Source organism: Pseudomonas sp. Kh14, from assembly GCF_900291005.1.
Lineage (GTDB): Bacteria > Pseudomonadota > Gammaproteobacteria > Pseudomonadales > Pseudomonadaceae > Aquipseudomonas > Aquipseudomonas alloputida.
The window spans coordinates 53223-110226 of record NZ_OLKJ01000007.1; the positions used below are offsets into that span (position 1 = coordinate 53223).

Sequence of the window (57004 nt, forward strand, 5' to 3'; positions counted from 1 at the left end):
TCTGGTCGATGAGTATCAGCTGTTCGTCGCTGGCACCTTCCTCGGCTCTCAGGCCCGGCCGCTGCTGGACTGGCCGATGGACAAGATGAGCGAAGCACCACGGCTGAAAATTACCGAAATGCGCGCAGTGGGCGATGACTGGCGGGTCACGGCCATCCCCCTGCCAGCGCCCGGCGTATAATGCCGGGCTTGCCCCGTGCAAACCGTTTTTGAGGAAGACCCCATGTTCACCGGCATCATCGAATCCATCGGCACCATCCGCAGCCTGACTCCCAAGGGTGGTGACGTGCGCGTCTACGTAGAAACCGGCAAGCTCGACCTGGGGGACGTCAAGCTCGGCGACAGCATCGCGGTCAACGGTGTATGCCTCACGGCCGTAGAACTGCCGGGCGACGGCTTCTGGGCCGATGTCAGCGTCGAAACCCTCAAGCGCACCGCCTTCATCGACCTCAAGAGCGGCAGCAAGGTCAACCTGGAAAAAGCCCTGACCCCCACCACCCGCCTGGGCGGGCACCTGGTCAGCGGCCACGTCGACGGGGTTGGCGAAATCATTTCGCGCAGCGATAGCGCCCGCGCCATCCAGTTCCGCGTGCGTGCACCGAAGGAACTGGCCAAGTACATCGCCCACAAGGGTTCGATCACCGTCGACGGCACCAGCCTCACGGTCAATGAGGTCAATGGCGCCGAATTCGAGCTGACCATTGTCCCGCACACTCTGTCCGAAACCATCATGGCCGATTACCGTGCAGGGCGTCGGGTTAACCTTGAGGTCGACCTGCTGGCCCGTTACCTGGAGCGCTTGCTACTGGGTGACAAGGCCGCCGAGCCGAGCAAGGGCAGTGGCATTACCGAAAGCTTCCTGGCCGCCAATGGCTTCTTGAAATCCTGATTGAGAAGGGGGTGCCGCGTGGCGCTCAACAGCATCGAAGAACTGGTCGAAGACATCCGCCAGGGCAAAATGGTCATCCTGATGGATGACGAAGACCGCGAGAACGAAGGCGACATCATCATGGCGGCCGAATGCTGCCAGCCGGAGCACATCAACTTCATGGCCAAGCACGCCCGTGGCCTGATCTGCATGCCGATGACCCGCGAACGTTGCGAAACGCTGAAGCTGCCGTTGATGGCGCCGCGCAACGGCTCGGGCTTCGGCACCAAGTTCACCGTGTCGATCGAGGCCGCCGAGGGCGTCACCACCGGTATTTCCGCCGCCGACCGCGCACGCACTGTGCAGGCTGCCGCTGCCAAGGACGCCAAGGCCGAAGACATTGTCAGCCCTGGTCACATCTTCCCGCTGATGGCCCAGCCAGGCGGTACGCTGGCGCGTGCCGGCCACACCGAAGCCGCCTGTGACCTGGCGCGCATGGCCGGTTTCGAGCCAAGCGGCGTGATCTGCGAAGTGATGAACGACGACGGCACCATGTCGCGCCGCGCCGAGCTGGAAGTGTTCGCCGCCGAGCACGGCCTGAAGATCGGCACCATTGCCGACCTGATCCACTACCGCATGATCCACGAGCGCACCGTGCAGCGTGTTTCCGAGCAATCGGTGGAGAGCGAGCTGGGTGAGTTCAACCTGGTCACCTACCGTGACGCGGTCGAAGGCGACGTGCACATGGCCTTGACCCTGGGCAAGATCTGCGCCGAAGAGCCGACCTTGGTACGGGTACACAATATGGACCCACTGCGTGACCTGCTGCTGGTCAAGCAGCCCGGCCGCTGGAGCCTGCGCGCGGCCATGGCCGCAGTGGCCGAGGCCGGCAGTGGCGTGGTGTTGCTGCTGGGGCACCCGCTGGACGGCGACGTGCTGCTGGCGCACATCCGCGAAAGCGCTGGCGATGCACCGGCCAAAGCACCGACTACCTACAGCACTGTGGGTGCCGGTTCGCAGATCCTGCGTGACCTCGGTGTGCGCAAGATGCGCCTGATGAGTTCGCCGATGAAGTTCAACGCGATATCCGGATTCGATCTGGAAGTTGTAGAATACGTGCCCTCCGAGTGACTTGAGGCGGCATTGACGCCCTCTGCTCGAGTCCAGACCCCTGTCGAGGCCGCTTGTATGCGGCCTCGCTCTTGAAGATGAGAATATCGGAATGACCCTGAAGACCATCGAAGGTACCTTCATCGCCCCCAAAGGTCGCTATGCTTTGGTGGTTGGCCGCTTCAACAGCTTCGTTGTCGAAAGCCTGGTAAGCGGTGCCGTTGATGCCCTGGTACGCCACGGTGTCAGCGAAAGCGACATCACCATCATCCGTGCCCCGGGTGCATTCGAGATCCCGCTGGTGGCACAGAAGGTCGCCCAGCAAGGCGCCTACGACGCGATCATCGCCCTGGGCGCCGTGATCCGTGGCGGTACCCCGCACTTCGAATACGTGGCGGGCGAATGCACCAAGGGCCTGGCCCAGGTGTCCATGGAGTTCGGTGTTCCGGTGGCCTTCGGCGTACTGACCGTCGACTCCATCGAGCAAGCCATCGAGCGTTCTGGCACCAAAGCCGGCAACAAAGGTGCTGAAGCTGCCCTGTCCGCACTGGAAATGGTCAGCCTGCTGGCGCAGTTGGAGGCCAAGTGATTAGCGACGAAAGCGATCGTTTCAACCCGCGCGATCCAAAACCTGCGGATGCCGGCAAGCCCTCCAAGAGCGCCAAGCGCCGCGAAGCCCGCAAGCTCGCGACCCAGGCCCTCTACCAGTGGCACATGGCCCAGCATTCGCTGAACGAGATCGAAGCGCAGTTCCGGGTGGATAACGATTTCACCGATGTCGACGGTGCCTATTTCCGCGAGATCCTGCATGGGGTCCCGGCAATCAAGGGCGAAATCGACAAAGCGCTGGTGCCTTGCATGACCATCGCACTGGAAGAGCTCGACCCGGTCGAGCTGGCCGTGCTGCGCCTGTCCACCTGGGAGCTGATCAAACGCGTCGACGTGCCTTACCGCGTCGTGATCAACGAAGGTGTGGAACTGGCCAAGGTTTTCGGTGCCACTGACGGCCACAAGTTCGTCAACGGCGTACTGGACAAGCTCGCACCTGCGCTGCGTGAAGCAGAAGTCAAGGCGAACAAGCGCTGATCCTGGCGCTGCCTGGCCATGGGTGAGTTCGAGCTGATCAACCATTACTTCGCCGCAGCGCCCTGTGCGCAGGGCGGCGAGGGCGTGGCGCTGGGTATCGGCGACGACTGCGCCCTGCTGGACCTTCCCCCCGGTGAGCAACTGGCGGTGTCGACCGACACCCTGGTCGCCGGGGTGCACTTTCCTGCTGTCTGCGATCCGTTGCTGCTTGGCCAGCGTTCGTTGGCTGTGGCTGCCAGTGATCTGGCAGCCATGGGCGCGACTGCAATCGGCTTCACCCTCGCATTGACCCTGCCTGACGTTGGCTCTGACTGGCTGGCGGCCTATGCCGACGGCCTTGGTCGCATGGCCCACCGTTGCCGCATGAGCCTGATCGGTGGTGACACGACGCGCGGCCCCTTGAGTATCACCGTAACCGTGTTCGGCCGCGTGCCGGCTGGCCAAGCCTTGCGCCGCAGCGGTGCAAGGCCGGGTGATCTGTTGTGTGTCGGTGGTTCGCTGGGCAAGGCCGCCGGTGCCTTGCCGCTGGTGCTGGGTGAGCGCGAGGCGCCTGCCGCGCAGGCCGAGCCGCTGCTGGCTCATTACTGGTCACCGATGCCGCAGCTTACTCTCGGGGCTCTGCTGCGTGGCAAGGCCACTGCGGCCCTGGACATTTCCGATGGCCTGCTCGCTGATTGCGGGCATATCGCCAAGGCATCCGGCGTGGCGCTGGAGGTGAACCTGGCGCAGGTGCCAGTGTCTCCTGCCTTAGAGGCATTCCTCGGCCGCGAAGCGGCGTTGCAGGCAGCACTCACCGGTGGCGACGACTATGTACTGGCCTTCACCTTGCCGCCCGAAGCGCTGGCGCCCTTGGCTGGCCTCGGTTGCATCGAGGTACATATCATTGGTCGTGTGCTCGAAGGGCAGGGTGTGACCTTGCGCGACTCACAGGGCCAGGACATAACCCCCGTCCAGCGGGGCTATCAACACTTTAGGGAGAGACCGTGACCGATCACCCCAACCAGGTGCCTGCGGAGTTCGTTCCGCCTTCGGTCTGGCGCAACCCGTGGCACTTCATCGCCTTTGGCTTCGGTTCCGGCACTCTGCCCAAGGCCCCGGGTACCTGGGGCTCGCTGGTCGCCATACCGTTCATCCCCCTGTGGCAGTTGCTGCCCGACTGGGGCTACTGGTTGTTGCTCGGCGTGAGCATGCTGTTTGGCTTCTGGTTGTGCGGCAAAGTTGCCAATGATTTACGCGTACACGACCATGAAGGCATTGTCTGGGACGAGATTGTCGGCATGTGGATCACCCTCTGGCTGGTGCCGGAGGGCTGGCAGTGGCTGTTGGCAGGGTTCCTGATGTTCCGCTTCTTCGACATCCTCAAGCCGTGGCCGATTCGCTGGATCGATCGCCATGTGCACGGGGGCGTCGGCATCATGCTCGACGATATCCTGGCCGGCGTGTTTGCCTGGCTGGGCATGCAGGTTCTGGTGTGGGCGGTTGCCTGAAACAGGGAGTGCGTGAATGACCATAAGGACTGTACTGCTGGCAATGCTGCTGAGTATTGCCCCGTGGGTGACGGCTGCCGAGGGCATACCGAAACAGATCCATCTGGTTAGCGAGGAGTGGCTCGACTACACCAACGCCGACGGTACCGGGGTAGCCTGGGATGTGCTGCGCAAAGTGTTCGAGCCGGCCGGTGTCGAGGTAATTACCCAGAGCGCGCCCTACAGCCGGGCGGTTGGCCTGGTCAAACGCGGCGAGGCTGATGCCTGGGTAGGCTCGTACAAGGAAGAGAACGACGACAACCTGTACCCGCGCTGGCACTTCGATATGGACCATATCTATGCCCTGGGGCTGGCCAGCAAACCTGTGCCTACCCTGGAGACCATCGGCAAGTACCGGTTGGCCTGGGTGCGTGGTTATGATTACGGCAGCTACTTGCCCAATGTGCGCGAATTCCGCGAAATCCAGCGTCGCGAGGGCATTCTGCCGATGCTCGAGCATGACCGGGTGGATTACTACATCGACGCACTGACCGAGGTCGACTATGTGCTCGGGCAAACCTCTCAGCCAGAGCGTTTCCGCCGTACCCATGTGGCCGAGTTGCCGTTGTACCTGGCCTTTGCCCGTAACGACCAGGCCAAGGCTCTGTGCGAGCTGTTCGACAAGCGTATGAAGGAGCTGATACGTAGCGGCGAACTGAAGCCGATTTTCGAGCACTGGACACAGCCCTATCCGTTCAGCACGGATAGTCACCCGCACTAAAGCTGTATACACCAAGGTCTGTCGCGGCCCTCTGGGGCAGCGGGCTTGGGTTTGAGCGATGGCTTTTAATAATTATCGAACTTTTCGATCTTAAGCCACTGTATACAGCCAGCCCACATTCCCCAACCTGCTGATACAATCGGCCCACGAGAAATTTCCTACTTACTCCAGGAGCACAACGTGCCCGTCGTCTTTGTTGCCGCCTCTAAACTCCCGACGCCCTTCGCGACCTTCACCATGCATGGCTTTCTCGACGAAGCCACAGGCCGTGAGCATGTGGTGCTCAGCCTGGGTGATATCGCGGACGGCCAGCCGGTATTGGGGCGCCTGCATTCCGAGTGTCTGACCGGCGATGCACTGTTCAGCCAACGTTGCGACTGCGGCTCGCAGCTGGAAGCCGCGCTGCAGGCCATCGCCCGCGAAGGGCGTGGGGTGCTGCTGTACCTGCGTCAGGAAGGCCGTGGCATCGGCTTGCTGAACAAGATCCGCGCCTACGAGCTGCAGGATGGCGGCGCCGACACCGTCGAAGCCAACGAGCGCCTGGGCTTCGCTGCCGACCAGCGTGACTACGCCATATGCCTGCCGATGCTCGAGCACCTGGGCGTCAAGTCGCTGCGCCTGATGACCAACAATCCGCGCAAGGTCAAAGCCCTGACCGACATGAACATCGTGGTTGCCGAGCGTGTGCCGCTGCACACCGGGCATAACCCGCACAACCGCTACTACCTGGCGACCAAGGCCGGCAAGTTGGGCCACATGCTGGGCAACGAACACCAGGGCGAGGTGCCCCAGGCGTGACCCGCGCCGAGGTCAAGCGGCGGCTGGCGCTGGCCTGGTGGCAGTACCTGGCGGTGGGCCTGGTGCCGCTGCCAGTCATGGCTTGGGCCTTTGGGGGCGGTGATGCACTGATCCCGGTGTTGGCCATGCCACTGTTCATCGCCGGTGCGGCCACCATGTTCCTCAGCCTGCCGCGCTTCGGTGCCTACAAGCGCGCACTTATTGCCACCTCAAAGGTGCTCGGTACGGGCGAAGAAGCCACTGCCTGGATCGAACTGGCGCGGGTGCGGCGCATGGCCATGCTGTATGCCTGCTTCCCGGCTTGGGTCGCCGCATTGTCGGTGCTGGTCGGCCTGGAGGCAGTGCCGCAGATCCTCCTCGCATTGTCTACCGTCGTAGTGCTGTACCTCTATCGCATTCCGCGCCAGCTGGGCTGATGCGACTGCTACCTGGCCTGCTGGCGTTGTTAGCCTGCACCGTACTGGCTGCAGAACCGCTACGTGTCGTCAGTCTGGCCCCCTCGATGAGCGAGATCATGCTTGAACTGCAGGCCGACGACCTGCTGGTGGGCGTGCTCGATGGCGGCGAACGACCGGCTGCGCTGCGCCACTTGCCTTCGGTCGGGCGCCAAGGGCAACTGGACATGGAGCGCCTGCTCAGCCTGCGCCCCGACCTGTTGCTGCTGTGGCCAGGCAGCGTGCCGCCGGCCCAGCGCGACCAACTCAAGCGCCTGGGTATCGCCACCTTCAGCGCCGAACCCCATGACATCAGCCAGCTGATCGAGCAGATCGAGGCCATTGCCGAGCGTGTCGGGCGTGCCGAGCAGGGCCATTCATACGCGCGAGCCCTGCGTGAGCGGCTGCAGCAGCTGCGCCAGCAGTATCGGCGTGACGAACCCTTGCAGGTGTTTTATCAAGTCTGGGATCGGCCGTTGTACACGCTCGGTGGCCGCCAGGTGGTGACCGACGCCCTGGCCGTGTGCGGGGCGCGCAATGTGTTCGCCGACCTTGGCCAGCCGGCGCCACAGGTGAATGTGGAGTCCGTGCTGCTGCGTAATCCGCAGGTCATCGTGGCAGCTGATGAGGCGCAACTGGCCAACTGGAAGGCCTGGCCGCAGATTCGGGCGGTTGCTGATGGGCGTCTGCTGGTGGTGCCGGACAAAGGGCTGGAGCGCCCCAGCGGGCAGATGATCGAAGCCACCGCCCGCTTGTGTGCGTTGCTGGACGCTAAAGCGCCGGTGTCCAGGTGATGCTCAAGAGCACAGTGCGGCCCTCTTCGCGGTAAGGGTGATATGCACCCTCATAGCTGTAAAGGGCGCGGCTGTAGCTGCGGTCCAGCAGGTTATCCAGCTTGGCTTCGAGTTTCAGTTCGTCGCTAGCCGCCCAACTGCCGCGCAAACCCAGCAGACCATAGCCACCGATGCGGTTGCGGTTGGCCTCATCGTCATAACTGTTGCTGACCGCCTGCCAGCTGGCACCCACGCTGAAACGCCCGAACTCTCGGTCCAGGTCCAGGCTCAAGGTGCGGCGGGCGCGGCGGGCGAGGGTGTGGCCAGTGTCGCGGTCGCGTGGGTCGATCAGGGCCAGGCCAAGCTGGCTGTGCCAGGCGCCCCACTGCTGCGCCAGCGCCATTTCCACACCATTGATTCGTGCCGAGGCGACGTTACGGGGTATCGAGTCCTGGCCAAAGATGATCGCGTCGCGCAGGTCGGTGCGGTACAGCGAAGTCTCCAGGCGGCTCTCTGCAGTCAGCTGGCTGCGCCATTGCAGCTCGTAGCTTCTGGAGTGCTCTGGGTCCAGGTTCGGGTTGCTGAACTGTGGGTAATACAGGTCGTTGAACGTTGGCGCGCGGAAGCCTTCGCTGTAGGACAGCAGCACATCGTTGTTCGCGTTCAGCGGTACGGTCAGGCTGCCGCTCCAGGTGGTCTGGCCACCAAACTGCTGGTTGCGGTCATGGCGCACCCCCAGCTCAGTGGAAAACTGCTCGCCCCGGTAGCGGTGCTGGGCGAACACGGCACGGTTCCAGCGGCTGTCCTCAGTGAAGTCGGTAGTGCCGTGTACGCGGTCTTCGTACCAGTCGCCACCGATCAGTACGGTGTTCCGTTCGCCGAGGGCCAGGTCGTTCTGCCAGGTAGCCTGATCGCGGTAGGTGTTGAACACGAAGCGCTCAGCGCTGAGCTTGTCGCGTTTGTCGTCCCGGTTCTCGCTATGTGCCAGTTCAAGGCGTGAGTGCCAGGTTTCGGTGACCTGAACGTCAACGTAGCTGCCCAGGCTGCTGACGCTGAAGTCGGTGTAGGGTTGTTGACCGAAGCTCTCGAAGGTCACGGGGTCGAAGCCGCCGAACGGGTTGTCGTACTCGCTGCGACCACGGCTGTCGAGCAGGTTCAAGCCGGCCTCGAAGCGCTCACCGAAGGTGTGGCTCAGGCTCAGGTTCAACGCCTTGTTGCGGTAGGCGTCGTGGTCACCATCGCTGGCGAAGGATGGCCCGGTCGAGTCGATGCCGGCAGTTTCATCCAGGCTGGCGCCAAGGTTGAAGCGGGTCGAGTCGTTGCCGCCAGAAAGCCCCAGGCTGCGTTGGAATGTCTGGTTGCTGCCGGCGGCCATGCGCAGGCGTGGCTGCAGGCCGGGGCCACTGCTGCGTCGAGTGAAGATCTGGATCACCCCGCCAATGGCATCGCTGCCGTACACCGCTGAGCGCGAGCCTCGCAGTACTTCGATGCGCTCGATCTGGTCGATGTCCAGAAACTGCAGGCCGCTGTCGCCCGAGGTGGCGTTGGCGATGCGCACGCCATCGACCAGCACCAGGCTTTGTGCGGCCTTGGTGCCACGGATAAAGATCCCCGGCAGGCTGCCACGGCCACCGGTAGGTGCCACTTGCACGCCCGGCACGCGGGAGAGCAAGTCGGTGACGCTGGAGGGTTGCAGGCGGTCGATGTCGGTGCGGGTGAAAACCGTATTGGCAGCACTGGTGGCGGTACGCGATTCGACTTGGCGGCTGGCGCTGATCAGCACGTCGGGGAGCTTTAGGGCGTCGTCGCGCTCAGCGGCCAGAAGGAATGTAGGGGCACAGAGAATCGTGGTACAGGCTAATTTTTTCATGGGCAGTTCCAAAGGATTTCCACAGCACTGTGCTGTCCCCGTAGGCGCGGGTTTACCCGCGAAAGGGCCGGGCCTGCTGGCCAATTTTCACCCGCCGTTCACCGTCGCCGCCGCTATCGTATTCGCGGGTAAACCCGCTCCTACAGTGGGCACACATCGGTGATCGGGCGCAGCCCGCCGTAGGAGCGGGTTCACCCGCGAAAGGGCCGGGCCTGCAGGCCAATTTTCACCCGCCGTTCACCGTTGTCGCCGCTACCGTATTCGCGGGTAAACCCGCTCCTACAGTGGGCACACATCGGTGATCGGGCGCAGCCCGCCGTAGGAGCGGGTTTACCCGCGAAAGGGCCGGGCCTGCTGGCCAATTTTCACCAGCCGTTCACCGTTGTCGCCGCTACCGTATTCGCGGGTAAACCCGCTCCTACAGTGGGCACACATCGGTGATCGGGCGCAGCCCGCCGTAGGAGCGGGTTTACCCGCGAAAGGGCCGGGCCTGCTGGCCAATTTTCACCAGCCGTTCACCGTTGTCGCCGCTACCGTATTCGCGGGTAAACCCGCTCCTACAGTGGGCACACATCGGTGATCGGGCGCAGCCCGCCGTAGGAGCGGGTTTACCCGCGAAAGGGCCGGGCCTGCTGGCCAATTTTCACCAGCCGTTCACCGTTGTCGCCGCTACCGTATTCGCGGGTAAACCCGCTCCTACAGTGGGCACACATCGGTGATCGGGCGCAGCCCGCCGTAGGAGCGGGTTTACCCGCGAAAGGGCCGGGCCTGCTGGCCAATTTTCACCCGCCGTTCACCGTCGCCGCCGCTATCGTATTCGCGGGTAAACCCGCTCCTACAGTGAGCACACATCGGTGATCGGGCGCAGCCCGCCGTAGGAGCGGGTTCACCCGCGAAAGGGCCGGGCCTGCTAGCCAATTTTCACCAGCCGTTCACCGTCGCCGCCGCTACCGTATTCGCGGGTAAACCCGCTCCTACAGTGAGCACACATCGGTGATCGGGCGCAGGCCGTCGTAGGAGCGGGTTTACCCGCGAAAGCGCCCTAGAGCCCGAGCCTGGCCATGCGAGCCTTCACCGAAGCCTCGATCCCGGCTGCATCCAGCCCGCACTCAGCCAGCATTTGCGCAGGCTTGGCATGCTCGACATAGATATCCGGCAGCCCCAGGTGCAGAAGCGGCTTGAGCACTGCCTGGCTGGCAAGGAACTCACCCACCGCAGCGCCCGCGCCACCCATGATGGCGTTCTCTTCGATGGTTACCAGCAGCTCATGGTTGCCTGCCAGCTCCAGCACCAGCGCCTCGTCCAACGGCTTGACGAAGCGCATGTCGACCACCGTGGCGTTGATCTGTTCGGCCACTTGCATGGCCTCGGCCAGTTGTACGCCGAACACCAGCAGGGCCACTTTCTCGCCCTGGCGGCGGACCACGCCTTTACCGATCTCCAGTGGTTGCAGGTCACCGCTGATCGGCGCATTCGGGCCGGTACCACGCGGGTACCGTACAGCGGCCGGGCCGTTGTACAGGTGGCCGGTGCTGAGCATCTTGCGCAGTTCGTTCTCGTCGCTGGGGGTCATCACCAGCATGCCCGGGATGCAGCGTAGGTACGACAGGTCGTAGCTGCCGGCGTGGGTCGGGCCGTCCTCGCCGACCAGGCCGGCGCGGTCGATGGCGAACAGCACGTCGAGGTTCTGCACCGCCACGTCGTGGATCAGCTGATCGTAGGCACGCTGCAGGAAAGTGGAGTAGATCGCCACCACCGGCTTGCTGCCCTCGCAGGCCATGCCGGCCGCCAAGGTCACGGCATGTTGCTCTGCGATCGCAACGTCGAAGTAGCGCTCAGGGTAGCGCTCGCTGAAGTCGACCAGGTCCGAGCCTTCCTTCATTGCCGGGGTAATGCCCACCAGGCGGTTGTCGGCGGCGGCCATGTCGCACAGCCACTGGCCGAACACCGCGGAGTATTTCGGACCGCTGGCTTTCTTCGGCGCAGCCGGCTTGTCGGCCGGCTCCAGCTTGGTGATGGCGTGGTAGCCGATCGGGTCAATCTCGGCAGGGGCGAAGCCTTTGCCCTTCTTGGTCACCACATGCAGGAACTGCGGGCCTTTCAGGTCACGCATGTTGCGCAGGGTGGCGATCATGGTGGGCAGGTCGTGGCCGTCGATCGGGCCGATGTAGTTCCAGCCCAGTTCCTCGAACAGCGTGCCTGGCACCAGCATGCCCTTGGCGTATTCCTCGGTGCGACGGGCAATTTCCCAGGCGCCTGGCAGTCGCGACAGCACTTTCTTGCTGCCTTCGCGCATGCTCGCGTAGGTGCGGCTGGAGAGGATCTTGGCCAGGTAGTTGGACAGGCCGCCGACGTTGCGCGAAATCGACATGTCGTTGTCGTTGAGGATCACCAGCATGTCGGCATTGACTTCCTGGGCGTGGTTCAACGCCTCGAATGCCATGCCGGCGGTCAGCGCGCCATCACCGATCACCGCGATCGACTTGCGTGCGCTGTTCTGCAGGCGGGCAGCAATGGCCATGCCCAGCGCGGCGCTGATCGAGGTGCTGGAGTGGCCAACGCCAAAGGTGTCGTACTCGCTTTCGCTGCGGCGCGGGAAGGCCGCGATGCCGTCCTTCTGGCGCAGGCTGAGCATGCGGTTACGGCGCCCGGTGAGGATCTTGTGCGGGTAGGCCTGGTGCCCCACGTCCCACACCAACCGGTCGTCCGGGGTGTCGAACACGTAGTGCAGGGCGATGGTCAGCTCGATCACGCCCAGACCGGCACCAAAATGCCCACCGGTCTGCCCGACGGTGTAGAGCAATTCCTGGCGCAGTTCGTCGGCCAGCGTTTCCAGGTCGGCTTCGGCCAACCGGCGCAGGCCGGCAGGCGTGTCAGCGCGGTCGAGCAACGGCGTGACCGGGCGTTCGCGGGGGATCTCTTGAAACGTCGTGGGCATCAGGCGAGTCGTTATAGGTTTGTGAAGACGCGGCAGTTTACCCCATTGTGGGAAAAGTGCCCATTCGACCACAGGTTACGCGGCCCTCTGTAGGAGCGGGTTTACCCGCGAATGCGTCGGCAAATTCAAGATCGCATTCGCGGGTAAACCCGCTCCTACAGGGATAGGTGAAGCTTTTTAGTTACGGCGTTCGACGATGTAACGCGCCAAGGCCCGCAGCGGTTCGGCCGTTTCGCCGAACCCTTGCAGTGCAGCCAGCGCCTGGTCGCGCAGTTCGATTGCATAGACTTTGGCGGCTTCCAGGCCCAGCAGGGCCGGGTAGGTCGGTTTGTCACGCGCTATGTCTGCACCTTGGCGTTTGCCCAGGGTGGCGGTGTCGCTTTCCACGTCGAGGATGTCGTCCTGCACCTGGAATGCCAGGCCAATGGCCTGTGCATAAGTCTGCAGGGCATCCAGCTGCGCCGGTTCGGCACGGGCACTGGCCAGGGCGCCGAGGCGTACACTGGCTTCGATCAGCGCGCCGGTCTTGTGCCGGTGCATGAACTCCAGCGCCTGCTGGTCCAGCTTCTGGCCCACCGAACCGAGATCGATGGCCTGGCCGCCAACCATGCCGGCCGGGCCGGCAGCTTTGGCCAGTACCTGAACCATGGCCAGACGAATGCTGTCGATCTGAGGGCTCAGGCATGGGTCGAGCAGGGCACTGAAAGCCAGGCTCTGCAAACCGTCGCCCGCGAGGATTGCGCACGCTTCGTCAAAAGCCTTGTGGGTGGTCGGCTGGCCGCGACGCAGGTCGTCGTCGTCCATGGCCGGGAGGTCGTCATGCACCAGCGAGTAAGCATGGATCAGCTCTACCGCGCAGGCTGCGCCGTTGGCCTGTTCGGCCGGGGCGCCCAAGGCTTCGCAGGCCGCATAGGCCAACAGCGGGCGCACGCGTTTGCCGCCGTTCATCACGCTGTAGCGCATGGCGGCGTAGAGGCGTTCCAGCTCTTTGCTCGGGGCGATGAACAGCGGTTCGAGGGCTGCGTCGACTCGCGCCTGGCAACCGGCCTGGTAGGTGCCAATCATGCTTCCGGCTCCGCGTCGAAGGGCTGGGCAGCCAGTTCACCGTCGCGCTCCAGCAGAATTTGCACCTTCTGTTCGGCCTGGGCCAGGGCGCCCTGGCAGTCACGTGTCAGGGCGATGCCTTGTTCAAAGGCGGCCAGCGACTCTTCCAGCGACAACTCGCCGTTCTCCAGGCGCTCGACCAGTGCTTGCAGGTCTGCGAGGGATTGCTCGAAATCGAGGGAGGCTTTTTTGCGGGCCATGGCGACTGTCTCGGTGGCATTCAGAACGGCGCGACACTAGCAGAGCGGGGCGGGGGTAGCAAACTTCCGGCAACTGCTCGGCTTATGCAGACCGACGGAGCAGCGGCCCTGTGTAGCGAAAGGGCCGCTCACACAAGGACCGCAAAGCGTCCCGGTTCGGATCAGGCCGGCTCTGCTTCCCGTTCAAGCATCGCCTCACGGTACCGCGCCAGCTCCTCGATGGTCAGCACCGGCAAATTGTACTGCCGTGCATATACCGCCACCTGCTCACCACGGGCCATGCTGCCATCGGGGTTCATCAGCTCGCACAAGACCGCTGCCGGGCGCAGGCCGGCCAGGCGCGCCAGGTCTACCGAACCTTCGGTGTGTCCACGGCGGGTCAGCACGCCGCCATTGCGGGCGCGCAGCGGAAAAACATGCCCCGGGCTGACGATATGGCGCTGTTCGGCGCTGGAACTCAGTGCTGCGGCAATGGTGGTAATACGATCCTGGGCCGAAACCCCGGTTGTGATCCCTTCCGCCGCCTCGATGGTGACGGTGAAGCCGGTCCCATGACGGGCCTGGTTGTTCTGCACCATGGGTGCCAGCTGCAGTTCGTCGACGGTGGCTTCGTCCAGGCACAGGCAGACGATGCCGCTGCAATCGCGAATCATCATGGCCATGGTCTGCAGCGAAATGTTCTCGGCGGCGGCAATGATGTCCGCTTCGTCCTCGCGGTCGTCATCGTCGAGCAACAGTACAGGGCGCCCGGCCTGGAAGGCGGCGATGGCGGCGGAAACATTGGGGAATTGCGCGTGGTGCTGGGTGAACATGAAACGCTCCTCGTGAATGATCGATGAACGTCTCGGGGCGAACAAAATGCGCGCGCAAGGGCGCCCGGATGGCCCCTGCATGACGCCTTCTTTCATCCGGACTATGACCGTCGGCTCTGGAGTTGCACCAGATCTGCTGACCCCCGACATGGTCGGGGCGCTCGCGGGCTTATCTTTCGATTTACCGCCGGTGGGGACTTACACCCCGCCCTGAAGACCGACCAAGCATACAGCACAGGGCCACCCCAGTGGCAACCCGCGGTTCTACTACCTTCGACGAGACTTGCAGCAGTAACCATCTACCCCTTTTCACCTGCCGCAGCGCCTACCTTCGTGACGGTCACTTTGGCAAGCCTAGGAAACGAACCGTCATGTCCTTTCTCTATCCTTTTACCGATACCGATCTCCATCTCGCATTCAGAAAGGTCGCCGACACATTGTTCGACAAGAAACGCGACTACGTCGACGGCGTGCTCAAGCCCAAAATGCTCATCATTGCCGGTGCACAGGGCTCGGGTAAAACGTACTTGCTGGAAAAAACGCTGTTGAAGAGCGGGCGCTACGACAATTATGTTCGCCTTGACGAAACCCATTTTCGTGAACTGCACCCTCATTATCGGGCGATGGAAGACAAAGGCGTGCTGCATGTCTACGAGCATACCGAGTCGTTCATCTGGCGGCTGGGGGCCATGGTTTGCACGTATGCGATGGAAAACAAATACAACATCATCATGGAGACCGCGCTCGACAGCCCTCATTTCGCTGATTTTCCACCTGAAGCCGCCCGGCAGGGCTATCAGAGCGAGGTTCATCTGGTAGCGTGTCAGAAAGAGTTCAGCCACTGGTCGACCCTGGACCGTGTGGTCAACAGCGTTGCCAATCATGAGATCGAGCGTGTGGTCAGCCTGACGCAGATCGAAGAGGCGCAAATCAATGGCAGGTCCATCATCGATGCTTTCGAAAACGCCTGTATCGAGGTACCGGGTTCTGAAATCGTGATCTATCGACGTGGCCTGGAGACGGAAAAGAACAGTCTGCCGGTCTGTCACAGCACCTGTCCTGAAAAAGGGCTCCTCGTGCCCCAGCAGACCTACCAGGGCAGAGCTTTCTTCCGCGGGGCAGACCTGAAGATCAACTTCAAGGTCCAGCGCAGTCCCCAGGCCGATTTCCCCTGTTCCTATATTCAGTATGCGCAGGTGGTGCATGCCGGCCTGCTGGGTTCGGAACACCGTCGGGCGATGGCCGAACTCAATTGCAAAACCCTCGGCCAGGCTCAGAGGCTGATGTCGCAGTTGCCTGTCGATGTCTACCGCGAGCTGTGCCTGTACGTGCTCAAGTACGCGCAACGTTGAGCCGGGCAGGCACAGGGCTGGTCACTGGCCAGACATGCCTTCGATCACCCTGCGCAGGGAGGCGCCCAGCATGGGCCCATGCCCCAGACCCTCGAAGCGCTCAAAGCGCACGTCGAGGCCTTTGATCGCGGCCAGATCTGCCGCCAGTTGGCGCGCAGGCAACTCGTCGTTCTCGTGCGGCGAACCATGCGGGCTGGCGGGCTCCTGCCCGCCGCGCATCAGCAACAGGTGCGGGCGCGCCTCGCCCAGGCGTGAGGAAAGTCCTTGCGCCTCCCGGACAATCACGCCATCGCGCCACCACAGTGACGGGCTGGCAGCAGCGTAAAGGCTGAATGCGCCGGGGCGGGTAAACAGTGCGTGAAGCACGGCCAGGCCACCATAGGAGTGCCCCCATAGCGTCTGTCGTTGCGGATCGATCGGCGCCACAGCCGACACCATCGTGCGCATGCGCCCGGTCAGAAGCTTCAGGAACGCATCGACCCCGCCGCTGGGCTGGCCGGTCAGTGGGTCACGCTGCTGCGCCTGCTCCGGCAGCGCCGGGGTGTAGTCCAGCGTGCGGCCGGCCCTGTCGATGCGCAGTTCGGTCGGATAACCCACCGCCACCAGCAGGGGCGCCTGGCCCGCTGCGAGCCTGTCCAGTTGCTGCTGATCCAGCGTCCCCAGCGCAGCATTCCCATCGAGCATCCACAGCACCGGGTACCCCGATGCCGGCGCTGGACGATTCGGCTTGCCAACCCACAGGCGGTAGTGACGCAGGCCATCGGCCGAGTCCAGATCAAGCTGGCTGAAGTGATAGGCCAGGTCCTGGCGCTGTAACACCGACGTGTCCATCTTCTGGTCATGCTCGGGCTGGGCCAGGACAAGAGGGGCCGCCAGGGCAAGTGCCAAGGCCAGCATCAGGGTCTTCTTGCTCATCGGGCGTCTCGTCAGGGCTTTGCAAGGAGCGCAAGGCTTGAGCGCCCAGATGATAACCAGTCCCGATCGAGCGTAAAGCGCATTAACTTTCTAAACAGTCTCAGGCCGCAGGCAAGGTCATGTGCAGACACAGGCCCGGGTGCCCATTGCTGGCCCACAACCGCCCGCCTTGCAGTTCGATGGCGCGACGGGCGATAGCCAGGCCCAGGCCGAAGCCTGCGCCACTGTCGGCCAGGCGCTGGTAGGGCTTGAAAATGCGCTCAAGGTCGGTATCAGGTACGCCTGGCCCCTGGTCGCTCAGGCGCAGGTGCCAGCAGGCGCCTGAGCGCCAGCCATCGAGGCTGATCCGGCCTTCGGTCGGCGAGTGGCGAATGGCATTGCGCAACAGGTTTTCCAGGGCTTGGGCCAGGCTGTCCAGATGGGCCTGCACCAGGCAGTCGGTGCCAAGTGAACACGGCAGGCGCGCACGGTCCCAGCCGCTTTCGAAGCAGACGTCCTCGCACAAGGCTTCCCACACGGAAAGTACCAATACCGGCTCGGTCGCCAGGCTGGGCTGTTCGGTGTCCATCCAGGCCAGGTCGAGGGTGTTTTCCAGCAGCTTCTGCATGTCCCCCACCTCACGGTCCAGGCGCTCGCGCAACTGCGGCGGTGGCAAGTCGCTGTCATGGGCGATGCGCAGCCGCGCCAGCGGCGTGCGCAATTCGTGAGACAGCGTGCGCAACAGCAGGCGTTGTTGCTCAAGACTCTGACGCAGGCGCCCGGCCATGTGCTCGAAGGCCTGAGCCAGCTCACCCAGCTCATCACGGCGTTCCTGCAGGGGCAGGGCGGGGCTGTCCAGGTCATCGGCCCGCAGGGCGTCGGCGCGGTCGCGCAGGCGGTTCAGCGGCACGACAAGATGCCGGTATAGCGCAAGGCCTAGCAGCAGGGCCAGTAGTGCGGGGGCAACGCCATGCGTGACCACATGGGTCCAGGGTGTCAGGCCAGTGGGTAGCAGCCGTTCGGGCAGTTGCAGCACCAGGCGGCCATGCTCGGGGTGTTGCGGAAATTCGATGCTGACGTAGGGCAGTTCATCCTGCAGGCGCCGGCTCATCGGCCAGTCGAGCTTGCGCATGAATGTCAGGTGGCTGGCTTCCTCGGCGCTCAGCGGCGTGGTGCCAAGGCTCTGAAGGTATGGACCGATCACGGCCACCCAGGTGTCCTCGGCCCGTTCCACCTGCTTGCGCCAGGCTTCGATGCCGACCGCGCCGTCCTGCTCCAACGCCTGTTCGGCCTGTTGAGCATAACGTGCCAGGTAGTCCTGATCGGCCTGGGACAGAAAATAGGTACTGCGTTCCACCGAAAGGCCCCAGGTCCAGATGAGCCAGATCAGCAACAGGCAGAAGCTGACTTGCAGCAAGGCCAGTTTCCACAGCAACGGGTGGCGACGCATCAGGCCTGCTCCGTGTCGACCAGGATGTACCCTTGGCCACGCACGGCCTGGATCTGCAGGTGCTGGGCGCTGATGTCGGCCAGTTTGCGGCGCAGGTTGCACACATGCACATCCAGGCCTCGGTCCAGTCGGGTATAGGCCCTGTGCAGCACGGTCTGGTACAGGAAGGGCTTGCTCAACGCTTCGTCGGGGTGGGCCAGCAGCGTGACCAGCAAGCGGAATTCGGAAGCGGTAAGGCCAGCGGCGTTGCCGTTGTGGATAACGTCCTGGCGGTCGTGGTCCAGCATCACCTCCCCCACGTCGGCACGCAGCGCGGTACCACGATCGAATGCTACGCGACGCAGCAAGGCATCCACCCGAGCGTCCAGCTCCGCCAGGCTGAAGGGCTTGGGCAGGTAGTCGTCTGCACCACGGGTGAAGCCGCTGATGCGATCCTGCTCGGCCCCTAGTGCCGACATCAGCATGACCGGCACTGCCTGCTGGCGGCGCAGGGCATCGAGCAGGCTGAGGCCGTCGATGCCTGGCAGCATGATGTCCAGCAGCACCAGTTCGAACTGCGATTGCTGTATGGCATTCAGGGCCTGGGTGCCGCTGGCGCAGGCGTGCACCTGGAAACCGCGGTTGCGGAAATGGCGTTCCAGGTCCTGAAGCAGGCGTGGGTCGTCTTCGGCAAGGAGAAGTGAGGTGGGCACGGCGAGCCTTGATGAGAACTTTTATCAGTTGCGAATCATCCCACTGGCTGCAGGGAAAGGGCAACGCCTTGATGTGTTAAGAAGGTTAATCCTGCTGCACCCTGGTTTTCGCTCCGGTATCGTTCGCAAAAAGCAACTTGTTTCGTTTGCGATTCAATATCATTTGGGCGAAGGGTGTGTCATGACCGGTTTCAAAAGTGTGGGCAGCTTGCAACGGGTGCGGGGATGGCTGGCGCTGGGGTTGCTGGCACCGTTTTCTTTATCGGCAGTGGCCGAAACGGTAGCGACCCAGGCGGCGGCCGAAGACACCTCGCTTGATCTGCCTGCATTGACCATCGAAGGCAACCGCCTGTACGACATGCTGCCTTCGGAAGAAACCGGCGGTTACAGCGTCGATGCCGCTACCGTGGGCACCAAGACGCCGGCAGCGCTCAAGGACATTCCGCAGTCGATCACCGTCTACACCCAGGACTACGTCAAGGATCGCCAGTTCGTACATCTGGATGACCTGGCCAAGTACACCGCCGGCCTGCGCACCCTGACCAACGACAGCGGCCGTTCGTCGATCTACGCCCGTGGCTACGAGTACAGCGAATTCAACATCGATGGCCTGCCGGCCCCCATGGCCAGCATCTTTGGCACCGTACCGTCGCTGGCCGCGTTCGACCGTGTCGAAATCATGCGTGGCCCGGCCGGGCTGTTCAGCAGCACCAGCGAACTGGGCGGTATCGTCAACATGGTACGCAAGCGCCCGACCGCCGAATTTCAGGGCCATATCGAAGGCAGCTACGGCACCTGGGACACCAACCATGAAGAAATCGACCTGAGCGGTCCGCTGGACGCCGGCGGTCGCGTGCGCGGGCGCTTCATTGCGTCCCGTGACGACACCAATGGCGAGGTGGACTACAACGCCAACACCAGCAACAGCTATTACGGTGCGCTGGATATCGACCTGGACGAGGCCACCACGCTGTCGTTCGGCCTGATGCACGAGGTGAAGAACATCACCCCGCACAACGGCTATCCGGCCACGTTGTCCGGTGAAGTGCCCGACTTCAGCCACTCCCGTTTCCTGGGGGCCGACTGGAACTACTTCGATGGCAAGACCACCGACCTGGTCGCCGAGCTGACCCACCGCTTCGACAACGGCGGTTATGGTCGTGTCGCTGCCCGTGGCTCGCACCGCGATACTAATTATCTTTACGCCTTCACCGCCACCAACGCCAATACCGGCGCCAACTCCGAACGCGCCAGCGCCCGCGATTTCACTCAGGACACCTACTCGCTGGACGCCAGTTACAGCCAGCCGTTCGAAACCTTTGGCCAGGTCAGCGAGTTCGTGGTGGGCAGCGACTACAAGAACTACGACACCGAGTATCTCAACGGCACCACCAACCTGGGTGCCATCAACGTCAACACCTACTCGCCTAAACAGTTCGCCAAACCGTCGCCCAACTACAGCACCGAGACCGGCATGCAGGAAGAGGAATACGGCCTTTATTCCAAGGTCACCTTCCGCCCGATCGAGCGCCTTGCGCTGATTGCCGGTGGCCGTTTCAGTTGGTATCGCGGTGATTTCTACACCACCACCCTGAGCAGCGGTGCTACGACCAATGACAGCAAACGTGTGGACGGCCACTTCACCCCGTACGGGGGCCTGGTCTATGACTTGACCGAGAACCACGCGCTGTACGCTAGCTACTCGCAGGTTTTCAAGCCTCAATCCGACACCGACAGCAATGGCCGGGTGTTGAAACCGCGTGAAGGCGAGCAGTACGAGTTCGGCCTCAAGAGCAGCTACTTTGGCGGCGACTTGAATACGCGCTTCTCGGTGTTCCGCCTGACCGACAAGAATCGCGCTACCACCGTGTACGATGCTGATGGTGTGGCCACTACCGATTCCGTTGCATCCGGCAAGACCCGCGTGAAGGGCGCGGAAGTTGAAGTGAGCGGCAAGCTGACGCCAAACTGGGAACTGCTGGCTGGCTACACGTGGATGGAGACCGAAACCGTCAAGGGGGACGCCGAAACCACGTTCTTCATCATGCCGCGCAACCAGGCTTCGCTTTGGAGCAAGTACACCATCAGCCAAGGGCCGCTGACCGGCCTGGCGATTGGTGGCGGAATTTCCGCGATGAGCAACTTCTACTCCGAAAACGGCGGCGTGCGTATCGACGCGCCGGGCTACGCGACGGTGGATGCGATGCTGTCTTACCCGGTGACTTCGAAGCTGACGGCCACCCTCAACGTCAACAACCTGTTCGACCGGGACTACCTGTCGCGGGTGGGGTCTACCTCGACGTTCAACTTCTACGGGCCGTCGCGCAGCATGATGGTTGGGGCGCGGTATGACTTCTGACGGGGTCTGTGGCCGCTAGGTGCGCCTTAACTCAAGGCCGCGCCCGCAAAGGGCGCGGCCTTGAGGCTGAATGATGAAAAACTTGGGAAAGTATCTGCACCATCGGATATCAGTGCCATAAAGTTGTGAGGCCGCGTGTTAATAAACAGCTTGCTTTTAATTCAAGTATATTAAATCTACGATGGGTGCCATTGATGCTTTATTTCCTGCCATTGGGTGTCTGACAACCACTTGTCTGCCAGCGGAAAGAAAATATTCTCCTCGGCATCCATATGGTCATAATATTTCTTGATGAAGTCTTCGATCGTGTCGGCAATTACTCTGGCCTCTTGCTTTGACTGCTCCAACATCTTGAGCTGGCCGGCAATTCGCGTGAAGGCTTTATGATCTTGCTCGATGGCCATGACCCGTTGGTGAATCGGTGCGTCGGTTGTCAGCAAGACCAGCCGAATAAGCTCTTCATTTTCATGGTGGTGCCGCTCTGCATCACCGTGCAAGGCTTCCAGTTGCTTAAACAACAGCTTGCAGTCATCGGCACCCGCAGAGCCGTGCCTTATCCTCTCCAGTAATTCTTTGATCTGAGTAATTTTGGTAGCCACCTCATGATGATAGGCGTGCAGCTCTTTCAATAAGGCGTTCATGCTAAGTCCTCATCACTACATCAAGCCGTTACAGATTAAATGTAATCTCCAAGGATGGCCGCACGTGTCAGCGCACATCTAATCGTTTTATTATAGTCTGGCGCGAAACGCTCACCTTCAGAAAAAACCCTCCATTGGAAGATTTCGAAATATCCACTTGATATCTATATGCGCGACAAGAAGAAGCTGACACCCCAGAATCGCTTGCGGGCTGAACGTGAACAGCGGGGGGCTGAGCACGACGGGAGCTGTCAACCTTATGCAGGACGGGGCATTGCAAAATTAAAAAGCCGGCTTGTGGCCGGCTTCTCGGGGACGCTTCCGACTAATTTATGGTAAGCCGCAATCGCCTTAACTGTGTGGCCATCAAGGGCCTGAAAGAGATGGCAGATGCCCGTGTGGGATATCGCCGAGCCCTCTGGAACGCGGCTCGCGCCGGTCGGGGCTTAATGTGCGGCGTAGCATACAAGGGCGGGCGCAGGATGCCCAGCAAAAAATTGCACAGGGTGCTTCAGCTGGGCCGCTGCTGGCGGAAATGTGACCAGTGGAAGACCCAACCAAGAATTTCCAGGCCCTGCGCCTGACGCTGAGCAGCGGTGTAGCGTTCGACCGTGTAGTTGCGCCGGTCATGGCTGTGCAGGTACAGGGTGTCGTGCGGGCCAAGACTGAGATTGTTCACCCTGAGCATGCCGTTTTGCAGCAGGGCATAGGTTTCGCCCTCGACCACCTGGGTCATGCCCAGGTCGATGGCCAGCGTAGCTTGCAGCGGAATCAGCGGGAGCATGTTGCTGGTCGGCATTGCCAGGCAGATTGCGTTGCCGGCTTGCACACCCAAGCCCTTCAGGGCTTTTGCCGGCAAGCGCAGGTGCTTGCTGCCCACCGGCGACAGCAAGCCGTTGCGCACTTCGTAGTAGGGTACCTTCAATACTCGGCCACGATGTTCCGTCAGCGGGGTAAGCGGGTTGGCGGGCGCCGGCCGTGGAAGGCCTTTGCGCAGGAGTGGATTGGGGTGTTTGGGGCCTTCACCGGTGCGCAGCCAACGCCGGTGCACACAGAACAGATCGGCCAGTTCGTCCAGCCGGGCCAAAGGCACACCGCGTTTGAACCAGTTGTTGACGTGCTGTGCTGTGACGCTGCGCTGGGCGGCGAAATCGGAAGGGGTCAGGCCACATTCTTGGAGCAGGGCCCTGAGGCGGTCGCCGGAAGTGTTCATGGCGGCGAGTGTAGCGGCGAATTGCCAGACAGGATATGAACCGGATGTTGACGGGGTTTGTATGAAAAGTGGTTGTTTGTAAGGTTCTGGTGTAGGACGGCGTAGGATTTATTACCAGTAATGTGCGTATTGCCCATTCCTGCATAAAAAAACCCCGCCTAAGCGGGGTTTCTCCTGCAATCGGAATCAGCCCTTGTAGGCAGCTACCGATTTGGTGATCGCGGCACGGGCGGCGTCGGCGCCTTCCCAGCCTTCGATCTTGACCCACTTGCCCTTCTCGAGATCTTTGTAGTTGGCAAAGAAGTGCTCGATCTGCTGGATCAGCAGGGCTGGCAGGTCGGTGTATTCCTTGACGTCAACGTACAGCTGCGACAGCTTGTCGTGAGGAACAGCGATGACCTTTGCGTCGCCGCCACCGTCGTCGGTCATGTTCAGCACGCCAACCGGACGGGCGCGGATAACCGAGCCTGGGGCCACTGGGTAAGGGGTAACCACCAGCACGTCCAGCGGGTCACCGTCGTCAGCCAGGGTGTTCGGGATGAAGCCATAGTTGGCTGGGTAGAACATTGGGGTAGCCATGAAACGGTCGACGAACAGCGTGTCGCTGTCCTTGTCGATCTCGTATTTGATCGGCGCGTGGTTGGCCGGGATCTCGATGGCGACGTAGATGTCGTTCGGCAGGTCTTTGCCCGCCGGAATCTTGCTGTAGCTCATTGGGCAGTGCCCCCGTGTTTGACCAAAAAGTGGCGGCGATTATAGGCACATTCTGCCGGGGCACGCCACGCTTGGCCTGATGTGCGGGCCCGTCAGGCGTGGCTTTCGCGGTACTCGGGGTGTTCCGCCTGCAGCCGGCACAGGCGTGCCAGCGGGTCTTGCCGGTAGAACAGCGACAACTGGTGGTAGACCTGTGGATAAGCCTGATGAAGCAGGTCGGGGGCACTAAAGAAGTACTCGCTGGTAACGGCAAAGAACTCTGCCGGGTTTTCCGCAGCGTAGGGGTCGATGGCGGTTTCGGCGTCGGGGTTGGCGTCCAGTTGCTGGTTGAGGTCGTCGTAAGCCTGCTGCATGGCTGTTGCCCACTCATCAACTGGCATGCTGCTGTGCAGCGGTGGCAGGCCGTTGGCATCGCCATTGAGCATGTCGAGCTTGTGCGCCAGCTCATGGATGACCAGGTTGTAAGCCTCCCAGCCACCACTGGCCTGCACGCCGTTCCAGGCCAGGATGATCGGCCCCTGCTGCCACGCCTCGCCGCTGTGTTCGCCGTCCCATACATGCTCCACGCCACTGGCATCGCGGTGGCGCTGGGGGCTCTTGAAGTCGTCGGGGTACAGGATGATTTCGTGGAAGCCTTGGTACCAGTTCAGCTCACCCAGGTGAAGCAGCGGTAACTGTGCCTGTGCGGCCAGCATCAGGCGCTGCTCGTCGTCCAGCTCGACACCGGGCAGACAGGTGAGGTGCTTGTCGAGCAGGAACAGGACGCAGGCTTCGCGCAGCCAGCGGTCTTCCGCGTCGCTGATGCCGTCCAGCATCGGCAGCCGCTCGCGTACGGTCTGCCATTGCTGTGGCGTGATCGGGTAACGCGCCAGAGTACGCTTGCGCCGCCAGGCGCTGAATGACCACATGCCGTTTGTTCTTTACCTGTTCAGTGAGCCTTGGCCGTACGGCCCAGGCGCCCACGCAGCAAGCCGAGAATCATCGGCACCAGCGACAGGATGATGATGCCCACCACCATCAGCGACAGGTGCTGCTTGATGAACGGCACGTTGCCGAAGAAGTAGCCCAAGGTGACCAGGCCGCCGACCCAAAGCAGCGAACCGGCAATGCTGAAACCGAGGAAGCGTGGGTAGTGCATGTGAGCGATGCCCGCGACGAACGGTGCGAAGGTGCGCAAGATGGGCAGGAAGCGCGCCATGGTCACGGTCTTGCCGCCATGGCGTTCATAGAAATCGTGGGTACGTTGCAGGTAGTCCCGGCGGAAGATCTTGGAGTTGGGGTTGTTGAACAAACGCTCGCCGGCTGTTCGGCCGATCACGTAATTGGTGCTGTCGCCCAGGATTGCAGCGGCCATCAGCAGGCCGGCCAGCAGCACCGGGTCCATGCCGCCACCCGCCGCCACGGCGCCGGCGATGAACAGCAACGAGTCGCCCGGCAGGAATGGCATCACTACCAGGCCGGTTTCGCAGAAGATCACGGTGAACAGGATGGCGTAGATCCAGGGACCGTAATTGGTGACCAGCAGATCGAGGTAGGCATCGAGATGCAGGATAAGGTCCAGCGGGTTGAAATCCATGTACAGCACCTGTGTTCTTGGGCGTAGGCTTGGTTACCGGGGGGAGGGTAAATTTTCACACATGACAGGTGAGCCATTATACGGCTAAGTCAGGAACATGCCCGGAGAGTTTGTAGCGGGGGGTTACGGTAGAAGGGTATTCCTTTACCAACCGCTTCGCGGGCACGCCTGCTCCCACAAGGATCATTACCTTGCTTGTGGAAGCGGGCGTGCCCGCGAAGCGGTCGGTGCCGGTCAATCCTGGCTGATGGGCAGGATGTAGCTCTTGAACTCGGTATCCTCACGAAAACCGATGGATTCGTAAGTCTTGTGCGCTACTTCATTGTTCGCGCTGGTCGACACGCGCATGCGCACGGCATTGGTCTCTTTGGCCATTTTCTTCGCTTCGCGAATCAGGTGGTCGGCGACCAGCATGCGCCGGGAGTCCTCGGCTACATAGATATCGTTGAGAATCCATACCCGCTTCAACGACAGCGACGAGTAGCTCGGGTACAGCTGGCAAAAGCCCAGCAGTTTGCCGTCGTCATCATCCGGAAGTGCCAGGTAAATCACCGATTCGTCCCGCTTCAGTCGCTTCTCCAGAAAGCTGCGCGAGCTGTCGGGGTAGGGCAGTTGCCCGTAGAACTCACGGTATTTGACGAACAACGGGGTAAGCAGGTCGAGGTGTTCCAGGGTTGCTTTGATGATGCGCATGTGCGGCCCTCAGAGTCCATTTGGGAAACAGCGGAATGCCAGCAGCGTTCAAGGGCATGCTGCCCAATGCACGGCACAAGTGCAATCCGCCTTCCGTGACAGGTTTTTTACCCTTTGCCGAGCAGGAAGTTACCTTTCTGATTGGCGCTGTCTTCATTCTCCAGGCTATGGACCTCGGCTTCGTCCTTCAGATTCACCCCGGAAAGCTGGCGCCGGCAGGCTTCGCGCATCAAGTACAACAGGCGGTGCGCCGCCATGCCATAGCTCAGCCCCTCCAGGCGGATATTGGAAATGCAGTTGCGGTAGGCATCGGTCAGGCCGACCTTGGGTGCGTAAGTGAAATACAGGCCAAGGCTATCGGGTGAACTCAGCCCCGGGCGCTCGCCGATCAGCATCACCGTCATCCGGGCGCCCAGCAGTTCGCCGACCTCGTCGGCCACTGCCACACGGCCCTGCTGCACCAGCACCACCGGAGCGCTGGTCCAGCCGTCGGCGGCAGCCTGTTCGTCGAAGCGGGTCAGGAACGGCAGCGTGTGGCGATGCACGGCCAGTGCCGAGAGGCCGTCAGCCACCACGATGGCCAGGTCGACGCCACCGGGGTTGGCCTGGGCATGCTGGCGAAGGGTCGCAATCGAGTCTTCGTTCAGCCGCCGGCCAAGGTCCGGGCGCTGCAAGTACTGGTGGCGGTCGCTGGCAGCGCTATGCAACACCAGGCTCTCGCGCCCGCGGTCACTCAGCTGGCTGGCCAGGCCGGCGTGGTCGAAAGCCAGGTGCACGGCATCTCGTGCCTGGGCATGGGCGAACTGGAAGTCCAGCTGCGCCCCGGTCGGCAGGCTGGTGCCGGTGCGGCCCAGGGCGATGCGCGCCGGGGTCAGGTTGCGCAGGGCCAGCCAAGGGTTGTCGGGGGTAGGCGTGCGATGGTCCATGGTCATCCCTATGCAAGCTGTGCCAAGGCCTGGCGGAAGGCCGGCGGCAGGTTGTCACCGAAGCGCACCCGGCCATCTGCCTGGGTGAAGATACCGGTGCGGGCCAGCCATGCCTCGAATTCCGGCCCGGGCTTCAGGCCCAGGGTCTGGCGCGCGTACAACGCGTCATGGAACGAGGTGGTCTGGTAGTTGAGCATGATGTCGTCGGAGCCGGGGATGCCCATGATGAAGTTGATGCCGGCCACACCCAGCAGCGTCAGCAAGGTGTCCATGTCGTCCTGATCGGCTTCGGCATGGTTGGTGTAGCAGATATCGCAACCCATCGGCACGCCCAGCAGTTTGCCGCAGAAATGGTCTTCGAGGCCGGCGCGGATGATCTGCTTGCCGTTGTACAGGTATTCCGGGCCAATGAAACCGACCACGGTGTTGACCAGGAACGGCTTGAAGTGACGAGCCACGGCATAGGCGCGGGTTTCGCAGGTCTGCTGGTCGACGCCGTGGTGGGCGTTGGCCGAGAGCGCACTGCCCTGGCCGGTTTCGAAATACATCAGGTTCTGCCCGAGGGTGCCACGTTTCAGCGACAGCCCTGCTTCGTAGCCTTCCTGCAACACGTTCAGGTTGATACCGAAGCCGGCGTTGGCCGCCTCTGTGCCGGCGATGGACTGGAACACCAGGTCCAGTGGCACGCCGCGGTTGATCGCTTCGATCGAGGTGGTGACGTGGGTCAGTACGCAGGACTGGGTGGGGATGTCGTAGCGCTGGATGATGGCGTCGAGCATTTCCAGCAGGGCGCAGATCGAAGCGATGCTGTCGGTGGCCGGGTTGATACCGATCATGGCGTCGCCGTTGCCGTACAGCAAACCGTCGAGAATGCTGGTGGCAATACCGGCCGGTTCGTCTGTCGGGTGGTTGGGTTGCAGCCGGGTCGACAGGCGCCCGCGCAGGCCCATGGTGCCGCGGAACCGGGTGACCACGCGGATTTTCTGCGCCACCAGCACCAGGTCCTGCACGCGCATGATCTTCGACACGGCAGCGGCCATTTCCGGGGTCAACCCGGGCGCCAGGTCGCGCAGGCTGCTTTCGTCGGCTTCCTCGCTCAGCAGCCAGTCGCGCAGGCCACCCACGGTCAGGTGGCTGACCGGGGCGAAGGCCTGGGCATCGTGGGTGTCGATGATCAGGCGGGTAACTTCATCTGCTTCGTAAGGGATCAGTGCTTCATTGAGAAAGTGCGTCAGCGGAATATTGGCCAACGCCATCTGCGCGGCGACGCGCTCGCCGTCGTTGCTGGCCGCGACACCTGCCAGGCAGTCCCCGGAGCGTGCCGGGCTGGCCTTGGCCATCACTTCCTTGAGGCTGTCGAAGCGGTAGACCAGATGGCCGACCGTGTGTACGAAACTTGCCATACAGAATCTCCAGAGCCGCGGGTTGCCCCGCGGCGGGTGGCGGCGATCAGTGCAGGGCCTCTTCGGCCTTCTGGATCGCGGCGAATTCCTCTTCCGGTGTGCCCGCGACCAGGTGGTGGCGGCTGTAGAAAGCAAAGTAGGCAATTAATACCGCATAGATCACTGCAGCGCCAATGACTACCCGCGGGTCAACCAGGAATCCGGCGACCACGGCGATACACGCCAGCACCAGCGCCAGGCCGGAAGTAAAGATGCCACCCGGGGTGCGGTAGGGGCGTTCCATCTTTGGCCGGCGGATGCGCAGGGTGATGTGCGCAGCCATCATCAGCACGTAAGACAGGGTAGCGCCAAACACTGCCACCAGGATCAGCAAGTCACCCTGGCCTGTCAGCGACAGGGCAAAACCGATGATGCCCGGGATGACCAAGGCCATTACCGGGGCCTTGCTCTTGTTGGTTTCCGACAGTTTGCGCGGCAGGTAACCGGCGCGGGACAGGGCGAAGATCTGCCGTGAATAGGCATAGATGATCGAGAAGAAGCTGGCGATCAGCCCGGCCAGACCGACCAGGTTGACGAAGCCGCCCATCCAGGTTGAGCCGCCGTAGGCCTTCGACAGGGCTTCGACCAGCGGGTTACCGGAGGCCTTCAGCGCCTCGGAGCCTGCGCCGCCCGGGCCGACCACCAGGATCAGCAAGGCGAAGGCCAGCAGTACCAGCATGGCGCCGATCAGGCCACGTGGCAGGTCACGCTTGGGGTTCTTGGTTTCTTCTGCGGCCAGCGGCACGCCCTCGACAGCAAGGAAGAACCAGATGGCGTAGGGGATGGCTGCCCACACGCCGACATAGCCGAACGGCAGGAAGCTGCTGGCGCCGACGGCGTCCGTTTTGGCGATGTCGAACAGGTTGGCTGCATCAAAATGGGGCACCATGCCTATCAGGAATACGGCGAGTGCAATGGCGGCGATGGCGGTGATGATGAACATCAGCTTCAGTGCCTCACCCACGCCGAAAATGTGGATGCCGATGAACACGATGTAGAACGCCAGGTAGATCATCCAGCCGCCGATACCGAACAGCGATTGGCAGTAGGCGCCGATGAACACCGCGATGGCGGCAGGGGCGATGGCGTATTCGATAAGGATCGCCGTGCCGGTCAAAAAGCCGCCCCACGGGCCGAAGGCACTGCGGGCAAAGCCATAGCCACCGCCAGCGGTGGGGATCATCGACGACAGTTCGGCCAGCGAGAAGCACATGCACAGGTACATGGTTGCCATCAGCAAGGTGGCCAGGAACATGCCGCCCCAGCCGCCTTGCGCCAGGCCGAAGTTCCAGCCGGCGTAATCGCCGGAAATGACGTACGCCACGCCCAGGCCGACCAGCAGTACCCAGCCGGCGGCGCCTTTTTTCAGTTCACGTTGCTGGAAATAGTCAGAGCCGACTTTCTCGAAGTCGACGGAGGAGCCTGCCGGCGATCCGGCGGAATGTTCGCTTGGCATAGATTCACCTGTTGTTTTTCTTGGTGGCCGGGAGGGTTCCGGGCCGATGGTGATGGGTACTGCAGGAAGCGAGCCAGAGCGGTTGGTGCACGGTTGCCGCCCTGGGTTTAGGGTATGCCGGCCTGGCCTCTTCGCGGGTGAACCCGCTCCTACAGGGATTGCGCAAGATTCAAGACCAGCGCAGGACCTGTAGGAGCGGGTTTACCCGCGAAGAAGGCGACGCGGTCTAGAAGAAGCCCAGCGGATTGATGTCGTAGCTCACCAGCAGGTTCTTGGTCTGCTGATAGTGATCCAGCATCATCTTGTGTGTTTCACGCCCAACCCCCGACTTCTTGTACCCGCCGAACGCGGCATGCGCCGGGTACAGGTGGTAGCAGTTGGTCCACACACGGCCAGCCTTGATGCCGCGGCCCATGCGGTAGGCACGGTTGATGTCGCGGGTCCACACGCCGGCGCCCAGGCCGAACTCGGTGTCGTTGGCAATCGCCAGTGCTTCGGCTTCGTCCTTGAAGGTGGTGACGCTGACCACCGGGCCGAAGATTTCTTCCTGGAACACGCGCATCTTGTTGTTGCCCTTGAGCAGGGTCGGCTGGATGTAGTAACCGGTAGCCAGCGCACCTTCCAGCTTCTCGACCTTGCCGCCGGTGAGCAGCTCGGCGCCTTCCTCCTGGGCGATCTGCAGGTACGAGAGGATTTTTTCGAACTGCTGCTGCGAGGCCTGGGCGCCGACCATGGTGTCGGTGTCCAGCGGGTCGCCGCGCTTGATCTGCAGCACCTTCTTCATCACCACTTCCATGAACTGCGGATAGATCGACTCTTGCACCAGGGCACGCGACGGGCAGGTGCACACTTCGCCCTGGTTGAAGAATGCCAGCACCATGCCTTCTGCTGCCTTCTCGATGAAGCTTGGCTCGGCCTGCATGATGTCTTCGAAGTACACGTTCGGCGACTTGCCACCCAGTTCGACGGTGGACGGGATGATGTTCTCGGCGGCGCATTTCATGATGTGCGAGCCCACCGGGGTAGAGCCGGTGAAGGCGATCTTGGCGATGCGTTTGCTGGTGGCCAGGGCTTCACCGGCTTCGCGGCCATAGCCTTGCACTACGTTGAGCACGCCAGGTGGCAGCAGGTCGCCAATGACTTCGAGCAGCACGGTGATGCCAAGCGGCGTCTGTTCGGCTGGCTTGAGCACCACGCAGTTACCAGCGGCCAGTGCCGGGGCAAGCTTCCAGGCAGCCATCAGGATCGGGAAGTTCCAGGGGATGATCTGCCCGACCACGCCCAGTGGCTCGTGGATGTGGTAGGCCACGGTGCCTTCATTGATTTCGGCAGCGCCGCCTTCCTGGGCGCGGATGCAGCCAGCGAAATAGCGGAAGTGGTCGACGGCCAGCGGAATGTCGGCGTTGAGGGTTTCGCGGATCGGCTTGCCGTTGTCCCAGGTTTCGGTAATGGCCAGCAGTTCGAGGTTCTGCTCGATGCGGTCGGCGATCTTCAGCAGAACGTTGGAGCGATCCTGCACTGAAGTGCGGCCCCAGGCGTCGGCCGCAGCATGGGCGGCATCCAGGGCCTTCTCGATGTCTTCGGCAGTAGAGCGGGGGAATTCAGCGATCAGCTTGCCATTCACCGGGGAGGTATTTTCGAAGTACTGCCCCTTTACCGGAGTAACGAACTCACCACCGATGTAGTTGCCGTAGCGGCTCTTGAAGGAAACCTTCGCGCCTTCGGTTCCGGGATGTGCATAACGCATGGTGTGTCTCCTTGGTATTGTGTTTTTTAGGGAGTTGAAAAGCATAGAGCAAGGGTTGGGCCAGTGTTGGCCACGCCAGGCAAATCAATGACTTGGGTCATTTTTACGGGGCTGATCAAGGGCCGCTGTACCGGTGTCGGTACGCCTGGGGTGACATTTTGTGCCGTTTGCGACACATCGCAGGCGTGTGCATTGCAAAGCCTACCCGGGTGGAGGATGCTGGGCTGACGCTCTATCTGCGGAGAATTACAACAATGCAGAGCAATCACTTCACGCGCCATGCCCGGCAGGTTCATAGCGTTGCCCATGGTGGGGCCGGGGAGGGCGGCAGTGACCCGTCCATCGCCCGCTCCTGGCTGCGCTGCCTGGAGGATTACCACCTCGACCCGGCGGTGATCGAAGCGCCGGTGGTGCTTGAGCATGGGCGCCTGCTGGAAAGCCGCGAGCGCCTGCATCAGGTGCTGCAAATTGCCGACCATGAAATGAACAGCCTGCACCAGCAGCTTTCCGGCGCAGGCCACGCGGTGCTGCTGACCGACGCCCGCGGGGTGATCCTCAACTGCGTCAGTGCCCCCGCCGAGCGGCGTAGCTTCGAGCGTGCCGGGCTGTGGTTGGGCGCTGACTGGAGCGAGGCGCGCGAGGGCACCAATGGCATCGGCACCTGCCTGGTCGAGCGCCAGGCGCTGACCATCCATCAGAACGAGCACTTCCGTGGCCGTCACACCGGGCTGACCTGCTCGGCCAGCCCGGTGTTCGACCCGCATGGCGACCTGCTGGCGGTACTCGACGTGTCCTCTGCGCGCCCCGATGTATCGCGGCAAAGCCAGTTCCACACCATGGCGTTGGTCAACCTTTCGGCGAAGATGATCGAAAGCTGCTATTTCCTGCGCCATTTCGAGCAGCAATGGTTATTGCGTTTTCACCTGCAAGCCGAGTCGGTCGGCCTGTTCAGCGAAGGCTTGCTGGCGTTCGACGGCGATGGGCGCATTTGCGCTGCCAACCAAAGCGCACTGAACCTGCTGGGCACGGTACGGGGCGGCGTGCTGGGCAAACCGTTGGAGTGCTTTTTCGCGTGCAGCCATGACGAAATGTTCAGCCGTGCCACGCCCGGCGGCAGTGCCGTCTGGCCGCTGCGTACCCTGGACGGTCGCCAGGTGTTCGCTAGCCTGCGGGGGCAGGCCCGGGCGCCGGTGTGGTCGGTGCCGGCCGCCCACCCGCGGCCCGCAGGTGAAGTGGAGCCGCTGGTCTGTCTGCTTGACCCTGCGTTGCAAAATGATTTTCGCCGCAGCGTGCGGGTGTTCGAGCGCAATGTGCCATTGCTGCTGCGCGGCGAGACTGGCTGTGGCAAGGAGGCCTTCGCCCAGGCTGTGCATCAGGCCAGTGAGCGGCGCGGCAAGCCGTTCGTCGCCATCAACTGCGCGTCTATCCCGGAAAGCCTGATCGAGAGTGAGCTGTTCGGGTACCGCGGCGGCAGTTTTACCGGCGCGCGCAAGGAGGGTATGCGTGGCAAGCTGTTGCAGGCCGATGGCGGCACCTTGCTGCTGGACGAGATCGGCGATATGCCGCTTGCCCTGCAAACCCGACTGCTGCGGGTGCTGGAGGAGCGCCAGGTGGTGCCGATCGGGGGAGAGCCACAGGCGGTGGACGTGCGCATCGTCAGTGCTACGCACCGTGACCTGCTGGAACGGGTTGAACAGGGCAGTTTCCGCGAGGACCTGTATTACCGCCTCAATGGCCTGGAGGTCGCGCTGCCGGCGGTACGCGAACGCAGTGACAAGGCGCAGTTGCTGGACTTTCTGCTACGTCAGGAGACGCAGGGGCAATGGATAGACATCGAGCCCAGGGCGCGGCAGGCGCTGCTCGCATTTAACTGGCCAGGGAACGTGCGGCAGATGCGCAATGTGCTGCGTACCCTGGTGGCGCTTTGCGAAGATGCCCGCATTACCTTTGCGGACCTCCCCGCCGTCATCCGCACCAGCCCACCTCCCGTGGGGGCGGGCGAGCCCACGATGTCCGACCAGGCAATAGAGGGCGAGGGCGTTGCCCTCGTTCGCGGGCAAGCCCGCTCCCACAGGTCCGGCGGTGCCGCAGAGATTGAGGGTGAGTCTGTAGGGACCGAGGTTCTGCTCGACGCGGAGCGGCAAGCGCTGAAGGAGGTCCTGGAGGCAAAACACTGGCATCTCACCCGCGTCGCCGAGCACTTGGGCATCAGCCGCAATACCTTGTATCGAAAACTGCGCAAACACGGCATTACCAGAGGCGACTGAGCGAAACAGCGGGTGCGATTTGTCGCGCCCTGGGCTACCCTGCCTCGATGTTTTGCGAGGTCGACCATGCATATTCACATTCTCGGTATTTGCGGCACTTTCATGGGTTCGCTGGCGGTGCTGGCCAAGGAACTTGGCCACCGCGTCACCGGCTCCGACGCCAACGTCTATCCCCCGATGAGCACCCAGCTCGAAGCCCAGGGTATCGAACTGACCCAAGGCTATGACCCGGCCCAGCTGGATCCGGCGCCGGACCTGGTGGTCATCGGCAACGCCATGTCGCGCGGCAACCCAGCGGTTGAATACGTGCTGAACAAGGGCCTGCCCTACGTCTCCGGCCCGCAGTGGCTGGCCGACCACGTGCTGCAAGGCCGCTGGGTGCTGGCCGTTGCCGGTACTCACGGCAAGACCACCACCAGCAGCATGCTGGCCTGGGTGCTGGAGCACGCCGGCATGAGCCCGGGCTTCCTGATTGGTGGCGTGCCGCAGAACTTCTCGGTGTCGGCCCGCTTGGGCGACACGCCGTTCTTTGTGGTGGAAGCCGACGAGTACGACAGCGCCTTCTTCGACAAGCGCTCGAAGTTCGTCCACTATCACCCGCGTACCGCGATCCTCAACAACCTTGAGTTCGATCACGCGGACATCTTCCCGGACTTGGCCTCGATCGAGCGGCAGTTCCATCACCTGGTGCGGACTATCCCCGGCGAAGGCCTGGTCATCCACCCGACCACCGAGCAAGCGCTGGAGCGTGTGATCGGCATGGGCTGCTGGACACCTGTGCAAACCACCGGTGAGGGCGGCCAGTGGCAAGCCCGCCTGCTCAGCCCCGATGGCTCGCGCTTTGAAGTACTGTTCGAGGGCGAAGTGCAGGGTGTGGTGGATTGGGCGCTGAGCGGCCAGCACAACGTCGCCAATGCCTTGGCTACCCTGGCAGCAGCGCGTCATGTAGGCGTGGTGCCCGCCATGGGTATCGAGGGCCTGAGTGCGTTCAAGAGCGTCAAGCGGCGCATGGAGAAGGTTGCCGAAGTACAAGGTGTGACCATTTACGATGACTTCGCCCACCATCCGACCGCCATTGCCACCACGCTCGACGGCCTGCGCAAGCGGGTGGGGGAGGCGCCTGTGATCGCGGTGATCGAGCCACGCTCCAACTCGATGAAACTCGGTGCCCATCGTGACGGGCTGCCAGAAAGCGTCAACGACGCCGACCAGGTGATCTGGTATGCGCCGGCCAACCTCGGCTGGGACCTGGCCGGCACTGCTGCGCAGTGCAAGGTACCAAGCGTGGTGGCTGACAGCCTCGAAGCGATCATCGAGCGGATCAAAGGCCAGGCTCGCCCAGGCACCCATGTGGTGATCATGAGCAACGGCGGCTTCGGCGGCCTGCACGGCAAGCTGGCCGAGGCGCTGAAGTGAACGGGCCGGAACGCATTACCCTGGCCATGACGGGCGCCTCGGGTGCCCAGTATGGCCTTCGCCTGCTCGATTGCCTGGTACGCGAAGACCGCGAGGTGCACTTCCTGATTTCCAAGGCCGCGCAGTTGGTGATGGCCACCGAGACGGATGTTGTGTTGCCGGCCAAGCCCCAGGCGATGCAGGCCTTCCTGACTGAATACACCGGCGCGGCCGATGGGCAGATCCGGGTATATGGCAAGGAAGACTGGATGTCGCCGGTAGCCTCGGGCTCTGGCGCCCCGGCGGCAATGGTGGTGGTCCCCTGTTCCACTGGCACCTTGTCGGCCATCGCCACTGGCGCCTGCAACAACCTGATTGAGCGTGCTGCCGACGTTACCCTCAAGGAGCGTCGCCAGCTGATCCTGGTGCCACGCGAAGCGCCATTCTCCACCATCCACCTGGAAAACATGCTCAAGCTGTCGCAAATGGGCGCGGTGATCCTGCCAGCGGCACCGGGGTTCTATCACCAGCCGCAGACCATCGACGACCTGGTCGACTTTGTCGTGGCGCGTATCCTCAACCTGCTGAACATCCCCCAGGACATGTTGCCGCGTTGGGGCGAGCACCACTTCGGGGTGGATGATTGAAGCGAGCACTGGCGGGGTTGCTGGCGCTGGTGATGCTGGGTGGGTGCGCCACGGTGCGCACGCTGGATGCCAACAAGCCCGGCGCACCGGTGGTGTATGCCGGTACCCGTCTGGATTTGTATGTGATCAATGGCGGGTGTTGCCCGCGGGATCATTACGGGGCGGACGCTCCGGCGTATCCGCGCCTGGATCTGCCCGGCAGCATGCTGCTCGATACCCTGCTGCTGCCGTTGTCTTTGCTGACAGCGGCCGGCATAGGCTTCCAGGCTAGCGGCGGCCTGTGATGGCCTTTGCGGGCACAGGCGAAGCCTAGATCCTGCCCAACCTGCGCAATTCATCCGACTCGACGACCCGCACGCCGTCTTCTTCCTCCAGCGCCAGCCGCCACAGGGCACGGGCCAGGGTACAAGCCTCGATTCCCCGGTATTTCCCGGGTATGAACCGGGAAAACGGCGCAACTAGCTGTTCAGTCAGCCGTGGCTCCAGTCGCTCGCCCAGCAGGAACGAGGGCCGCACGATGGTCAACTGTGGCCAGTCCTGAGCCTTGAGCGCTTCTTCCATCTCGCCCTTGACCCGGTTATAGAAAATTGACGACTTAGGGTCGGCGCCCACTGCACTGACCACCAGCAGATGCCGTGCGCCCATTTCCCGGGCACGCTTGCTGAAGGCGACCACCATGTCCAGATCCACTGCGCGGAAAGCCGATTCGGAACCCGCCTGCTTCAGCGTGGTGCCCAGGCAGCAGTACGCGATGTCGACCCGCCCGGCCAGTTGCGGAAGGAATACTGCCGGGTCGCCCACCGGGTTTTCCAGGTGCGGGTGCTCGGCCAATGGTCGGCGTGTAGGCGCCAGGACACGGGTGATGGTGGGCTCGTTGAGCAGGCGGTCTAGCAGGTGTTCACCGGTCAGACCGGTGGCTCCGGCAAGCAGGACATGCTGAGGCGTCAAGTACATGATGTCTCTCCCTTGTTACACACAAGTCTAGTGAGTGCCGGGCATTTTTGCCTGTTCCCTCACGTTGGCCTGTGTGGCGTTACGCAACGCTTCTTCGGCTTGTTGCTGGCGCAGGCGATGCCAGTGCTCAAGCACGGCCGGCGGTGCCCACAGCTGCGGCTCGGAGGCCTCGAAGCCTTCCCTTTGTTCTCTTTCGGCAACGCTGGCACGTGCCAGTTCAAACGCCTGTTTCAGGTCGTCGGTCTGGTTCAGCGCTTCAGCGAACAGGGCATCGCCAAAGTAGGTGAAGTCGGCTTCCTCCGAGCAACCGAAGGAGACGCGGTCGGCCCGGGCAGCGGTCATGATGACCGTGCGCTCGTCTTTGAGCGGAGCGATATAGCCCCCTGAATAGCAGGCGGAGATGACGATTACCTTGTCGCGATCCTTCAGCGGCGCCAAGGCTGTTGCCAGCTCGTCAGCGGCCAGGTCGGCCAATTGCAGACGGGGCTGGTCGAGCACCAGCTGGTGGTCCTGGCTGCCATGGCTGGTGAGGTAGATGAACACCAGGTCTTCGGGGCCGCTGCGCTCTGCCAGGGTGGCGGCAGCGCGGGAGAGGTTTTCGCGGGTGGCCATGGGGCGTGTGGCCATGTGGTCGCGGTGGTTGACCAGGGTCACCTGGCCACGGGCGCCAAAGCGCACCTTTAGCATGTTGCTGACGTAGTCGGCTTCGCGCAGGAATACGCTTTGCTGGCCATCGCCGGCCACGACCAGGCTATACAGCTGGATCGGTGGCGCCGAGCGAGGTACCCGAGCCAGCGCCTCGTCCAGCAGCCGGCCCTGGTTGAGCAAAGCCAGGTCCAGTGGGTCTGGTAGCAGCTTGCCATTCTGGTCGCGCACGCGCACGCCGTTGGCCCATGTTCCGCTTTCGACCTTGCCACTGGGCAGAATCAGCCGCCCATGGCCATGGTAGGCATCGTTCAGGAAACCGCCGATATACTTGCTGCCGTCGGCCAGTTGCAGGCTGCCCTGGCCCGACAGACGCCAGTCGGCGAACTCACCCCTGTAGTGGCTGCCATCGCTGCCCAGCAACTCGCCTTCGCCGATCAGCGAACCGTCCTTGAATTCACCGATCCACACGTCGCCATCGGCATTTTCGTAGCGGCCTCGGCCCTCCAGGCGGTTGTCCTTGAATTCGCCGATGTACTGCTCGCCATCAACGCTGTCGTAGGTGCCGGCGCCTTGTAGCTGGCCGTTGACGAAGTGGCCGCTGAACTGGTTGCCGCTGGCATCGCTGCGCACCCCGGCGCCGTTGGGCTTGCCCTTGGCGAACAGGCCTTGGTAGCGACTGCCGTCGGCCAGCTCCAGTTGGCCTGCGCCGTCGTACAGGTCGTCCTTGAACTGGCCGCGGTATGTCTGGTCGGCTTGCTTGAGGGTGCCCTCGCCGTCGCGGCGGCCGTGGCGGAAGGTGCCGCTATAGTGGCTGCCCGGGGTGGTCAGCTCGCCCAAGCCCTGAAACAGCCCCTCGGCGAACTGGCCGCGGTAGACCTCGCCGTTCTGGCCATGCCATTCGCCCTGGCCGTGCCACTGGCCGTCCTTGAAGCTGCCGGCGTACCAGCTGCCATTGGGGTAGTCGATCCGGCCCTCACCTTGCAGCAGGCCATCGACCACCTGCCCCCGGTAACGCCCGCCGTCAGGCAGCCGTGCGTCCGGCGGGAGCAGCGATTCGCCATCGCCACAGGCGGCGAGCAGCAGGACCAGGGTAATGGGGAGCAATGGACGCATGGCGAGGACCGGGCAATAGGTCTGCCGAGTATGACGCAGAATGGGATCCTGAGACAGCGAGCCCCTGTGTCAGCGCAAGGCCTTGGAACCTTGCCCTGTAGGAGCGGCTTCAGCCGCGAACACCGGCAAAGCCGGTGCCCGCCACGGTGTTGCATTGTTCGCAGGCCCACCCGCTCCCACAGGTGCCACGTTGCCTTCAAGGTGCAATCAGCGCACACCTGGTGAAACGATGATCTTCACGTTCTCCTCTTTGTTGTTCACCAGTTCCTCGAAGCCCAGCTCGACAATCTGTTCCAACCCGATCCGGCCGGTTACCAGCGGGCGAATATCCAGCCGACCATCAGCAATGAAGGCAATCACGTCGGCAAACTCGCCGTTGTACGCCAACGCCCCCAGCACCTGTTTCTCGGTGGACACCAGCTCGAAGAAGTTGAACTCGCTGGGCTCTTCGAAAATACCCACCAGCACGCATTTGCCCGCCTTGCGGATGGTGTCGATGGCCAGCTTGGCCGTATGTTTATTGCCGATGCACTCAAAACTCACATCGGCGCCCAGCCCTGCAGTCAGTGCGCGGATTTCCGCCAGGGCATCGCACTGGCTGGGGTCCAGCACCACGTTGGCGCCTACTTCTTTGGCCTTGGCTTTGCGTGCTGAGGACATTTCCAGGGCGATAACCTGCGCTGCGCCCGCGGCTTTGGCACACATGATGGTGCAAAGGCCGATGGTGCCGGCTCCCACCACTACAACGGTTTGCCCAAGCAGGCTGCCGGCCTTTTTCACCGCGTGCATACCCACCGCCAGCGGTTCGATCAGTGCTCCGGCTTCGGCAGGGAAGCCCTGCGGCAGCCGGTAGAGCAGGTTGGCGGGCACGTTGACCAGCTCGGCGAAGGCACCGTTGTTCATCAGGCCGGTGAACGCCAGGCGTTCGCAGATGTTGTACAGGCCATGGGTGCAGTAATAGCAGGTACCGCAATGCTGGCAGGCGTCTGCCGCCACCGGGTCGCCTACGGCATAGCCTTCCACGCCTTCGCCAAGCTTGGCGATGTGGCCGCAGAATTCGTGGCCGAGGATGCACTGGCCCTGAATGCCGGTCAGCGGGTGCGGGGCCTCTACCGGGATGAACACCGGGCCGGCAACATATTCGTGCAGGTCGGAGCCGCAGATGCCGCACCAGTCCACCTTGATCTGCACCCAGCCCGGCGCAGGGTCGGCCGGCAAGGGTACCTGTTCGACACGTATATCATTGCGGCCATGCCAGACAGCAGCGCGCATGTGGGTGTGGCTCAGGTCATTCATTGTTGTTCTCCAGGCTCACGAAAAGGGCTTAGTGCTTGCGTAGGAATGCGAGCAGTTGCTGGTTGACCTGTTCGGCCGCCTCCATCTGCACCATGTGGCCGGCCTCTGGCAGCACCTGTACTTCGGCTTCCAGGCCCTCGGCGTGGCTGGCCGGGATGATCGCATCCCTGCCACCCCACACCACCAGTGCCGGGTGATTGCCAAGTACCCCGCGCAAGTCGTGGCGCTGCCGGTCGCCGTCGGCGAGCGCCCCTGCCAGCTGCTGCAGGGCCTGGTCCACACCTTCCAGGCGCTTGAACTTGAGCATGTCTTCCAGCATTTGCCGGGTGACCAGCGCCGGGTCGGCAAACAACTGCACCATCTGCGGTTTGAGTGCATTGCGGTTGGCCGCGGTAACGAAACCTTGCAAGTACTGTCCGTTGATCGCTTCGCCCAGACCGGCGCTGGCCACCAGGCTCAGGCTGGCCACCCGCTGCGGGGCCAGGCGCGCCACGTTGAGGCTGACGGCACCGCCCATGGAATGGCCAGCCAGGTGCGCCTTGGCGATGTCCAGGTGGTCGAGCAGGGCGAGCACGGTTTCGCTCAACTCATCCAGGTCGCCCCGCTGCAGGGCCTTGGCCGACTCGCCGTGGCCCGGCAGGTCGAGGGCGATGACCCGCCGCTCGGCAGCCAGCGCCGGGTGGTTGAACAGCCAGTTGTTGAGGTCACCGCCAAAACCGTGCACCAGTACCAGCGGTGTGCCGCCTTCACCCAGCTCGAACCAGCGCAGCAGGCGCCCGCCAACTTCCGCCTTCTGTGGGGCCGGCCCCTGGCTCTGGTCGCTGCCGCCTTCGGCGACGAACTCGGCCTGGAAGCGCTGTACCACCGCATCGATCTCGGCCTCCTCTGCTTCGCCTTCGACCACCACCGCCAGCAGTGCGCCGACGGGCAGGGTTTCATCCGGCTTGGCCACCTGGCGGCGCAGCACGCCGCTGAACGGCGCTTCGACGCTGCTGCTGATCTTGTCGGTCTCAACGTCCAGCACCTCGTCGCCCTTGCTGATTTCGTCACCTTCCTGCTTGAGCCAGGTGTCCACCCGGCCCTCGGTCATCGACAGGCCCCACTTGGGCATGGTCAGGGTATGGATCTGGCTCATGCGGCACTCCTTGCGGCTTCGATTACCTTGCGCACGGCGGCTTCAATCTTCGCCGCATCAGGGATGTACAGGTCCTCCAGGGCATCGGAGAACGGCACCGGGGTATGCGGTGCGGTGACCATTTCGATGGGGCCCTTGAGTGCGCCAAAAGCCTTCTGCGCCACCAGCGCGCTGATGTCGGTGGCCATCGAGCAGCGCGGGTTGGCTTCATCGATCACCACCAGGCGGCCGGTCTTCTCCACACTTTCCAGAATGCTGTCTTCGTCCAGCGGGCTGGTAGTGCGCAGGTCCAGCACTTCGCAGTCGATGCCCTGGCGGGCCAGGTTGTTGGCGGCCTCCAGCGCCACATGCACCATGCGCCCGTAGGTAACGAGGGTCACGTCGTCGCCATCGCGCAAGAAGTTGGCTTCGCCGAACGGTACGGTGTACACCTCTTCCGGCACCTCGCCCTGCATGCTGTACAGCAACTTGTGTTCGCAGAAGATCACCGGGTCGTTGTCGCGGATCGCCTGGATCAACAGGCCCTTGGCATCGTAAGGCGAGGATGGGCACACCACTTTCAGGCCGGGGATGTGCGTCCATAGCGAGGTGAGCATCTGCGAGTGCTGGGCGGCTGCGCGCAGGCCGGCGCCATACATGGTGCGCATCACCAGCGGGGTTACTGCCTTGCCGCCGAACATGTAGCGGAACTTGGCGGCCTGGTTGAGGATTTGGTCCAGGCAGCAGCCGGCGAAGTCGACGAACATCAGTTCGCACACCGGGCGCAGGCCCTGGGTGGCAGCACCGACGGCCGCGCCGACGTAGCCGATTTCCGATAGCGGCGCGTCAAGCACGCGGCCGGGGAATTGGTGATACAGGCCTTTGGTCACGCCCAACACGCCACCCCAGGCGTCATCCTCGCCGGGCGCACCGGCGCCGCCGGCGACGTCTTCGCCAATGATGAACACTGTGCTGTCGCGACGCATTTCCTGGGCCAGGGCTTCGTTGATGGCCTGCTGGTAGCTGATCTTTCTTGCCATGGTGGTTCTCCTGTTGTTCTTGTAATCCGCGGCTCAGGGGTAGGCGACGTAGACGTCGGTGAGCAGGTCGGCGGGCTGTGGCTTGGGATCGGATTTGGCGCGGCGAACGGCGTCTTCGATCAGGTCCTCGACGCGGGCGTCGATGGCGTCCAGTTGCTTGGCCGTGAGCAGGCCGGCGCGGGTGGTCTTGTTGCGAAATTGCATGAGGCAGTCGCGGGATTCGCGCAGGTTCTTCACTTCATCAGGGGCGCGGTAGGTTTGCGCATCGCCTTCGAAATGGCCGTAGTAACGGCTGAGCTTGACCTCGATCAGCGACGGCCCTTGCCCGGAACGGGCGCGCTCGATGGCAGCGCCGGCGGCCTCGTATACGGCAAAGAAGTCAAAGCCGTCGATGGTGACGCCTGGCATGCCGAAGCCGGCAGCGCGGTCGGCAATATGGTCGCAGGCTACGGACCAGTTGGAGGCAGTTGCCTCGGCGTAGCCGTTGTTCTCGGCCACGAAGATGCAGGGCAGGTTCATGATCGATGCCATGTTCATGGCCTCGAACACCGCGCCCTCGTTGGATGCCCCATCGCCGAAGAAGGCTACCGACACGTCATCGCGGCCCTTGAGCTTGGCCGCCAGCGCCGCCCCGGCCACCAGTGGTGCGCCGGCGCCGACGATACCGTTGGCACCGAGCATGCCTTTTTCCAGGTCGGCAATGTGCATCGAGCCGCCCTTGCCGCCGCACACGCCGGTTTTCTTGCCGTAGATCTCGGCCATCATGCCGTACACGTCCACGCCTTTGGCGATGCAGTGGCCATGGCCGCGGTGGGTCGAGGCAATGCAGTCGCTGTCGCGCAGGTGGGCCATGACCCCGGCTGCAGAGGCTTCTTCGCCGGCATACAGGTGGACGAAGCCGGGAATTTCGCCGGTGGCGAACTCCACATGCAGGCGTTCTTCGAAGGCGCGGATGGTCCGCATGACTTCATAGGCATGCAGCAGTTGATCAGTACTGAGTTGATTGGACATCTTGTTGTTCTCCGGGGTTGTCTCAACACGGGTTTGCAGGGTGCAGCCGGTGGCCGCGCGGGACGGCCAGCAGGTGGTGGCGGGCGGCATGCGCCAGCACGGCCTCGACGTCCACACTGAGTGGGCCTTGGTGGTCGAGGGTGATGGTGGGGGTGTCATGCTCGGCAAATTCGATTTCGCGTTCGCCGTCCAGGGCCAGGGTGCCGCTGGCGAGGCTCAGGCGCTGGGCGACGCCGGGTGTCAGCGGACCGCAGGCAGTGATGCCGCAGGCTTGCAGCAGGCCGGGCGCCAACGGCGCCAACAGCGCCTGTTCGGCGTCGGGGGCCAGGCGTACCCAGGCGCCGTGCGGGTCTTGCCGTGACACCGGGCACCACAGACCGCACAGGGCCGACAGGCCGATGGCGTGGGGCTCGGCGAAGCAGGCGAAGACTTCGCAGAGGTCCTCGCTGCGGCTTAGCGCACGGGCACCGATGAAGCGCTGCGGCGACACGGCCACCTCGACCAAGGCCCACTCGATCAGTTGTTGTTCAGGCACGTTCACCAGTAAGCGTTTGTTGCGGCGCAAGCCGATGCTGGCCGGTACCCGGCCACTGGCAAGCAGGCCACCGGCCAGGCCCGCGCTGGTGGCTTCGCGAAGTTCGGGGAAGGCGTTGTTGGTGCCGGTGGACAGGGTCAGCAGCGGCACGTCACCGGCTTCGGCGGCGACCGCCTTGTGGGTGCCATCACCGCCCAGCACGGCGATCATCGCCACGCCGCGCTCGACCATGCGCCGGGTAGCCAGGCGGGTATCGGCCACGGTCTGGCTCAGTGGCAGGTCGAGGATTTCGATGGCCGGCCAGTGCTGGTCACGGGCCCCCGGGCCCTGGCTGGCCTTGAGCACGGCGGCAGCGATGCCGGTCATGTCGATGGGCAGCAACACCTGGCCAATGCCGGTGGCGCCGAAAGCGGCCAGCAGGCGCTGTATAGCCGAGGCCTTGTCGGTGCTCGAATAGAGCCCGGCATTGGCGGTCAGGCGGCGCAGGTCGCGGCCAGAGGCAGGGTTGGCAATGATCCCGACAATCGGGGCGGGTAGCGGCATGGCGCACCTCGTATTTTTGTTTGCAAGGGCAGGAGCAAGCGGGGTGCCAGCTTTCTTCGCGATGGCTGAAGTAGCCGGGCTAGAGGGCTCTGGTCGTGTTCGGGCAGGTTTTCACGGGTAGGGTGGCGAGACGCCGGGTGCCAGCGCCGGGCCTGCTTAGCCGAGACACTGAGACGCTGCGTCTCAAGCCAGCCGGTAATCACACAGTGCTTGTCGGGGCATGCCCAGAGGCGCTTAATGGCCGTACAACGATAAAAACAGTAACGAGAACCGGAGGGCCTGAATGCTTGCCGCGAACTCCCGAGCCCATGTGGACTGCGTCAGCAGGGTGTTGAAGAATGCCGACCGCCTGCCGCAGGCGCCGGTACCACCGCTGATCCTCGATTCATGGCGCCGCTCCATGGATGTGTACCGCCTCGATCCCGGTTCCCAGCAGGGGCCGCGTATCCTTTCCCAAAGCCTGCTCAACGAATGCCGCGAACGCGCCGAGCTGTTCCTGCGCATCGCCAGCGATGCCGTGGCGCGCTTGCATGAGCGGGTGCGCGGCGCTGACTACTGCGTGCTGCTTACCGATGCCCAGGGGCGCACCATCGATTACCGGGTCGAGTCGGCCATCCGCAACGACTGTCGCAAGGCCGGGCTGTATCTGGGGACCTGCTGGTCGGAGGGCGAGGAGGGCACATGCGGCGTGGCGGCGGTGCTGACCAGCAAGGCACCGGTCACGGTGCACAAGCGCGATCACTTTCGCGCCGCCTTCATCGGCCTGACCTGCACAGCGGCGCCGGTGTTCGACCCGTTGGGCGAGTTGTTGGGCGTGGTCGATGTGTCGGCCTTGCAGTCGCCGGACGATCGGCGCAGCCAGCACCTGATCCGCCAACTGGTCGAGCAAACGGCCCGCGAGATCGAAAACGCCTTCTTCATGCACAGCGCCCAAGGCCACTGGGTGATGCGCGCCCATGGTACGCCGGGCTATGTGGAGAGCCAGCCCGATTACCTGCTGGCCTGGGATGCCGATGGCCGCTTGCAGGCGATCAACAGCCTGGCGCGGCAACGCTTGGTGGAACGCCTGGGGCGCTTGCCCGAGCATATTGGCGAACTGTTCGACATCGACCAACTGCGCCGGGTGAGCGCGTCGTCCGCCCAGCGTCTGCCTGGTCTGGGCGGTTTGTATGGACGGGTCAGCGCACCACAGCAACGCCAGCGTGCGCAGCCTTTGCGACAGGCCCAGGACACCCGTATCGAGCAGCACCTGCGGTTGGCCACGCGGGTCAAGGACTGCAACCTGGCGGTGCTGGTACTGGGTGAGACCGGGGCCGGCAAGGAGGTATTCGCCCGGCAGCTGCACCAGCAAAGCCAGCGCTGTGATGGCCCGTTCGTTACCCTGAACTGCGCGGCCATTCCGGAAACCCTGATCGAGAGCGAGTTGTTCGGCTATGTGGCCGGGGCCTTCACCGGGGCTTCCAGCAAAGGCATGCAAGGGCTGTTGCAGCAGGCCGATGGCGGCACGCTGTTCCTCGACGAGATCGGGGACATGCCGCTGAACCTGCAAACCCGCCTGCTGCGGGTGCTGGCGGAGGGTGAGGTGGCGCCGCTGGGTGCGGCGCGGCGGGAGCGGGTGGATATTCAGGTGATCTGTGCGACCCATCGCGATCTGGCGGCGATGGTGGAGGACGGGCGATTTCGTGAAGACTTGTACTTCCGCCTGGCCAATGCCCGCTTTGAGCTACCCCCCTTGCGTGAGCGTGATGACCGGCTGGGGCTGATTCACCAGTTGCTGGACGAAGAGGCTGCGGCCTGCGGGGTGGATGTGGTGTTGGCGGATGACGCGCTGCAGGCGCTGCTGGTTTATCGCTGGCCGGGCAATTTGCGTCAGCTACGGCAGGTGTTGCGGTATGCCTGTGCGGTGAGTGAAGGCGGGCAGGTGCGGCTGCAGGATCTGCCGCAGGAGGTGCGCGGTGAAGCGGTTGGCTCGGCTGAAAGCGGGGTGTCGTGCCCGGCCCGGCAGCTGTTGCTGGACGCGCTGATCCGCCATCGCTGGAAGCCGGCTGATGCGGCACGGGCTTTGGGCATTTCGCGGGCGACGCTTTATCGGCGAGTGCATGAGCACCGCATCGACATGCCGCGGATGAAGGGGTAGAGCCCTGGGGCCGCAACGCGGCCCCAGATTCTGGCAGGCAATAAAAAACCCCGGCACAGGGCCGGGGTTTTGGTACATCACACTACACGATCACTCCTGGTTGGCCAGTTTGTGCTCGAGGTAGTGAATGTTGACGCCGCCTTTGCAGAAGCCTTCATCACGCACCAGGTCGCGGTGCAGCGGGATGTTGGTCTTGATGCCGTCGACGACGATCTCGTCCAGGGCATTGCGCATGCGCGCCATGGCTTCGTCGCGGTCCTTGCCGTAGGTGATCAGCTTGCCGATCAGCGAGTCGTAGTTCGGCGGAACCGAATAACCGCTGTACAGGTGCGAATCGACGCGTACGCCGTTGCCGCCCGGGGCGTGGAAGTGCTTCACCTTGCCTGGGCTCGGGATGAACTTCTTCGGGTCTTCGGCGTTGATCCGGCACTCCAGCGAGTGGCCACGGATCACCACGTCTTCCTGGCGGAACGACAGCTTGTTGCCCGCGGCGATGCTCAGCATCTCCTTGACGATGTCGATGCCAGTGACCATCTCCGACACCGGGTGCTCAACCTGCACACGGGTGTTCATCTCGATGAAGTAGAAGCGGCCGTTTTCGTACAGGAACTCGAAAGTACCGGCACCACGGTAGCCGATCTCGATGCACGCATCGACGCAGCGCTTGAACACTTCCTGACGGGCTTTCTCATCGATGCCCGGGGCTGGTGCTTCTTCCAGGACCTTCTGGTGACGGCGCTGCAGCGAGCAGTCACGGTCGCCCAGGTGAATGGCGTTGCCCTGGCCGTCGGACAGTACCTGTACTTCCACGTGGCGTGGGTTGGTCAGGAACTTCTCCAGGTAAACCATCGGGTTGCCGAAGGCAGCACCGGCTTCGGTACGGGTGAGCTTGGCCGAGGAAATCAGGTCCTCTTCCTTGTGCACCACGCGCATGCCGCGACCACCGCCACCACCGGCGGCCTTGATGATCACCGGGTAGCCGACGTCACGGGCAATCGCCAGGGCAACTTCTTCGTCTTCTGGCAGTGGGCCATCGGAGCCCGGTACGGTCGGTACGCCCGACTTGATCATCGCGTCCTTGGCCGAAACCTTGTCGCCCATCAGGCGAATGGTGTCGGCTTTCGGGCCGATGAAGGCGAAACCGGATTTTTCCACCTGTTCGGCGAAGTCGGCGTTTTCCGCCAGGAAGCCGTAACCCGGGTGAATCGCAGTGGCGCCAGTCACTTCGGCGGCAGCGATGATCGCCGGGATATGCAGGTAGGAATCCTTGGACGATGCAGGGCCGATGCAGACCGACTCGTCTGCCAGGCCCAGGTGCATCAGTTCACGGTCGGCAGTGGAGTGCACGGCGACGGTCTTGATACCCAGCTCTTTGCAGGCACGCAGGATCCGCAGGGCAATTTCCCCGCGGTTGGCGATCAGGACTTTTTCGAGCTTCCCAGACATCGTTGGCTCTCCGCGATTCAAACGATGGTGAACAGCGGCTGGTCGAACTCAACCGGCTGGCCGTCTTCTACCAGGATGGCGTCGATGACACCGCCAACATCGGCTTCGATGTGGTTCATCATCTTCATGGCTTCGACGATGCACAGGGTGTCGCCTTTCTTCACGGACTGGCCAACTTCAGCGAAGTTAGGCGAGGTCGGCGAAGGCTTGCGGTAGAAGGTACCTACCATTGGCGAACGGACCACGGTGCCTTTCAGGGCCGGGGCGGCAGCAGCGGCTTCGGCGGCTGGCGCAGCAGCGGCAACCGGCGCAGCGGCAGGGGCGGCAGCCATAGGCGCCGGTGCGTAGAACTGCTGGGCAGCTGGGGTCTTGCTGTGACGGCTGATACGGACCGACTCTTCGCCTTCCTTGATCTCCAGTTCGTCGATGCCAGACTCTTCCAGCAGCTCGATCAGTTTCTTGACTTTACGGATATCCATTAATCATCAACTCCCAAAGGTTCGGTCAGGGGGCGAAATACAAAAAACGTATCTGAAACGTTTCTCTCGAACCCCGGCCCACTTAGGCCAGGGTTTTCATCATTTGGGCTGTGCGTTGGCAGCCAGTTGTTCCAGCGCGGACTCCAGGGCCAGGCGATAACCGCTGGCGCCCAGACCGCAGATCACCCCTACGGCAACATCGGAAAAGTAGGAGTGGTGACGGAACGGTTCGCGTTTGTGCACGTTGGACAGGTGCACTTCGATGAATGGGATGCTCACCGCAAGCAATGCGTCACGTAATGCGACGCTTGTGTGGGTGAAAGCAGCCGGATTGATCAGGATGAAGTCCACACCCTCGTTGCGTGCGGCATGAATGCGGTCGATCAGTTCGTATTCGGCATTGCTCTGCAGGTACAGCAGATGGTGGCCTGCGGCGCGGGCACGTTGCTCCAGGTCCTGGTTGATCTGAGCCAGGGTCACGGCGCCATAGTGGCCTGGCTCGCGAGTACCGAGCAGGTTGAGGTTTGGGCCGTGGAGCACCAGTAGCGTTGCCATCTGCGGATTCCTTGGATTTGTAGGGCAATTCGACACAGCGCGGCGAGTGTGCCGTAAAGCAACGGCAAGTGTCCAGTTCCCGGCAATAGCCAGCACGATGTCCGAGGTTCGCGCGAAGTATGTGACCGAATAATTAAATCCGGTCACTCATTTCAGGATTTTTCCGGGCTCGCGGGAAGTTATAGACCGACTTTGCCGCGCACGCGCGTCAGAATCTGCGCAAATTCACCGGCATTTATCTCGCCAATCACCCGATCAGCGGTAATTTCGCTGCCGTTCGCAGCAAAAAACAGCAGGGCGGGTGGGCCGAACAGCTGGTAGCGGTCGAGCAGCGTGCGTTGCTCGGCATTACTGTCGGTGATGTCGAACCGCAGCAGTTTGAAGCCGGCCAGTTGTGTTTGCACCTGCGGTGCGTTGAGCACCTCATGCTCGATCACCTTGCAGCTGATGCACCAGTCGGCGTACCAGTCCAGCAGCACTGGTTGGCCGGCGGCCTTGGCTTGCGCCAGGGCTGCGTCCAGAGCATCAGGTGTGGTGATGGTCTGCCAGGCATCGGCTTTTGCTGCCGGCAGGCTGCCGCTGGCGGCCAGTGACGCCCCCGGCAGTGGGCGCAGTGGGTCGCCCTGGCCAGTGAGGGCGCCGTACCAGCAAGCCAGCGCGTACACCAGCAAGGCAAGACCGAGCAGTTGCGCCAGGCGCTGGGCCGTCGTCTTGACGACGAATTCCAGCGCGCCGAGGAACAGTGCCACACCCGCGGCGAGGAAACCGACCAGCAGCAAGGTCACAGGGCCTGGCAGTACACGGCTGAGCAAACCGATGGCCAGCCCCAGCAGCAATACGCCAATGGCGTTTTTCACCGTGTTCATCCATGGGCCGCTTTTGGGCAGCCAGGCCGCGCCACCGGTGGCCACCAGCAGCAGTGGCGCACCCATGCCCAAACCCAGGGTGAACAGCTTGAGCGCGCCACCCAGGGCATCGCCGCTGGCGCTGATATAGAGCAAGGCACCGGCCAGGGGAGCCGATACACACGGAGAAACCAGCAAGCTGGAGAGCACTCCGAGCACAGCTGCGCCCAGCAGCGAGCCGCCGCGGGTGTGGTTGGCGACGTTGTTCAGGCGGTTGCTCAGGGCCTGGGGCAGCCTCAGTTCGAAGAGGCCGAACATGGCCAGGGCGAATACCACGAAAAACAGCGCGAAAGGTACCAGCACCCAGGCAGACTGCAGGCGCGCCTGCAGGTTCAGGCTTGCGCCGAACAGGCCCATCAGTGCGCCGAGCACCGCGAAGCTGGCGGCCATTGGCAGCACGTAGGCCAGCGACAGCGCCAGGCCGCGCACGCCGCCAACCTGGCCGCGCAGCACCACACCGGAAAGGATCGGCAACATCGGCAGGACGCAGGGGGTGAAGGTCAGGCCGACCCCAGCGAGGAAGAACAGCAGCAGCGACTTCCAGTTCCAGCCGTGTTCGCCGGTGGCTGGCGTGTTTGCAGCGCCTTCGCCATCGATACTCAGGCGTGCGGTTTCCGGCGGGTAGCACAAGCCCTTGTCGGCGCAACCCTGATAGCCCACCAGCAGGGTGAAAGCGCGTGGGTCTTTGCGTGGCAACTCGATATCGAGCACGCCGTGGTACACCTCAACGTCGCCGAAGAATTCATCGTGCTTGGCCTCACCCTTGGGGATGTTCGGCGTGCCCAGGGTGATATCGGCCGGTTCCGTGCGGAACTGGAAGCGGTGGCGGTAGAGGTAGTAGCCATCGGTGGCGACGAAGCGCAGCTTGATGGTTTGCGCATCGGCCTGGACCAGGTTGAGCTTGAAGGCCTCGTGTACCGGCAGGAAATCGGCGTTGTTGGCCAGCGAAGCGGCGCCAAGGGTGGCGCTGGGGCGGTTGTCGAGCAGGCCTGCGGCGAAGGCAGGGCTGGCCAGCAGCAGGAACAGCATGAAAAACAGGCGGCGCATGGCGGACTCGCGAGGTGGAACGTGCCCGGCATGATAACGGATGCGCAGGAATAATTGGCCCGAAACAAACGTAGGAGCGGGTTTACCCGCGAAGCGCCGCGCGGGCGGCGCTCGATCTCCCAGACGCAACACATATCACGTCAAACCCTCTTCAGTTGCTACACCTGTCCTGGCGACCACCCGCCGACTCAGACCCTGAACGCTCGCACGGCCCGGTTCAGCTCACCGCCCAGGCTCAGCAGCTGTTCGCCCTGTTCACGCCCCTCGCCAATGCGCTGCAGGTTGTCTTCACCCAACGCGTGAATCCGCTCGCTGTGGTCACGAATCTCGCTCACCGCGCCACTCTGCTGCGCCGTGACATCGGCAATCCGCACCGCCGTATCGGCAATGGTACGAATGGCACAGACAATCTCATCCAGCGCCCCATCCGCCGCCTGGGCTTGGTTGGCCGTGGCCTCGGCATGCTCCAGCTGCGCGCGCATCCCCGCCACCGAACTTCTGGCGGCCTGCTGCAAGCGGTCGATCAACGCCTGGATCTCGCCGGTAGCCCCCGTGGTGCGCTGAGCCAGTGAGCGCACCTCATCGGCGACCACGGCAAAGCCACGGCCCATCTCGCCGGCACGGGCCGCTTCGATCGCGGCATTCAGTGCCAGCAGGTTGGTCTGCTCGGCAATCGCGCGGATCACCGTCAGTACCCCGCCAATGGTGGCCGACTCTTCCGCCAATTGTTCGATCATGCGGGCGTTGCCTTGCACTTCATCGACCAGTTCGCGCAAGCCCGACAGGCTCTGGCCGATTACCGCCTGGCCTTGTTCCACCGCACGCCCGGCATCGCGGCTGGCCTCGGCGGCTGCGCTGGCATCACCAGCCACTTGTTGAATGGTCGCTTCCAGCTCGCCCAAGGCATCGCGGATCTGCCCGGTATCGCCGGCCTGTCGCTCGGCGCCGCCGTGCAGCGCAGCGCTCATGCCGGCCAGGGCGTGGCTGCTGCCGGCGACCTGCTCGGCGTTATGGCGGATGGTGCCGACCAGTTCCACCAGGTACTGACGCAGGCGGTTGAGCGACTCCTGGATGTCGTGCAGTTCGCGGTTGGTCTTGCCAAGGGCGATGGCTTGGGCGAAGTCGCCCTCGGCCCAGCGCGACAGGGCCGGGGCCAGTCCGGTCAGGGTGCGTGCCAGGCGCCGTTGCAGCGTATCGATCAATAGGGCGATCAGCAGGATAAGGCCGATCATCAGGCCTTGGATGATGCGCACCTCGGCAGCGATTTTCGCATGCTGGCCGCGCACTTCGGGTTCCAGCGCGGCGATGGCCTGTTGTACGGCTTCCAGGCGCTGGCCGGTAGTGGCGGCCAGCTCGGCGCGGCGCTCGATCTGTTCGCGGGTGCGTTGCAGTTCGGCCGGGTAGCGGTTGAGCAGGCTTTGCAATTCACGCTTGAGGCCCACGGCAATGTCTTCCTGCTGGGCGCTGCTCTGGGATTCCAGGCCCATCATCGCAGCGAAGTCGTCGGCTCCGGATTCGGCAGTGCGGGTTACGCCGAGCAGTGGCAGGCCGTCGACCGTCTGGGCCTGGGCGCGGATCAGTTGCAGCTCGCGCTCGACCTCGTCGGCCAGCTCCGGGCGGCCGCTGCTGACCAGCTTGTCGCGAGCCAATGACAGCCGCCCCAGGTGCAGGGTGGCGTCGAGCAAGGGCAGCAAGTAGCGATTGGCTTCGGCGTTGCCACTGTCGCGGGCGTAGCTGGCCATCTGCTCGAAGTTCGCCCCCAGCTCCCGCTCGGCTTGCAGCAGCAGGGCTTGTGGGTCGCCGGCCAGCTTGCCGGCGGCCAGCAGTTCGTTGGCGGTGAAGGCCTGCAGGCTATCCAGGCTGGGGCGCAACTTCTCGGCCAGCTCTACCGGCCAGTCCGTCAGTGCGGCCTGCAACTGTTGGTTCGCCTCCATGGCGGCGGCCTGGCGCAAGGCATCGCCGCTGCCCAGATAGGCCTGGATATTGCGCGCTGCCTGGTTCTGGAACTGCTGGGACAGGCCCAGATAGCGCTCCATCAGCTGGTAGGGGCGTTCGAGGGCGCGCTGTGACCACCACAGGGTGACGCCCAAGGCGATACACACGGTCACCAGCAACAGGGTGTTGAAATTGGTCAGCCACTTCAGCCGCATAGCCGCGAACTTCCTGCGCAGGGGAGAGGTAGGCGCCTGAAGTTATTGCGATTTTGTGACGGGGTGATGACGCCAGGGGCTTGGTGTCAGAAAAAAAAGTGGCACAGTGCCTTCATGTGGTGTGGCCGGCACAGTGAGTGCGAATTTCAGGGCTCTACACGAACGACACAATTACGCCCCGCATGCTTGGCCCGGTACAGCGCCTCGTCCGCTGCACTGGCCATGGTCAGTGCATCCAGCCCCTCGTCCAGTTGCACCACCCCTGCACTGAAGGTGCACTGCAAATCCCGCGGCTGCGCCGGGTAGAGAATTTCGGCAAAGCGCCGGCGAATTTCGTCCAGCACCTTGTGTGCGGCATCCAGCGCGGTATTGGGCATGACGATGGCGAACTCCTCGCCACCGTAGCGGCCAATGAAGTCGGTCTTGCGCAAGCGCTGCTTGAGGAATAGGGCAAGGCTCTTGATCACTCGGTCGCCCATGGGGTGGCCGTGGCGGTCGTTGATCTTCTTGAAGTGGTCGATGTCGAGCATGGCAAAGCTCAACGGTTGCTGCTCACGGCGGGCGCGGAAGCTGCAGTCTTCCAGCAGCTGCAGGATATGGGTGTGGTTGTACAGCCCGGTCAGGCTGTCGCGGACCATGCGCGCCTTCAAATGGCGGGCGCGGGCGGCGCGGTTGCGCACGGTAGTGATCAGGTGGCGTGAGCGAAACGGCTTGGTCAAAAAGTCATCACCGCCTTCGCTCATGGCATCCAGTTGCTTGTCCAGGTCGTCCTCGGCAGACAGGTAGATGATCGGCACACTCACATAACGGTCACTGTGGCGGATTACCTTGGCCAGCTCCGGGCCGGTGCAGGCCGGCATGTACAGGTCGAGGATGATCAGGTCGGGCTGGAAGTCGGCAAGCTCGGCCATGGTGCGGATCGGGTCGGTCAGGCTGCGGGTGAGCATGCCGGCGCCGGCCAGTACACGCTCGGTGTACATGGCCTGTGTGCGCGAATCGTCGATGATCAGCACGCGCAACGGGTCGTGCGGGGCGGTGTTGGTCAGTAGTTCGACCTTTTCCAGCAAGCTGGAGGCTTCCAGGCTGCCGGTGAGAAAGTCCTGACCGCCGGCGCGTACTGCGGCAAGGCGGGTAGGGGTGTCGGCTTCGTGATGGCTGAAGAACAGCAACGGAATGGCGCGTGCCAGGCCCTGCTGCACCTGAGCGGCCAGCAGCAAGCCCAGGCCGGCGCCGGTGAAGTCGACATCCATGATGATGGCCGACGGCGGGTACTCGCTGATCGAGGCGAGAAACGCTGCGGCGCTGGGCAACGCTTGCACCACCAGACCAAAGAATTCCAGTTGCTGGGCCAGGCGCTGGGCGCGCTCGTGGTCCTGCAGCAGGATGTACACCGGTTTGCGCACGGGCAGCAGCAGCTGGTCGAGCGGGTCGTCCTTGCGCAGGCCGTTACGCGTCAACTGTTGGACGGGGCACTGCGGGCTCGGCTCGACTGCTTGGCTCATGTCCTGGCTACTTATAGGTTGGGATGTGCTGGGGCAATGATGGCTCTATGCTAGCAGCTCTTTTCACGTGCGTGAGTGCCCTGCGTCAACAAAGCGGGCAGAACGAATATTCAGTTGCTGACTGAATGGTCGCTTATGCGTACGGTGGTGTCTGCTTTATAGTGCAGCCATTAGGGCTTCCCGTGGCACGCTAGCGCAGGCCTGTGGTCAAAGCCCCTGAACCGTCGTGACTGATTAAGGACAAAGCCATGCTGGACTGGAAAAACCGCGAGGCCAAAGCCGAGCCCCGTGAGCGTGTCGACGGGCGCGGCGCTGCCGCCCGTAGCTACCTTGGCGGCCTTTGGAGCCGTGCCCTGGGGACCCTGATCGGGTTGTACCTGCTGGTGTGTATCGGCCTGGGCTGGTACTGGAGCCAGGAGCCTGCTCTGTTCCCGGTGCAGCAAAACGCCCAGGCCGCAGCCGAACGTGCTGGCCAGCAGATGGTGGTGGGCTATACCACCGTCGAAACCCTCAAGACCGTGGCCGGCACCTTGTTGAACAAGCCGGGCGGCTACATTTCCAACGACCGCTTCCCGCCAGGGCTGTGGATGGACAACATGCCAAGCTGGGAATATGGCGTGCTGGTCCAGGTCCGCGACCTGTCCCGTGCCCTGCGTAAAGACTTCGCCCGTTCGCAGTCGCAGTCCACCGAAGACGCCGACCTGGCCAAGGCCGAGCCGCGCTTCAACTTCGACAACAAGAGCTGGATCCTGCCATCGAGCGAGTCGGAGTTCGAAGAGGGCATCAAGTCGCTGACCCGCTACCAGACCCGTCTGGCTGCCGGTGACAAGGGCGCAATCTTCTATACCCGCGCCGACAACCTGAACAACTGGCTGGGTGACGTCGCCACTCGTCTGGGCTCGCTGTCGCAGCGCCTGTCGGCCAGCGTTGGCCGGGTCAAGCTCAACACCACGCTGAAGACCGAGTCGGTCGTTGCCGGCCAGGCGCCGCAGGTGGATGAGGAGCTGGTGGAAACCCCATGGCTGCAGATCGACAACGTGTTCTATGAAGCCCGTGGCCAAGCCTGGGCGCTGTCGCACCTGCTGCGTGCCATCGAGGTGGACTTCGCCGACGTGCTGGCGAAGAAGAATGCCACCGTCAGCGTGCGTCAGATCATCCGTGAGCTGGAGGCCTCGCAAGAGTCGCTGTGGAGCCCGATGGTGCTCAACGGCAGTGGCTTCGGCATGTGGGCCAACCACTCGTTGGTCATGGCCAACTACATTTCCCGGGCCAACGCTGCGGTTATCGATCTGCGTCAGCTGCTGTCGCAGGGTTGATGATGGCTATCAGCCCAACCGAGGCCGCCCATCGGGCGGCTTCCGACCGCGAGCTGGTCACCTGGGTGGACGAAACCGACCAGGTACTGGGCGCCTTGCCCCGTGCCGAGCTGCGCGAGCGTGGCCTGATCGGTCGCTGCACGTTCATTCTGCTGTTCAACAGTGCCGGTGAATTGTGTGTACACCGGCGTACGCTGAGCAAGGCGCTGTACCCCGGGTATTGGGATGTGGCGGCGGGCGGCATGGTCACGGCCGGGGAAGCGTATGCCGAGTCGGCCGCGCGCGAGCTGGCCGAAGAGCTGGGCATCGAAGGCGCTGATTTGCGCTTCCACGAGCGGTTCTACTTTGACCAGCCGGATAACCGCTTGTGGTGTGCGGTGTATTCGGCGGTGTCGGATGCACCGTTGCGGTTGCAGCCGGAAGAGGTGATCGAGGCGCGCTTCATCGGTCTGGAACAGGCTGAGCAGGAAAGCCTGAGCAAGCCTTATTGCCCGGACTCGTTGGCGGCGTTGCAGCGCTATAAGGCAAGCCTGAGATAGTCGTTTTGCTGGTACCGGACGCCGTCTCTCACGGGCGCAACGCCGCGCTTGGGGGCTGCACAGTCCCTGTGGGAGCGGGCGCGCCCACGAATGGTCGCAAAAGATTCGCAAAATGCCGCAATCCTGTACTTAGCAATCGCCGTATTTATCGTTACACTGCGCGCCCTTTTCGGGCTGCCGCAATTCTTGCAGCAGTAGCGCCGCCCCTGCCAGAGTGGGGCTTCGCGGTCGGCCTCCACCCCAAGGCACGACCAGTTTTTGTCCTCAGCACCGAGGAACAAAAGTGGCCAAGAAAGCTTCTTCCTTTTCCGCCCTTGGCGGTCTCGTGTACTCCACCGACGCCGGTCGGCACTGCCCCGACTGTGGCCAGCCGGTGGACGCCTGCACCTGCAAGCAGCAAATCATCCCCGAAGGCGACGGCATTGCCCGCGTGCGCCGCGAAAGCAAAGGCCGTGGCGGCAAGACCGTGACCACCGTCACCGGTGTGCCGCTGCCGCCCGACCAGCTCAAGGAGCTGGCGACCACGCTCAAGCGCCGCTGCGGTACCGGCGGCGCCCTGAAGGACGGGGTTATCGAGATCCAGGGCGACCATGTCGAGCTGTTGATCGGCGAGCTGACCAAACAGGGTTTCAAGGCGAAAAAGTCCGGAGGCTGAGGCCATCGCGCGATTTTTTGCCCAGCGCTTTCTAAACTCGTTCCCGTGGTCAGAGTCTATGCCTGAGCACGGATGAATCGTCATTTTCAGCTTTTACACTCGCCCCGCTGCCTGCGGGCAGTGTCTTCGACTTATCTATAGGGGACTTGAATGTCCGTACGACGCACACGCAAAGACGATGGTAGCCAATGGACCGTGGCCGACAGCCGCAGTGTTTATGGCATCCGCCATTGGGGCGCTGGCTATTTCGCCATCAATGAAGCCGGGCGCGTCGAAGTACGCCCCAACGGCCCTCAAAGCGCTCCGATCGACCTG

Annotated in this window: 53 protein-coding genes and 1 riboswitch (2 of these 54 only partly in view); of the genes, 22 read left to right on the forward strand and 31 right to left on the reverse strand. The window is 63.0% G+C overall.

Features of this window, described 5'->3' with window-relative positions; all coding sequences use genetic code 11:
- From ribD to FQ668_RS01970, 11 genes are all read left to right on the forward strand, one after another.
- Window positions 1-181, forward strand: partial view of a bifunctional diaminohydroxyphosphoribosylaminopyrimidine deaminase/5-amino-6-(5-phosphoribosylamino)uracil reductase RibD gene (gene ribD, locus FQ668_RS01920; protein WP_014589507.1) — the end only. It extends 950 nt beyond the left edge of the window; the window shows 181 of its 1131 coding nt (coding positions 951-1131); its start codon lies beyond the left edge, outside the window; the stop codon is at window positions 179-181.
- Between the two features lie 42 nt (window positions 182-223).
- Window positions 224-889, forward strand: coding sequence for a riboflavin synthase (locus tag FQ668_RS01925; protein ID WP_012312508.1), 666 nt, complete (start codon window positions 224-226; stop codon window positions 887-889).
- Between the two features lie 18 nt (window positions 890-907).
- On the forward strand, window positions 908-1999 hold the full coding sequence (gene ribBA, locus FQ668_RS01930) for a bifunctional 3,4-dihydroxy-2-butanone-4-phosphate synthase/GTP cyclohydrolase II (RefSeq protein ID WP_003255398.1): 1092 nt from the start codon (window positions 908-910) through the stop codon (window positions 1997-1999).
- A 91-nt stretch (window positions 2000-2090) separates the two neighbouring features.
- Window positions 2091-2567: a 6,7-dimethyl-8-ribityllumazine synthase gene (gene ribE / locus FQ668_RS01935; RefSeq protein ID WP_003255395.1), complete on the forward strand. Its 477-nt coding sequence runs from the start codon at window positions 2091-2093 to the stop codon at window positions 2565-2567.
- Window positions 2564-3064 (forward strand): transcription antitermination factor NusB, encoded by a 501-nt coding sequence (gene nusB / locus FQ668_RS01940; RefSeq protein WP_003255393.1) that lies wholly within the window; start codon window positions 2564-2566, stop codon window positions 3062-3064. The genes ribE and nusB overlap by 4 nt, the downstream gene beginning before the upstream one ends.
- Window positions 3065-3082: 18 nt before the next feature.
- Window positions 3083-4051 carry a thiamine-phosphate kinase gene (gene thiL, locus FQ668_RS01945; protein WP_014589508.1) on the forward strand — a complete coding sequence of 323 codons (969 nt, stop codon included), beginning with the start codon at window positions 3083-3085 and terminating at the stop codon, window positions 4049-4051.
- A complete protein-coding gene (locus FQ668_RS01950) occupies window positions 4048-4551 on the forward strand; it encodes a phosphatidylglycerophosphatase A (protein ID WP_010951803.1) in 504 nt (167 codons plus the stop codon). The genes thiL and FQ668_RS01950 overlap by 4 nt, the downstream gene beginning before the upstream one ends.
- Before the next feature lie 16 nt (window positions 4552-4567).
- Window positions 4568-5311, forward strand: a complete 744-nt coding sequence (locus tag FQ668_RS01955) for an ABC transporter substrate-binding protein (RefSeq protein WP_014589509.1) — start codon at window positions 4568-4570, stop codon at window positions 5309-5311.
- Window positions 5312-5491: 180 nt separating this feature from the next.
- Entirely contained in the window at window positions 5492-6109 is a 618-nt protein-coding gene (gene ribA, locus FQ668_RS01960; protein ID WP_003255389.1) for a GTP cyclohydrolase II, read from the forward strand.
- A complete protein-coding gene (locus FQ668_RS01965; RefSeq protein ID WP_014589510.1) occupies window positions 6106-6525 on the forward strand; it encodes a hypothetical protein in 420 nt (139 codons plus the stop codon). Before ribA ends, FQ668_RS01965 begins: the two co-directional genes overlap by 4 nt.
- Complete coding sequence (locus tag FQ668_RS01970) at window positions 6525-7337, forward strand: cobalamin-binding protein (RefSeq protein ID WP_144179858.1); 813 nt, start codon at window positions 6525-6527, stop codon at window positions 7335-7337. Before FQ668_RS01965 ends, FQ668_RS01970 begins: the two co-directional genes overlap by 1 nt.
- Here FQ668_RS01970 and FQ668_RS01975 read toward each other — a convergent pair.
- From FQ668_RS01975 to ribB, 5 genes are all read right to left on the reverse strand, one after another.
- Complete coding sequence (locus FQ668_RS01975; RefSeq protein WP_023389848.1) at window positions 7315-9186, reverse strand: TonB-dependent receptor; 1872 nt, start codon at window positions 9184-9186, stop codon at window positions 7315-7317. The genes FQ668_RS01970 and FQ668_RS01975 overlap by 23 nt on opposite strands.
- Before the next feature lie 1042 nt (window positions 9187-10228).
- Window positions 10229-12124, reverse strand: coding sequence for a 1-deoxy-D-xylulose-5-phosphate synthase (gene dxs, locus FQ668_RS01995; protein WP_053868073.1), 1896 nt, complete (start codon window positions 12122-12124; stop codon window positions 10229-10231).
- A 177-nt stretch (window positions 12125-12301) separates the two neighbouring features.
- Window positions 12302-13189, reverse strand: coding sequence for a (2E,6E)-farnesyl diphosphate synthase (gene ispA, locus FQ668_RS02000; protein WP_014589514.1), 888 nt, complete (start codon window positions 13187-13189; stop codon window positions 12302-12304).
- Window positions 13186-13428, reverse strand: a complete 243-nt coding sequence (locus tag FQ668_RS02005; RefSeq protein ID WP_003255380.1) for an exodeoxyribonuclease VII small subunit — start codon at window positions 13426-13428, stop codon at window positions 13186-13188. Before FQ668_RS02005 ends, ispA begins: the two co-directional genes overlap by 4 nt.
- A 161-nt stretch (window positions 13429-13589) precedes the next feature.
- Complete coding sequence (gene ribB / locus FQ668_RS02010; protein WP_014589515.1) at window positions 13590-14240, reverse strand: 3,4-dihydroxy-2-butanone-4-phosphate synthase; 651 nt, start codon at window positions 14238-14240, stop codon at window positions 13590-13592.
- 80 nt (window positions 14241-14320) lie between these two features.
- Window positions 14321-14462, reverse strand: a riboswitch (FMN riboswitch).
- Between the two features lie 149 nt (window positions 14463-14611).
- On the opposite strand from ribB, the gene FQ668_RS02015 reads away from it, so the two are divergent.
- Window positions 14612-15592: a zeta toxin family protein gene (locus tag FQ668_RS02015; RefSeq protein WP_053868074.1), complete on the forward strand. Its 981-nt coding sequence runs from the start codon at window positions 14612-14614 to the stop codon at window positions 15590-15592.
- Window positions 15593-15613: 21 nt separating this feature from the next.
- On the opposite strand, the gene FQ668_RS02020 is transcribed toward FQ668_RS02015, so the two are convergent.
- The 3 genes from FQ668_RS02020 to FQ668_RS02030 form a co-directional block, all read right to left on the reverse strand.
- A complete protein-coding gene (locus FQ668_RS02020) occupies window positions 15614-16507 on the reverse strand; it encodes an alpha/beta hydrolase (RefSeq protein WP_053868075.1) in 894 nt (297 codons plus the stop codon).
- Window positions 16508-16607: 100 nt separating this feature from the next.
- On the reverse strand, window positions 16608-17936 hold the full coding sequence (locus tag FQ668_RS02025; RefSeq protein WP_026031900.1) for a sensor histidine kinase: 1329 nt from the start codon (window positions 17934-17936) through the stop codon (window positions 16608-16610).
- The gene (locus FQ668_RS02030; protein ID WP_014589519.1) at window positions 17936-18628 is read right to left on the reverse strand and encodes a response regulator transcription factor; all 693 of its coding nucleotides are present in this window, start codon (window positions 18626-18628) and stop codon (window positions 17936-17938) included. The genes FQ668_RS02025 and FQ668_RS02030 overlap by 1 nt, the downstream gene beginning before the upstream one ends.
- A gap of 181 nt (window positions 18629-18809) precedes the next feature.
- Between FQ668_RS02030 and FQ668_RS02035 the strand changes: the two genes are divergently transcribed.
- The gene (locus FQ668_RS02035) at window positions 18810-20987 is read left to right on the forward strand and encodes a TonB-dependent siderophore receptor (protein ID WP_014589520.1); all 2178 of its coding nucleotides are present in this window, start codon (window positions 18810-18812) and stop codon (window positions 20985-20987) included.
- Between the two features lie 176 nt (window positions 20988-21163).
- Here the strand turns inward: FQ668_RS02035 and FQ668_RS02040 are convergent, their stop codons facing one another.
- The 10 genes from FQ668_RS02040 to FQ668_RS02085 form a co-directional block, all read right to left on the reverse strand.
- A complete protein-coding gene (locus tag FQ668_RS02040; protein ID WP_053868077.1) occupies window positions 21164-21628 on the reverse strand; it encodes a hemerythrin domain-containing protein in 465 nt (154 codons plus the stop codon).
- Window positions 21629-22139: 511 nt separating this feature from the next.
- A complete protein-coding gene (locus FQ668_RS02045) occupies window positions 22140-22841 on the reverse strand; it encodes an XRE family transcriptional regulator (protein WP_053868078.1) in 702 nt (233 codons plus the stop codon).
- Window positions 22842-23027: 186 nt separating this feature from the next.
- Window positions 23028-23555, reverse strand: coding sequence for an inorganic diphosphatase (gene ppa / locus FQ668_RS02050; RefSeq protein ID WP_003255365.1), 528 nt, complete (start codon window positions 23553-23555; stop codon window positions 23028-23030).
- Between the two features lie 92 nt (window positions 23556-23647).
- On the reverse strand, window positions 23648-24463 hold the full coding sequence (locus tag FQ668_RS02055) for a zinc-dependent peptidase (RefSeq protein WP_014589531.1): 816 nt from the start codon (window positions 24461-24463) through the stop codon (window positions 23648-23650).
- Window positions 24464-24483: 20 nt separating this feature from the next.
- A complete protein-coding gene (locus FQ668_RS02060) occupies window positions 24484-25131 on the reverse strand; it encodes a DedA family protein (protein WP_014589532.1) in 648 nt (215 codons plus the stop codon).
- A gap of 234 nt (window positions 25132-25365) precedes the next feature.
- On the reverse strand, window positions 25366-25824 hold the full coding sequence (locus FQ668_RS02065) for a GNAT family N-acetyltransferase (protein WP_003255360.1): 459 nt from the start codon (window positions 25822-25824) through the stop codon (window positions 25366-25368).
- A gap of 107 nt (window positions 25825-25931) precedes the next feature.
- The gene (eutC, locus tag FQ668_RS02070; RefSeq protein WP_014589534.1) at window positions 25932-26750 is read right to left on the reverse strand and encodes an ethanolamine ammonia-lyase subunit EutC; all 819 of its coding nucleotides are present in this window, start codon (window positions 26748-26750) and stop codon (window positions 25932-25934) included.
- 8 nt (window positions 26751-26758) lie between these two features.
- Window positions 26759-28153 (reverse strand): ethanolamine ammonia-lyase subunit EutB, encoded by a 1395-nt coding sequence (locus FQ668_RS02075; RefSeq protein WP_144179862.1) that lies wholly within the window; start codon window positions 28151-28153, stop codon window positions 26759-26761.
- 46 nt (window positions 28154-28199) lie between these two features.
- Window positions 28200-29648 (reverse strand): ethanolamine permease, encoded by a 1449-nt coding sequence (gene eat, locus FQ668_RS02080; protein ID WP_014589536.1) that lies wholly within the window; start codon window positions 29646-29648, stop codon window positions 28200-28202.
- Window positions 29649-29874: 226 nt separating this feature from the next.
- Window positions 29875-31395 (reverse strand): aldehyde dehydrogenase family protein, encoded by a 1521-nt coding sequence (locus FQ668_RS02085; RefSeq protein WP_014589537.1) that lies wholly within the window; start codon window positions 31393-31395, stop codon window positions 29875-29877.
- A 254-nt stretch (window positions 31396-31649) separates the two neighbouring features.
- Between FQ668_RS02085 and FQ668_RS02090 the strand changes: the two genes are divergently transcribed.
- The 4 genes from FQ668_RS02090 (at window position 31650) to FQ668_RS02105 (ending at window position 35988) form a co-directional block, all read left to right on the forward strand.
- Window positions 31650-33662, forward strand: coding sequence for a sigma-54-dependent Fis family transcriptional regulator (locus FQ668_RS02090; protein WP_053868080.1), 2013 nt, complete (start codon window positions 31650-31652; stop codon window positions 33660-33662).
- A 66-nt stretch (window positions 33663-33728) separates the two neighbouring features.
- Window positions 33729-35078: a UDP-N-acetylmuramate:L-alanyl-gamma-D-glutamyl-meso-diaminopimelate ligase gene (gene mpl / locus FQ668_RS02095; protein WP_144179864.1), complete on the forward strand. Its 1350-nt coding sequence runs from the start codon at window positions 33729-33731 to the stop codon at window positions 35076-35078.
- Window positions 35075-35704 carry a flavin prenyltransferase UbiX gene (gene ubiX, locus FQ668_RS02100; RefSeq protein WP_003255348.1) on the forward strand — a complete coding sequence of 210 codons (630 nt, stop codon included), beginning with the start codon at window positions 35075-35077 and terminating at the stop codon, window positions 35702-35704. Before mpl ends, ubiX begins: the two co-directional genes overlap by 4 nt.
- Window positions 35701-35988, forward strand: coding sequence for a YceK/YidQ family lipoprotein (locus FQ668_RS02105; RefSeq protein WP_003255347.1), 288 nt, complete (start codon window positions 35701-35703; stop codon window positions 35986-35988). The genes ubiX and FQ668_RS02105 overlap by 4 nt, the downstream gene beginning before the upstream one ends.
- Window positions 35989-36013: 25 nt before the next feature.
- Here FQ668_RS02105 and FQ668_RS02110 read toward each other — a convergent pair whose 3' ends face one another.
- From FQ668_RS02110 to FQ668_RS02145, 7 genes are all read right to left on the reverse strand, one after another.
- Window positions 36014-36658 (reverse strand): oxidoreductase, encoded by a 645-nt coding sequence (locus tag FQ668_RS02110; protein WP_014589540.1) that lies wholly within the window; start codon window positions 36656-36658, stop codon window positions 36014-36016.
- A gap of 27 nt (window positions 36659-36685) precedes the next feature.
- A complete protein-coding gene (locus FQ668_RS02115; protein ID WP_014589541.1) occupies window positions 36686-38419 on the reverse strand; it encodes a C13 family peptidase in 1734 nt (577 codons plus the stop codon).
- A gap of 207 nt (window positions 38420-38626) precedes the next feature.
- Window positions 38627-39691: a 2,3-butanediol dehydrogenase gene (locus tag FQ668_RS02125; RefSeq protein WP_223279163.1), complete on the reverse strand. Its 1065-nt coding sequence runs from the start codon at window positions 39689-39691 to the stop codon at window positions 38627-38629.
- 52 nt (window positions 39692-39743) lie between these two features.
- A complete protein-coding gene (locus FQ668_RS02130) occupies window positions 39744-40850 on the reverse strand; it encodes an acetoin dehydrogenase dihydrolipoyllysine-residue acetyltransferase subunit (protein WP_014589543.1) in 1107 nt (368 codons plus the stop codon).
- Window positions 40847-41869, reverse strand: a complete 1023-nt coding sequence (locus FQ668_RS02135; protein WP_010951829.1) for an alpha-ketoacid dehydrogenase subunit beta — start codon at window positions 41867-41869, stop codon at window positions 40847-40849. Before FQ668_RS02135 ends, FQ668_RS02130 begins: the two co-directional genes overlap by 4 nt.
- A gap of 33 nt (window positions 41870-41902) precedes the next feature.
- Complete coding sequence (locus tag FQ668_RS02140; protein WP_053868090.1) at window positions 41903-42880, reverse strand: thiamine pyrophosphate-dependent dehydrogenase E1 component subunit alpha; 978 nt, start codon at window positions 42878-42880, stop codon at window positions 41903-41905.
- 22 nt (window positions 42881-42902) lie between these two features.
- Window positions 42903-43958, reverse strand: a complete 1056-nt coding sequence (locus tag FQ668_RS02145) for an ATP-NAD kinase family protein (protein WP_014589544.1) — start codon at window positions 43956-43958, stop codon at window positions 42903-42905.
- A 283-nt stretch (window positions 43959-44241) separates the two neighbouring features.
- Here FQ668_RS02145 and FQ668_RS02150 point away from each other — a divergent pair, with 283 nt between their 5' ends.
- Window positions 44242-46095: a sigma-54-dependent Fis family transcriptional regulator gene (locus FQ668_RS02150; protein ID WP_019438039.1), complete on the forward strand. Its 1854-nt coding sequence runs from the start codon at window positions 44242-44244 to the stop codon at window positions 46093-46095.
- A 90-nt stretch (window positions 46096-46185) separates the two neighbouring features.
- Here the strand turns inward: FQ668_RS02150 and accC are convergent, their stop codons facing one another.
- The 6 genes from accC to FQ668_RS02185 form a co-directional block, all read right to left on the reverse strand.
- The gene (accC, locus tag FQ668_RS02155) at window positions 46186-47541 is read right to left on the reverse strand and encodes an acetyl-CoA carboxylase biotin carboxylase subunit (RefSeq protein WP_003255333.1); all 1356 of its coding nucleotides are present in this window, start codon (window positions 47539-47541) and stop codon (window positions 46186-46188) included.
- A gap of 17 nt (window positions 47542-47558) precedes the next feature.
- Window positions 47559-48020, reverse strand: coding sequence for an acetyl-CoA carboxylase biotin carboxyl carrier protein (accB, locus tag FQ668_RS02160; RefSeq protein ID WP_014589546.1), 462 nt, complete (start codon window positions 48018-48020; stop codon window positions 47559-47561).
- A gap of 99 nt (window positions 48021-48119) precedes the next feature.
- A complete protein-coding gene (gene aroQ / locus FQ668_RS02165) occupies window positions 48120-48575 on the reverse strand; it encodes a type II 3-dehydroquinate dehydratase (protein WP_010951834.1) in 456 nt (151 codons plus the stop codon).
- 179 nt (window positions 48576-48754) lie between these two features.
- Complete coding sequence (locus FQ668_RS02170; RefSeq protein WP_014589547.1) at window positions 48755-50527, reverse strand: protein-disulfide reductase DsbD; 1773 nt, start codon at window positions 50525-50527, stop codon at window positions 48755-48757.
- 188 nt (window positions 50528-50715) lie between these two features.
- The gene (locus tag FQ668_RS02180; RefSeq protein WP_014589548.1) at window positions 50716-52677 is read right to left on the reverse strand and encodes a methyl-accepting chemotaxis protein; all 1962 of its coding nucleotides are present in this window, start codon (window positions 52675-52677) and stop codon (window positions 50716-50718) included.
- A gap of 146 nt (window positions 52678-52823) precedes the next feature.
- Window positions 52824-54179 carry a diguanylate cyclase gene (locus FQ668_RS02185; RefSeq protein ID WP_014589549.1) on the reverse strand — a complete coding sequence of 452 codons (1356 nt, stop codon included), beginning with the start codon at window positions 54177-54179 and terminating at the stop codon, window positions 52824-52826.
- Between the two features lie 248 nt (window positions 54180-54427).
- Between FQ668_RS02185 and FQ668_RS02190 the strand changes: the two genes are divergently transcribed.
- The 4 genes from FQ668_RS02190 to speA form a co-directional block, all read left to right on the forward strand.
- The gene (locus FQ668_RS02190; protein ID WP_014589550.1) at window positions 54428-55495 is read left to right on the forward strand and encodes a DUF2333 family protein; all 1068 of its coding nucleotides are present in this window, start codon (window positions 54428-54430) and stop codon (window positions 55493-55495) included.
- Between the two features lie 2 nt (window positions 55496-55497).
- Window positions 55498-56034: an NUDIX hydrolase gene (locus FQ668_RS02195; RefSeq protein ID WP_014589551.1), complete on the forward strand. Its 537-nt coding sequence runs from the start codon at window positions 55498-55500 to the stop codon at window positions 56032-56034.
- A gap of 283 nt (window positions 56035-56317) precedes the next feature.
- Window positions 56318-56689, forward strand: coding sequence for a translation initiation factor Sui1 (locus tag FQ668_RS02200; protein ID WP_003255318.1), 372 nt, complete (start codon window positions 56318-56320; stop codon window positions 56687-56689).
- Between the two features lie 150 nt (window positions 56690-56839).
- Window positions 56840-57004, forward strand: partial view of an arginine decarboxylase gene (gene speA, locus FQ668_RS02205; protein ID WP_010951840.1) — the 5' end (the start) only. It continues 1749 nt past the right edge of the window; 165 of the gene's 1914 nt are visible here — the first part of the coding sequence; its start codon is at window positions 56840-56842; its stop codon lies beyond the right edge, outside the window.

Bases quoted from the DNA above. Each gene is read 5' to 3' on its own strand.
- FQ668_RS02025 (WP_026031900.1), bottom strand. From the start codon at position 17,936: ATGCGTCGCCACCCGTTGCTGTGGAAACTGGCCTTGCTGCAAGTCAGC.
- FQ668_RS02145 (WP_014589544.1), bottom strand. From the start codon at position 43,958: ATGCCGCTACCCGCCCCGATTGTCGGGATCATTGCCAACCCTGCCTCT.
- accB (WP_014589546.1), bottom strand. From the start codon at position 48,020: ATGGATATCCGTAAAGTCAAGAAACTGATCGAGCTGCTGGAAGAGTCT.
- FQ668_RS02150 (WP_019438039.1), top strand. From the start codon at position 44,242: ATGCTTGCCGCGAACTCCCGAGCCCATGTGGACTGCGTCAGCAGGGTG.
- FQ668_RS02035 (WP_014589520.1), top strand. From the start codon at position 18,810: ATGACCGGTTTCAAAAGTGTGGGCAGCTTGCAACGGGTGCGGGGATGG.
- FQ668_RS02115 (WP_014589541.1), bottom strand. From the start codon at position 38,419: ATGCGTCCATTGCTCCCCATTACCCTGGTCCTGCTGCTCGCCGCCTGT.
- FQ668_RS02110 (WP_014589540.1), bottom strand. From the start codon at position 36,658: ATGTACTTGACGCCTCAGCATGTCCTGCTTGCCGGAGCCACCGGTCTG.
- FQ668_RS02125 (WP_223279163.1), bottom strand. From the start codon at position 39,691: ATGCGCGCTGCTGTCTGGCATGGCCGCAATGATATACGTGTCGAACAG.
- FQ668_RS02190 (WP_014589550.1), top strand. From the start codon at position 54,428: ATGCTGGACTGGAAAAACCGCGAGGCCAAAGCCGAGCCCCGTGAGCGT.
- FQ668_RS02015 (WP_053868074.1), top strand. From the start codon at position 14,612: ATGTCCTTTCTCTATCCTTTTACCGATACCGATCTCCATCTCGCATTC.
- thiL (WP_014589508.1), top strand. From the start codon at position 3,083: ATGGGTGAGTTCGAGCTGATCAACCATTACTTCGCCGCAGCGCCCTGT.
- FQ668_RS02055 (WP_014589531.1), bottom strand. From the start codon at position 24,463: ATGTGGTCATTCAGCGCCTGGCGGCGCAAGCGTACTCTGGCGCGTTAC.
- ispA (WP_014589514.1), bottom strand. From the start codon at position 13,189: ATGATTGGCACCTACCAGGCCGGTTGCCAGGCGCGAGTCGACGCAGCC.
- FQ668_RS01925 (WP_012312508.1), top strand. From the start codon at position 224: ATGTTCACCGGCATCATCGAATCCATCGGCACCATCCGCAGCCTGACT.
- FQ668_RS02170 (WP_014589547.1), bottom strand. From the start codon at position 50,527: ATGCGCCGCCTGTTTTTCATGCTGTTCCTGCTGCTGGCCAGCCCTGCC.
- eat (WP_014589536.1), bottom strand. From the start codon at position 29,648: ATGCCAAGCGAACATTCCGCCGGATCGCCGGCAGGCTCCTCCGTCGAC.
- FQ668_RS02085 (WP_014589537.1), bottom strand. From the start codon at position 31,395: ATGCGTTATGCACATCCCGGAACCGAAGGCGCGAAGGTTTCCTTCAAG.
- FQ668_RS02180 (WP_014589548.1), bottom strand. From the start codon at position 52,677: ATGCGGCTGAAGTGGCTGACCAATTTCAACACCCTGTTGCTGGTGACC.
- FQ668_RS01970 (WP_144179858.1), top strand. From the start codon at position 6,525: ATGCGACTGCTACCTGGCCTGCTGGCGTTGTTAGCCTGCACCGTACTG.
- aroQ (WP_010951834.1), bottom strand. From the start codon at position 48,575: ATGGCAACGCTACTGGTGCTCCACGGCCCAAACCTCAACCTGCTCGGT.
- dxs (WP_053868073.1), bottom strand. From the start codon at position 12,124: ATGCCCACGACGTTTCAAGAGATCCCCCGCGAACGCCCGGTCACGCCG.
- FQ668_RS02005 (WP_003255380.1), bottom strand. From the start codon at position 13,428: ATGGCCCGCAAAAAAGCCTCCCTCGATTTCGAGCAATCCCTCGCAGAC.
- FQ668_RS02130 (WP_014589543.1), bottom strand. From the start codon at position 40,850: ATGAGCCAGATCCATACCCTGACCATGCCCAAGTGGGGCCTGTCGATG.
- ribB (WP_014589515.1), bottom strand. From the start codon at position 14,240: ATGTTCACCCAGCACCACGCGCAATTCCCCAATGTTTCCGCCGCCATC.
- FQ668_RS02065 (WP_003255360.1), bottom strand. From the start codon at position 25,824: ATGCGCATCATCAAAGCAACCCTGGAACACCTCGACCTGCTTACCCCG.
- FQ668_RS02020 (WP_053868075.1), bottom strand. From the start codon at position 16,507: ATGAGCAAGAAGACCCTGATGCTGGCCTTGGCACTTGCCCTGGCGGCC.
- FQ668_RS02040 (WP_053868077.1), bottom strand. From the start codon at position 21,628: ATGAACGCCTTATTGAAAGAGCTGCACGCCTATCATCATGAGGTGGCT.
- mpl (WP_144179864.1), top strand. From the start codon at position 33,729: ATGCATATTCACATTCTCGGTATTTGCGGCACTTTCATGGGTTCGCTG.
- ribE (WP_003255395.1), top strand. From the start codon at position 2,091: ATGACCCTGAAGACCATCGAAGGTACCTTCATCGCCCCCAAAGGTCGC.
- eutC (WP_014589534.1), bottom strand. From the start codon at position 26,750: ATGGACCATCGCACGCCTACCCCCGACAACCCTTGGCTGGCCCTGCGC.
- ppa (WP_003255365.1), bottom strand. From the start codon at position 23,555: ATGAGCTACAGCAAGATTCCGGCGGGCAAAGACCTGCCGAACGACATC.
- FQ668_RS02090 (WP_053868080.1), top strand. From the start codon at position 31,650: ATGCAGAGCAATCACTTCACGCGCCATGCCCGGCAGGTTCATAGCGTT.
- FQ668_RS02045 (WP_053868078.1), bottom strand. From the start codon at position 22,841: ATGAACACTTCCGGCGACCGCCTCAGGGCCCTGCTCCAAGAATGTGGC.
- FQ668_RS02140 (WP_053868090.1), bottom strand. From the start codon at position 42,880: ATGTCCAATCAACTCAGTACTGATCAACTGCTGCATGCCTATGAAGTC.
- FQ668_RS02060 (WP_014589532.1), bottom strand. From the start codon at position 25,131: ATGGATTTCAACCCGCTGGACCTTATCCTGCATCTCGATGCCTACCTC.
- FQ668_RS02195 (WP_014589551.1), top strand. From the start codon at position 55,498: ATGGCTATCAGCCCAACCGAGGCCGCCCATCGGGCGGCTTCCGACCGC.
- FQ668_RS01955 (WP_014589509.1), top strand. From the start codon at position 4,568: ATGACCATAAGGACTGTACTGCTGGCAATGCTGCTGAGTATTGCCCCG.
- FQ668_RS02185 (WP_014589549.1), bottom strand. From the start codon at position 54,179: ATGAGCCAAGCAGTCGAGCCGAGCCCGCAGTGCCCCGTCCAACAGTTG.
- FQ668_RS02135 (WP_010951829.1), bottom strand. From the start codon at position 41,869: ATGGCAAGAAAGATCAGCTACCAGCAGGCCATCAACGAAGCCCTGGCC.
- FQ668_RS01975 (WP_023389848.1), bottom strand. From the start codon at position 9,186: ATGAAAAAATTAGCCTGTACCACGATTCTCTGTGCCCCTACATTCCTT.
- accC (WP_003255333.1), bottom strand. From the start codon at position 47,541: ATGTCTGGGAAGCTCGAAAAAGTCCTGATCGCCAACCGCGGGGAAATT.
- FQ668_RS02075 (WP_144179862.1), bottom strand. From the start codon at position 28,153: ATGGCAAGTTTCGTACACACGGTCGGCCATCTGGTCTACCGCTTCGAC.